This window comes from Dactylosporangium sp. NPDC050588 (genome assembly GCF_040654975.1).
GTDB classification, from domain to species: Bacteria; Actinomycetota; Actinomycetes; order Mycobacteriales; family Micromonosporaceae; genus Dactylosporangium; species Dactylosporangium maewongense.
Genome location: NZ_JBFAJA010000050.1, coordinates 57,042 through 102,437, shown reverse-complemented (window position 1 = coordinate 102,437; position 45,396 = coordinate 57,042). Strand labels below are relative to the sequence as shown.

General features: G+C 69.0%; 46 protein-coding genes, 2 tRNA genes and 2 pseudogenes (1 of these 50 cut by a window edge). 21 read left to right on the top strand and 29 right to left on the bottom strand.

From position 1 onward, the window contains the following. Window positions 1-93, bottom strand: a 93-nt coding sequence (locus AB0I21_RS31765; RefSeq protein WP_162189887.1) for a glycosyltransferase, incomplete at its 3' end; no start/stop codon positions are given. Window positions 94-195: 102 nt separating this feature from the next. On the opposite strand from AB0I21_RS31765, the gene AB0I21_RS31760 reads away from it, so the two are divergent. Next, the gene (locus AB0I21_RS31760; protein WP_360566657.1) at window positions 196-576 is read left to right on the top strand and encodes a PPOX class F420-dependent oxidoreductase; all 381 of its coding nucleotides are present in this window, start codon (window positions 196-198) and stop codon (window positions 574-576) included. Between the two features lie 118 nt (window positions 577-694). Here the strand turns inward: AB0I21_RS31760 and AB0I21_RS31755 are convergent, their stop codons facing one another. Continuing rightward, window positions 695-904 carry a BldC family transcriptional regulator gene (locus AB0I21_RS31755; protein ID WP_033365012.1) on the bottom strand — a complete coding sequence of 70 codons (210 nt, stop codon included), beginning with the start codon at window positions 902-904 and terminating at the stop codon, window positions 695-697. Between the two features lie 424 nt (window positions 905-1,328). Continuing rightward, window positions 1,329-2,168 carry a hypothetical protein gene (locus AB0I21_RS31750; RefSeq protein WP_344501206.1) on the bottom strand — a complete coding sequence of 280 codons (840 nt, stop codon included), beginning with the start codon at window positions 2,166-2,168 and terminating at the stop codon, window positions 1,329-1,331. A 99-nt stretch (window positions 2,169-2,267) separates the two neighbouring features. Between AB0I21_RS31750 and AB0I21_RS31745 the strand changes: the two genes are divergently transcribed. Continuing rightward, window positions 2,268-3,326: a Glu/Leu/Phe/Val dehydrogenase dimerization domain-containing protein gene (locus AB0I21_RS31745; protein WP_344501207.1), complete on the top strand. Its 1,059-nt coding sequence runs from the start codon at window positions 2,268-2,270 to the stop codon at window positions 3,324-3,326. 197 nt (window positions 3,327-3,523) lie between these two features. After that, a complete protein-coding gene (locus AB0I21_RS31740; protein ID WP_033365009.1) occupies window positions 3,524-3,754 on the top strand; it encodes a DUF3073 domain-containing protein in 231 nt (76 codons plus the stop codon). Between the two features lie 138 nt (window positions 3,755-3,892). Here AB0I21_RS31740 and amcA read toward each other — a convergent pair whose 3' ends face one another. The 5 genes from amcA to AB0I21_RS31715 all read right to left on the bottom strand — a co-directional run bounded on the left by amcA (window position 3,893) and on the right by AB0I21_RS31715 (window position 8,634). Continuing rightward, window positions 3,893-4,090: a multiple cyclophane-containing RiPP AmcA gene (gene amcA, locus AB0I21_RS31735; RefSeq protein WP_354889862.1), complete on the bottom strand. Its 198-nt coding sequence runs from the start codon at window positions 4,088-4,090 to the stop codon at window positions 3,893-3,895. Beyond that, window positions 4,074-5,165 carry a cyclophane-forming radical SAM peptide maturase AmcB gene (gene amcB / locus AB0I21_RS31730; protein WP_360566666.1) on the bottom strand — a complete coding sequence of 364 codons (1,092 nt, stop codon included), beginning with the start codon at window positions 5,163-5,165 and terminating at the stop codon, window positions 4,074-4,076. The genes amcA and amcB overlap by 17 nt, the downstream gene beginning before the upstream one ends. A 159-nt stretch (window positions 5,166-5,324) precedes the next feature. Continuing rightward, complete coding sequence (gene purM / locus AB0I21_RS31725; protein ID WP_360566655.1) at window positions 5,325-6,479, bottom strand: phosphoribosylformylglycinamidine cyclo-ligase; 1,155 nt, start codon at window positions 6,477-6,479, stop codon at window positions 5,325-5,327. Between the two features lie 57 nt (window positions 6,480-6,536). Then, a complete protein-coding gene (gene purF, locus AB0I21_RS31720) occupies window positions 6,537-8,096 on the bottom strand; it encodes an amidophosphoribosyltransferase (RefSeq protein WP_344501210.1) in 1,560 nt (519 codons plus the stop codon). Between the two features lie 184 nt (window positions 8,097-8,280). Continuing rightward, the gene (locus tag AB0I21_RS31715) at window positions 8,281-8,634 is read right to left on the bottom strand and encodes a sterol carrier family protein (RefSeq protein WP_360566654.1); all 354 of its coding nucleotides are present in this window, start codon (window positions 8,632-8,634) and stop codon (window positions 8,281-8,283) included. A 358-nt stretch (window positions 8,635-8,992) separates the two neighbouring features. On the opposite strand from AB0I21_RS31715, the gene AB0I21_RS31710 reads away from it, so the two are divergent. Then, window positions 8,993-10,894 carry a carboxypeptidase-like regulatory domain-containing protein gene (locus AB0I21_RS31710; RefSeq protein WP_360566653.1) on the top strand — a complete coding sequence of 634 codons (1,902 nt, stop codon included), beginning with the start codon at window positions 8,993-8,995 and terminating at the stop codon, window positions 10,892-10,894. A gap of 119 nt (window positions 10,895-11,013) precedes the next feature. Here AB0I21_RS31710 and AB0I21_RS31705 read toward each other — a convergent pair whose 3' ends face one another. The 5 genes from AB0I21_RS31705 to AB0I21_RS31685 form a co-directional block, all read right to left on the bottom strand. Beyond that, window positions 11,014-11,199 (bottom strand): hypothetical protein, encoded by a 186-nt coding sequence (locus AB0I21_RS31705; RefSeq protein ID WP_360566651.1) that lies wholly within the window; start codon window positions 11,197-11,199, stop codon window positions 11,014-11,016. Window positions 11,200-11,341: 142 nt separating this feature from the next. Further along, the gene (locus AB0I21_RS31700; protein WP_360566650.1) at window positions 11,342-11,848 is read right to left on the bottom strand and encodes an NUDIX hydrolase; all 507 of its coding nucleotides are present in this window, start codon (window positions 11,846-11,848) and stop codon (window positions 11,342-11,344) included. Between the two features lie 34 nt (window positions 11,849-11,882). Next, entirely contained in the window at window positions 11,883-12,809 is a 927-nt protein-coding gene (locus tag AB0I21_RS31695) for a sensor histidine kinase (RefSeq protein WP_360566648.1), read from the bottom strand. 49 nt (window positions 12,810-12,858) lie between these two features. Further along, a complete protein-coding gene (locus AB0I21_RS31690; RefSeq protein WP_360566665.1) occupies window positions 12,859-13,668 on the bottom strand; it encodes an MEDS domain-containing protein in 810 nt (269 codons plus the stop codon). Window positions 13,669-13,762: 94 nt separating this feature from the next. Further along, entirely contained in the window at window positions 13,763-14,554 is a 792-nt protein-coding gene (locus tag AB0I21_RS31685; RefSeq protein ID WP_360566647.1) for a hypothetical protein, read from the bottom strand. A gap of 358 nt (window positions 14,555-14,912) precedes the next feature. Between AB0I21_RS31685 and AB0I21_RS31680 the strand changes: the two genes are divergently transcribed. Next, entirely contained in the window at window positions 14,913-16,466 is a 1,554-nt protein-coding gene (locus AB0I21_RS31680; RefSeq protein ID WP_360566645.1) for a peptide deformylase, read from the top strand. Window positions 16,467-16,517: 51 nt separating this feature from the next. Here the strand turns inward: AB0I21_RS31680 and AB0I21_RS31675 are convergent, their stop codons facing one another. Then, window positions 16,518-16,964, bottom strand: a complete 447-nt coding sequence (locus tag AB0I21_RS31675; RefSeq protein WP_360566643.1) for a pyridoxamine 5'-phosphate oxidase family protein — start codon at window positions 16,962-16,964, stop codon at window positions 16,518-16,520. Between the two features lie 245 nt (window positions 16,965-17,209). On the opposite strand from AB0I21_RS31675, the gene AB0I21_RS31670 reads away from it, so the two are divergent. The 3 genes from AB0I21_RS31670 to AB0I21_RS31660 are packed head-to-tail and all read left to right on the top strand — an operon-like array spanning window position 17,210 to window position 22,224. Next, window positions 17,210-18,322 (top strand): globin domain-containing protein, encoded by a 1,113-nt coding sequence (locus AB0I21_RS31670; protein ID WP_360566641.1) that lies wholly within the window; start codon window positions 17,210-17,212, stop codon window positions 18,320-18,322. A gap of 57 nt (window positions 18,323-18,379) precedes the next feature. Then, entirely contained in the window at window positions 18,380-19,117 is a 738-nt protein-coding gene (locus tag AB0I21_RS31665) for a CPBP family intramembrane glutamic endopeptidase (RefSeq protein WP_360566639.1), read from the top strand. Window positions 19,118-19,146: 29 nt separating this feature from the next. Then, complete coding sequence (locus AB0I21_RS31660; protein WP_360566637.1) at window positions 19,147-22,224, top strand: S8 family peptidase; 3,078 nt, start codon at window positions 19,147-19,149, stop codon at window positions 22,222-22,224. Window positions 22,225-22,227: 3 nt separating this feature from the next. Here AB0I21_RS31660 and AB0I21_RS31655 read toward each other — a convergent pair whose 3' ends face one another. Beyond that, window positions 22,228-23,949, bottom strand: coding sequence for a hypothetical protein (locus AB0I21_RS31655; protein ID WP_360566636.1), 1,722 nt, complete (start codon window positions 23,947-23,949; stop codon window positions 22,228-22,230). 182 nt (window positions 23,950-24,131) lie between these two features. Here AB0I21_RS31655 and AB0I21_RS31650 point away from each other — a divergent pair. Further along, window positions 24,132-24,222: transfer RNA gene (locus tag AB0I21_RS31650), tRNA-Ser, on the top strand. Window positions 24,223-24,266: 44 nt separating this feature from the next. Then, window positions 24,267-24,339 (top strand) — tRNA-Arg (locus AB0I21_RS31645). Between the two features lie 36 nt (window positions 24,340-24,375). Here AB0I21_RS31645 and AB0I21_RS31640 read toward each other — a convergent pair. Continuing rightward, window positions 24,376-24,681 (bottom strand): hypothetical protein, encoded by a 306-nt coding sequence (locus AB0I21_RS31640; RefSeq protein ID WP_360566667.1) that lies wholly within the window; start codon window positions 24,679-24,681, stop codon window positions 24,376-24,378. A 30-nt stretch (window positions 24,682-24,711) separates the two neighbouring features. Then, window positions 24,712-24,906: pseudogene (locus AB0I21_RS31635) on the bottom strand (site-specific integrase); the annotation flags it as partial. A 1,025-nt stretch (window positions 24,907-25,931) separates the two neighbouring features. On the opposite strand from AB0I21_RS31635, the gene AB0I21_RS31630 reads away from it, so the two are divergent. Next, window positions 25,932-26,702, top strand: coding sequence for a hypothetical protein (locus AB0I21_RS31630; RefSeq protein ID WP_360566634.1), 771 nt, complete (start codon window positions 25,932-25,934; stop codon window positions 26,700-26,702). Window positions 26,703-26,961: 259 nt separating this feature from the next. Then, the gene (locus tag AB0I21_RS31625; protein ID WP_360566632.1) at window positions 26,962-27,255 is read left to right on the top strand and encodes a hypothetical protein; all 294 of its coding nucleotides are present in this window, start codon (window positions 26,962-26,964) and stop codon (window positions 27,253-27,255) included. 293 nt (window positions 27,256-27,548) lie between these two features. On the opposite strand, the gene AB0I21_RS31620 is transcribed toward AB0I21_RS31625, so the two are convergent. Further along, window positions 27,549-28,034: a hypothetical protein gene (locus tag AB0I21_RS31620; RefSeq protein WP_360566630.1), complete on the bottom strand. Its 486-nt coding sequence runs from the start codon at window positions 28,032-28,034 to the stop codon at window positions 27,549-27,551. Window positions 28,035-28,482: 448 nt separating this feature from the next. Here AB0I21_RS31620 and AB0I21_RS31615 point away from each other — a divergent pair, with 448 nt between their 5' ends. The 6 genes from AB0I21_RS31615 to AB0I21_RS31590 all read left to right on the top strand — a co-directional run bounded on the left by AB0I21_RS31615 (window position 28,483) and on the right by AB0I21_RS31590 (window position 32,623). Further along, on the top strand, window positions 28,483-28,812 hold the full coding sequence (locus tag AB0I21_RS31615; protein ID WP_360566628.1) for a hypothetical protein: 330 nt from the start codon (window positions 28,483-28,485) through the stop codon (window positions 28,810-28,812). A 185-nt stretch (window positions 28,813-28,997) separates the two neighbouring features. Next, a complete protein-coding gene (locus AB0I21_RS31610; RefSeq protein ID WP_360566626.1) occupies window positions 28,998-29,633 on the top strand; it encodes a hypothetical protein in 636 nt (211 codons plus the stop codon). Between the two features lie 187 nt (window positions 29,634-29,820). Then, window positions 29,821-30,714 carry a peptidoglycan-binding domain-containing protein gene (locus tag AB0I21_RS31605; RefSeq protein WP_360566624.1) on the top strand — a complete coding sequence of 298 codons (894 nt, stop codon included), beginning with the start codon at window positions 29,821-29,823 and terminating at the stop codon, window positions 30,712-30,714. Next, complete coding sequence (locus tag AB0I21_RS31600; protein ID WP_360566622.1) at window positions 30,705-31,301, top strand: ATP-binding cassette domain-containing protein; 597 nt, start codon at window positions 30,705-30,707, stop codon at window positions 31,299-31,301. The genes AB0I21_RS31605 and AB0I21_RS31600 overlap by 10 nt, the downstream gene beginning before the upstream one ends. Window positions 31,302-31,387: 86 nt before the next feature. Further along, on the top strand, window positions 31,388-32,374 hold the full coding sequence (locus AB0I21_RS31595; RefSeq protein WP_360566621.1) for a hypothetical protein: 987 nt from the start codon (window positions 31,388-31,390) through the stop codon (window positions 32,372-32,374). Between the two features lie 69 nt (window positions 32,375-32,443). After that, window positions 32,444-32,623, top strand: coding sequence for a hypothetical protein (locus tag AB0I21_RS31590; protein ID WP_360566619.1), 180 nt, complete (start codon window positions 32,444-32,446; stop codon window positions 32,621-32,623). Window positions 32,624-32,665: 42 nt separating this feature from the next. On the opposite strand, the gene AB0I21_RS31585 is transcribed toward AB0I21_RS31590, so the two are convergent. The 5 genes and pseudogenes from AB0I21_RS31585 to AB0I21_RS31565 all read right to left on the bottom strand — a co-directional run bounded on the left by AB0I21_RS31585 (window position 32,666) and on the right by AB0I21_RS31565 (window position 36,281). Further along, window positions 32,666-33,244, bottom strand: a complete 579-nt coding sequence (locus AB0I21_RS31585) for a transposase (protein WP_360566663.1) — start codon at window positions 33,242-33,244, stop codon at window positions 32,666-32,668. Window positions 33,245-33,356: 112 nt separating this feature from the next. After that, window positions 33,357-33,721: pseudogene (locus tag AB0I21_RS31580) on the bottom strand (SulP family inorganic anion transporter); the annotation flags it as partial. 201 nt (window positions 33,722-33,922) lie between these two features. After that, window positions 33,923-34,903: a hypothetical protein gene (locus AB0I21_RS31575; RefSeq protein ID WP_360566617.1), complete on the bottom strand. Its 981-nt coding sequence runs from the start codon at window positions 34,901-34,903 to the stop codon at window positions 33,923-33,925. A 315-nt stretch (window positions 34,904-35,218) separates the two neighbouring features. After that, window positions 35,219-35,791 carry a hypothetical protein gene (locus AB0I21_RS31570; protein ID WP_360566615.1) on the bottom strand — a complete coding sequence of 191 codons (573 nt, stop codon included), beginning with the start codon at window positions 35,789-35,791 and terminating at the stop codon, window positions 35,219-35,221. Next, window positions 35,784-36,281: a sigma-70 family RNA polymerase sigma factor gene (locus tag AB0I21_RS31565; RefSeq protein ID WP_360566614.1), complete on the bottom strand. Its 498-nt coding sequence runs from the start codon at window positions 36,279-36,281 to the stop codon at window positions 35,784-35,786. Before AB0I21_RS31565 ends, AB0I21_RS31570 begins: the two co-directional genes overlap by 8 nt. A 399-nt stretch (window positions 36,282-36,680) precedes the next feature. Between AB0I21_RS31565 and AB0I21_RS31560 the strand changes: the two genes are divergently transcribed. Further along, a complete protein-coding gene (locus tag AB0I21_RS31560; RefSeq protein ID WP_360566661.1) occupies window positions 36,681-38,129 on the top strand; it encodes an NF041680 family putative transposase in 1,449 nt (482 codons plus the stop codon). Between the two features lie 639 nt (window positions 38,130-38,768). Here AB0I21_RS31560 and AB0I21_RS31555 read toward each other — a convergent pair. Continuing rightward, window positions 38,769-39,242, bottom strand: a complete 474-nt coding sequence (locus tag AB0I21_RS31555) for a hypothetical protein (RefSeq protein WP_360566612.1) — start codon at window positions 39,240-39,242, stop codon at window positions 38,769-38,771. 136 nt (window positions 39,243-39,378) lie between these two features. Then, entirely contained in the window at window positions 39,379-39,777 is a 399-nt protein-coding gene (locus AB0I21_RS31550) for a sigma-70 family RNA polymerase sigma factor (protein WP_360566610.1), read from the bottom strand. A 223-nt stretch (window positions 39,778-40,000) separates the two neighbouring features. On the opposite strand from AB0I21_RS31550, the gene AB0I21_RS31545 reads away from it, so the two are divergent. After that, the gene (locus AB0I21_RS31545) at window positions 40,001-40,504 is read left to right on the top strand and encodes a winged helix-turn-helix domain-containing protein (RefSeq protein WP_360566609.1); all 504 of its coding nucleotides are present in this window, start codon (window positions 40,001-40,003) and stop codon (window positions 40,502-40,504) included. 31 nt (window positions 40,505-40,535) lie between these two features. On the opposite strand, the gene AB0I21_RS31540 is transcribed toward AB0I21_RS31545, so the two are convergent. Continuing rightward, window positions 40,536-40,775, bottom strand: a complete 240-nt coding sequence (locus AB0I21_RS31540; RefSeq protein ID WP_360566607.1) for a hypothetical protein — start codon at window positions 40,773-40,775, stop codon at window positions 40,536-40,538. On the opposite strand from AB0I21_RS31540, the gene AB0I21_RS31535 reads away from it, so the two are divergent. Beyond that, window positions 40,746-41,069 carry a transposase gene (locus AB0I21_RS31535; protein WP_360566605.1) on the top strand — a complete coding sequence of 108 codons (324 nt, stop codon included), beginning with the start codon at window positions 40,746-40,748 and terminating at the stop codon, window positions 41,067-41,069. The two genes, AB0I21_RS31540 and AB0I21_RS31535, sit on opposite strands and share 30 nt — an antisense overlap. Before the next feature lie 1,523 nt (window positions 41,070-42,592). Here AB0I21_RS31535 and AB0I21_RS31530 read toward each other — a convergent pair. The 3 genes in view from AB0I21_RS31530 to AB0I21_RS31520 are tightly spaced (at most 35 nt apart) and all read right to left on the bottom strand, a layout consistent with a single transcriptional unit that may run on beyond the window. After that, window positions 42,593-43,921 (bottom strand): hypothetical protein, encoded by a 1,329-nt coding sequence (locus AB0I21_RS31530; RefSeq protein ID WP_360566604.1) that lies wholly within the window; start codon window positions 43,919-43,921, stop codon window positions 42,593-42,595. Between the two features lie 13 nt (window positions 43,922-43,934). Continuing rightward, a complete protein-coding gene (locus AB0I21_RS31525; protein WP_360566602.1) occupies window positions 43,935-45,134 on the bottom strand; it encodes an OmpA family protein in 1,200 nt (399 codons plus the stop codon). A 35-nt stretch (window positions 45,135-45,169) separates the two neighbouring features. Beyond that, on the bottom strand, window positions 45,170-45,396 hold the 3' portion of the coding sequence (locus tag AB0I21_RS31520) for a hypothetical protein (protein ID WP_360566600.1). It continues 664 nt past the right edge of the window; the window shows 227 of its 891 coding nt (coding positions 665-891); its start codon lies beyond the right edge, outside the window; its stop codon occupies window positions 45,170-45,172.

Genomic DNA, 45,396 nt, shown 5'->3' with positions numbered 1-45,396 from the left:
CTCCGTCGGGTAGTCCACGTCGAGCGCCTGTTTGACGGCGTCGGCGACGCGGACCTCCTCGTTGTAGACCGGCATCAGGATCGACAGCTTCATCACGATCTCCGAAGAGTTCTGGTTGGGACCATCAGACTAGCCTTTCATCACCCGCGCGTGTGATGTCCCCACGAGCGCTTGCACCTACGTACGGTGTGGCCTATGACGAGTGCGGCGAAGCAGCTGGGCGACGAAGCGTACATCGCGGTGACGACGTTCCGGCGGGACGGCACCGCGGTGTCGACGCCGGTATGGGTGGCGCCCGACGGTGACGCGTTGGTGATCTGGACCGTCGCCGACTCCGGCAAGGTGAAGCGGATCCGCCGGGACGGCGCGGTGACGGTGGCGCCGTGCACGGTCCGGGGAGTGCCGACCGGCGAGGCGGTGCCGGGGCACGCGACGATCCTCGGCCCGGACGGCGGCCGCACCGCCCGCGAGCTCATCAAGCGCAAGTACGGCCTGCGTGGCCGCCTCTTCGTCTGGATGAGCGTCCGGCGGCGCGGCGAGGGCGGCACGGTCGGGGTGCGGATCACGCTGGGCTGAACGGCTGTCTCCGCACAAAGCAACGCGCCCGGATCACCGGGGGGTGACGATCCGAGCGCGTCGCGGGAACAAGCGTGTCGTTTTGGCACCGGAGGAATGCGCGAGGTAAGGTTGCGCCTCAGTCGCCCTGGCGCTGCTGCGGGATCTGTCCCTGGAGCAGCGCGCGCACCTCGGATTCGCGATAGCGGCGGTGGCCTCCGAGGGTGCGGATGGCGCTCAGCTTGCCCGCCTTCGCCCATCGGGTGACGGTCTTCGGGTCGACGCGGAACATCGACGCGACCTCAGCCGGTGTTAGCAACGGCTCAGGCTCATGCGTGCGAGATGGCATCGGTCACTCCTCCACAGGTACCCAGGAACGTCGGACGGGGTCCCGCCGGCCGACGCGTTTCCTATGGTCCGGCTAGTCCCCGATGTCCGACATGGGCCGAACGGCTGAAGGTCCCTGTATGGACGGATGATGAATAAGTGAATTTTCCCAATTTGGTGACACGAAATGGGATAAAGCGGGACCGGATGTGACGCTCTGTGGGTGAGTCGATACGAATCTAGCTCACCCGACCGGGTGAGCGGTAGCCCACAAAGTCCTCCCAATAACCCATAACGGACACCACTTCGGAGCGATTCGGTTGCGAAGGGTGACACCCGTTCGTGGCTGTTGGGATTCGGACATTTACGGTGATCGAACTCCATGACAAAACACCCCGCGACGCCATGCGTGCGGGGTGTGATGGCCGGGAGGGGCCGGGCCGGGGTTAGTTGCAGCGCTCCAGGAGCTGCACGGCGCGCCAGCGTTCGACCAGCTTCTCGTACACCTCGGTCGCCTCGTCGGCGTCGCCGCGGGCCACGCTGGACAGGCCCGCCGACACCAGACCCGGCGAGTCGTCCTCGATGAGGGTCTCGTCGGACAGCAGGCCGACCAGGCCGCCGTAGTCCAGCTCGACGATCGAGCGGGAGTGGAACTCCTCCAGCCAGCGCGCTGTCTCCTCGACCGCGACCGTGATCGGCGCGTCGCCGATGGCCCGGCGCAGCACCGCATAGGCCCGGTGCGCCCGCCGGCGGGCCTTGGAGATCTCGGTGCGGTAGCGCAGCACCCGCCGCCCGGGGCGCAGCGACAGCTCGCGCTCCTCGAGGTCGACGAAGACGAACCAGCGCAGGGGCACCCCCCACGTGGCGACCTGCTCGTGCACCCGGGGCATGCCGCGCTCCAGGACGTGGTCGCCGCTGCGCCAGTCGTCGACGACGGTCTGCGCCAGGCCGGCGAGCACCGGCGGGACGAAGGCGTCGGCGATCACGCTCGGCACGCCGTCGCGGGCGGTGAGCGCCGCCTCGGCGACCCGGATGCGCAGGTTCCACGGGCAGACGAGCAGGGTGTCGTCGGCCTCCAGGACGTAGGCCTCGTCGGGCAGGTCGGGCAGGCGTGTCCAGCCGGCGCCGAGCGCCTCGATGACCGCAGTCCGCTGCCGCCCGGGGCCGTCGGACAGCGCGACCGCCCGGCCCTCCTTGACGTAGCGACGCCAGTACAGCTGGTGGTCGCGATCGAAAGCGGCCAGCGGCTCGTACACCCGCAGATATGACGCGAAGAGCGACGGCACGGGCCGATCGTCGCACGAAACTGTCGGTCGCCGGTATTAGGGTCGGTGTACAGGCGCCGTCTCACGAGGATCGGGCCCCCCACCGACACAGGAGCATCCATGGGTGTCTTCACCACCAGCCACGAGCAGGTCGTCTACTGTCACGACCGGCCGTCCGGCCTGCGCGCGATCATCGCCATCTACTCGACGGCGCTCGGACCGGCGTTGGGCGGGACCCGCTTCTACCCGTATGCCTCGGAGGACGACGCGCTGCACGATGTGCTCGACCTCTCCCGCGGCATGGCGTACAAGAACGCGCTCGCCGGCCTTGACCTCGGCGGCGGCAAGGCCGTCATCTGGGGTGACCCGGACAAGGACAAGAGTGAGGCACTGCTGCGGGCCTACGGCAGGTTCGTGCAGTCGCTCGGCGGTCGTTACTACACGGCGTGCGACGTGGGCACCTATGTGCAGGACATGGACGTCGTGGCGAAGGAGACCAGGTTCGTCACGGGACGCTCCGAGTCGCACGGCGGCGCGGGTGATTCGTCGGTCCTTACCGCCTATGGGGTCTTCCAGGGCATGCGGGCAGCGGCGGAGCACCGCTGGGGCAGCCCGACGCTCGCCGGTCGGCGGGTCGGCATCGCCGGGCTCGGCAAGGTCGGCAAGCACCTCACCGAGCACCTCATCGAGGACGGCGCGTCGATCGTCGCGACCGACGTCAACGAGCGCGCCCTGGAGTGGGTCCGCACCACCTATCCGCAGGTGGACGTGGTCGACAGCAGCGAAGACCTCGTCGCGGCCGACCTGGACGTGTATGCGCCGTGCGCGCTCGGTGGGGCGCTCAGCGACGAGACCGTGGCCGTGCTGCGCGCCAAGATCGTCGCCGGCGCGGCGAACAACCAGCTGGCTCACCCGGGGGTGGAGAAACTGCTCGCCGAGCGCGACGTGCTCTACGCACCCGACTATGTCGTCAACTCCGGCGGGGTCATCCAGGTGGCCGACGAGATCGAAGGTTTCAACTTCGCCCGGGCGCAGCAGCGGGCCGCCCGGATCTTCCACACCACCCGGGAGATCCTGCAGCTCGCAGAGGCCGAGGGGGTCCCGCCGGCGGCCGCCGCGGACCGACTCGCCGAACGGCGGATGGCCGACGTCGGAAGGCTCCGTACGATCCTCTTGTAGGACGTGACGACCACGGTACGACGGTGGTGCTTACCCAACCGGTCCGGTCGGGTAAGCAACGCCACCGAATTGGTCGGCAGGGGCGAGATGCCGAAAGGTGCCCTCGACATGTACCGTAAGAGCCACGAGAGATGCCTGACGTTGTCGGGGCCTGCCGGTAATGGCTGCCCCGTAATTCTGTGCGAGGGGGTCGAGCCATGGGGCGCGGCCGTGCGAAGGCCAAGCAGACTAGGGTGGCCAGGGAGTTGAAGTATCACTCCCCAAACACCGACCTCGACGCGTTGCAGCGCGAGCTCGCGGGCAGCCCGAAGTCTTACGACGACTACGCCGGATCCGGCGATCAAGTCGACGATGAGGCCGACGACGAGGACGACGGTAACTACGACGACTCCTCCAGCGACAGCGATTGGCGCTCACGGAGTCGTTGATCATCGGTCTACCCGGCTGACGGGCACGTGGCGACCCCACGTGCCCGCGTCATGTCCGAGACACCCGCGCGGTGGCCGTTCTCTCGACGGCACACCGCGTGGGTGTCTGGTCATAGCCTGACGCTGCTGGACCAGCCCTCAACGGGGACGGTTGTTCCAGTTGTAGAAGGTCGGGATGTTCTCGAAGTGGTTCCAGGCGCAGACGGCGCTCGCGCCGTCCTGACCACTCGCCTCCGAGCGGGCGGCCCTTGCCACGGCGGCCTCATCGAGCAGCACACGGAGGCCGTCAGCGGCTCCGTGGACGCGCTCGGTGACCGGGTCAGCGTGCTCCGGCATGGTCCAGCACTCCCTCCAGAAGGCAAATCTTGCTGTTGCGGCAGTGATTCGTCTCGGTGCTGTCGAACCTGCCGTGCTCGAAGTAGCGGTTCGCCGCGTGGGCACCGCCGCAGAAGCCGAAGTACGCGCACGTCGAGCGGCACGCCTCGACGCCGCGCAGGTACTCCGGCACCCACCCGGCCGAGCCGGCCGCACCGGCCAGGATCTCGGCCAGCGGTGTCCGCAGGACGCTGCCGGAGGAGAAGTCGCCGTAGCGCGCGTCCGTGAAGCCCGCCAGCTCGGGTGAGAGCAGGAAGACGCGCCCGTCGGCGGCGATCGTCGGGATCGGGTCGAGCGCGGCGGGCAGCACGCCGTCGGCGCCGCCGGCCAGGACCGCGCCCGCGTAGCGCAGCGTCCACTCGATCTCCCGCACGTGGATGCGCGGGTCGCGCCGCCACGCCGCGACGAGCTCGGCCCAGAAGCCGCGGACCGCGGCGGTGCCGTGGTCGTTCGCGCGGGCGTTGACGCCCTCCTGCTCCTCGATGTTGATCCCGAGGACGTCGCAGCCGAGGTCGAGGAAGTAGTCGTAGAGCCGGGTGGCGAGGCCCGGCCCGGGCGCGCTGACGACGCAGAGCGCCGAGAAGGGGATCCCGTGCCGCCGCAGCGTCTCGATGCCGCGCTGGATCCGGCTGTACGAGGGGGAGCCCGCCCGGTCGACCCGCTGGTCGTTGAGCTCGGGCGGCCCGTCGACGCTGACGCTGACGTGCATCTGGTGCTCGGTGAAGAACTCGCACCAGTCGTCGTCGATGAGCGTCGCGTTCGTCTGCACGTGGTGCTCGACGCCCTCGAACGGGGCCATCAGCTCGGCGAGCGCGGCCCGCCCGGCGGTCAGCGGCTCGCCGCCGTGCCACACCACTGAGAAGCGGTCGTTGCCGGCGGCCCACCCGTTGACCGACGCGGCGACCGCGCCCGCGACGGCGGGGCTCATCCGGTCGTTGCGGGACCGGAACGGCAGGTAGCAGTACGTGCAGTCAAGGTTGCACAACGTCGTGGGCTGCATCACGACGTAGCCTGGCACCGGCGAGATGCCCCGCATGCCGCTCCACGACACCGCCCCGTCCTCCTTTTGGGTGTAGGGACGTGTCGCTTCAGCCTAGGTCTCTTGACCCTCCGCGGTAAGACCTGGAGATCGGAATAGGCGAGACTTCCCCAATCCCGCCTATTCCGACAGCTACCGGCATCCCCAGGGGGACGGTCAGCCTCGCGTGTGCGAGCCGACCATCTGCACCTGGCCGGTGCCCTCGATGACCTCGCCGACCTGCCAGGCGTCCAGGCCGCGACCGGCGAGGAACGCCAGGGTGCGGTCCGCGTCCTCGGCGGAGACGACGGTCAGCATGCCGATGCCCATGTTGAACGTGCTCTCCATCTCCATGTCCTCGATGCGTCCCTTGGTGCGCACGAGGTCGAAGATGGGCTGCGGCCGCCAGGTCGCGCGGTCGACGACGGCGTCCACGTTCTCCGGCAGGACGCGGACCAGGTTGCCCGGGATGCCGCCGCCGGTGACGTGGGCATACGCGTGGACGTCGCTCTCGGTGATGAGATCGAGGCAGTCCTTCGCGTAGATCCGGGTCGGCGTGAGCAGCTCCTCACCGAGGGTGCGCTGCGAGCCGAACTCGTCGATGACGCTGTCCAGGCGCATGCGGCCCGCGCCGAGCAGCACGTGCCGGACCAGGGAGTAGCCGTTGGAGTGCAGGCCCGAGGAGCGCAGGGCGATGACGACGTCACCGACCTCGACCCGGTCGCGGCCGAGGATCTTGTCCTCCTCGACGACGCCGACGCCGGTGCCGGAGATGTCGTACTCGTCCGGGCGCATCACGCCGGGGTGCTCGGCCGTCTCGCCACCGAGCAGGGCGCAGCCCGCGTAGCGGCAGCCGTCGGCGATACCGGCGCCGATCTCGGCGACCCGGTCCGGCACGACCTCGCCGCAGGCGATGTAGTCGAGCAGGAACAGCGGCTCGGCGCCGCAGGCCACCAGGTCGTCGACGACCATCGCGACGAGGTCGATGCCGACCGTGTCGTGGATGCCCATGGCCTGGGCGATGGCGAGCTTCGTGCCGACGCCGTCGGTGGACGAGGCGAGGATCGGGCTCTTGTACTTCTTGAGGTCGAGCCGGAACAGGCCCGCGAACCCGCCGATGTCACCCATGACCTCGGGCCGGTGCGTGCGGTGCACCTTGGTGCGGAGCAGCTCGACGGCCTTTTCGCCGGCGTGGATCGACACGCCCGCGTCGGCGTACGTCACGGTGCGCCGGCGGCCCCTGCCGTTACCGGCGGTCCACAACTGCCGCTCGGGGGTGCTGCCCTGGCCGGTCTCACCGGCCTTCTCGGCGCGCTCATCCACGTGCGTCACTTTCTCCCCTTTGATTGCCTTGGCGGCGGCCACCGCATGGTGCTACGGGTGGGCGGGTCACGGGCGCAGCAGTGCGCCCGAGCCGCCCGGACTGGCGGCGACGCTGACCGCGCCACCGTCGGTCGTGGTGGAAGCGGCCCCCGCAGCGCGCGCCACACCTTCCAGGACGTGCTTGCCGATCACGTTGTCGGCCGGCAGCTCGATCGGGTACTGACCGTCGAAGCACGCGCTGCACAGCCGGTTGGCCGGCTGCTCGGTCGCCGCGATCAGGCCTGGCAGCGACACGTAGCCGAGCGAGTCGGCGCCGATCGACCGGCGGATCCCCTCCAGGTCGAGCCCGTTGGCGAGCAGCTCCGCCCGGGTGGCGAAGTCGATGCCGTAGAAGCACGGCCACTTGACCGGCGGCGACGAGATGCGGACGTGCACTTCGACCGCACCAGCTTCTCGCAGCATACGCACGATCGCACGTTGAGTGTTGCCGCGCACGACAGAGTCGTCGACGACGACGAGGCGCTTGCCCCGCACGTTGTCGCGCAGCGGGTTGAGCTTGAGCCGGATGCCCAGCTGGCGGATCGTCTGGGACGGCTGGATGAAGGTGCGCCCGACATAGGCGTTCTTGACCAGGCCGTGGCCGAACGGGATGCCGGACTCCGTCGCGTAGCCGATCGCGGCCGGGGTGCCCGACTCCGGCACCGGCATGACCATGTCGGCCTCGACCGGGTGCTCCTTGGCCAGCGTGCGGCCGATCGCCACGCGCGCGGCGTGCACGTTGCGCCCGACGATCGTGGTGTCGGGGCGGGCCAGGTAGACGTACTCGAACAGGCAGCCCTTGGGGTCGGGGGTGCCGAAGCGGGTGGAGCGCAGGCCGTGCTCGTCGATGGCGATCAGCTCGCCGGGCTCGATCTCGCGCACGATGCTGGCGCCGACGATGTCCAGCGCGGCGGTCTCGCTGGCCACCACCCAGCCGCGCTCCAGGCGGCCGAGCACCAGCGGGCGGACGCCGTTGACGTCGCGGGCCGCATACAGGGTGTCCTCGTCCATGAACACGAAGCTGAACGCGCCGCGCAGGGTCGGCAGCACCTCCAGCGCCGCGGCCTCCACCGACAGGTCCGGGCGGGCCGCGAGCAGCGCCGTGACCAGAGCGGTGTCGTTGGTCGAGTTCATTTGGTCGCGCTCGCCGAGCTCGGCGACGCGGCGGGCCAGCTCGGCCGTGTTGACCAGGTTGCCGTTGTGCGCCAGGGCGATCGTGGTGCCGCCGCGGTCCTCGCCGGGGGCGGTGGAGCGCAGCGTGGGCTGCGCGTTCTCCCAGTTGGATCCGCCGGTGGTCGAATAGCGGGCGTGGCCGATCGCGATGTGGCCGCGCAGGCTCGCCAGGGTCGGCTCGTCGAAGACCTGCGACACGAGGCCGAGGTCCTTGTACACCACCACGCCTGAGCCGTCGGAAACCGCGATGCCGGCCGCTTCCTGGCCACGGTGCTGCAATGCATACAGCCCGTAGTAGGTCATCTTCGCGACCTCTTCGCCCGGCGCCCAGACGCCGAACACACCGCACTTGTCCTGAGGACCTGGACGCTGGGGGTCGAGCTCGTGGCTCAACCGGCCATCGCCTCGGGGCACGTTGCCGCTCCTGTCGTCGCAGTTCGTCGGGGTTCGTCGGCGGTGTGGGTCGAGGGGAATCCGACCTGATAGGCGCCGTAATTCGGTCGCCTTCGCGCCCCAAAGTGTACGCGAGGAATTTGGCATGACGCACAGCCACAGTTCACGCGCGGCTCGTAACCAGTGTCACGTACGAATTGCGCAGTTACAAGGGTAGATAGACCGATAAATCAGCCCGAACTCCGCTCGCGCGGATCTTCCCGGTGGTGACTGCTTCATGCCACGATTTCCGACCCGTGGCGATCTCCAGCCAGGTGGCGGGGTCGGTCTCCACGACGTTGGGTGGCGTACCTCTCGTGTGACGCGGACCCTCGACACATTGAATCGCACCGTATGGAGGAACCCGCACCTCCACCGAACGGCCGGGAACACGGGACCGCAGGTCAGCCAGAAGCTCGCGCACAGCGTCACGCAGCGCGAACCGGTCCGGAACGAGCCCGGCATCCATCGCATCAAGGACGGTCTGCACCGTGTCGGAATATCGGTGCGGAGTGGACATGACGGGACGATACGACCGCCTGTGGGCCGGTCGCAACACCCTGCGCCTTTCGCCGACCCCTGTGGACAAGGCATAGTTTGCTGCGGCGCACCATGCAAAGCGAGCCCCGCTCGCATGATGGACCATCGACAGACATGCTCGGCAGAGACGCTCGGGTGAAGTCAAGATCCGGAGGGGTGTGGACGTGACTACCCACCTACGAGCCTTGCTGCTCCGCTCGGGAGCGGCGGCCGTACTGGTGACGGGCGCTCTAGTCGGCACGACAGCCGCGCCAGCGTTCGCGGCCGCGGAACTGACGATCAGTGCGAACAGCCCGACGCTGACCGTCGGAGGTGGGGCGCAATCCTCAACGATCACGGTGAAGAACAGCGGCGACGCGGCACCGGCTGACACCGTTGAGTTCAGCGTCGACATCGAGGTCGGTTCCCAGCAGATCGCGATGAGCACGCCCCCCGGCTGCTCAGCCACCGGGACGGGCTTCAAGTGCAGCATCCCGGCGAACCAGCTGATGCCGAATGACTCGAAGGGCTTCACCGCTACCTTCACTCCGCCCGGCCAGAGTTCGATTCCTGCCGGCCAGCAGCGCGACGTCAACGGACAGCTCAAGATCCAGGGCGGCGGGTCCGGTTCGTTCAAGGTGACCCTGAAGGCGGCCGCGGCGACCGCGCCGGCGACGCAGACGGTGACCGAGGTCTCAGGTACGGTCAACGACTCGACCACCGGCAAGGCGCTCAAGGGCGCGACCGTCACCATGGAGGACGGCGCCGGCAAGAGCCGCTCGATGAACACCAACGACGCCGGCGTCTACCGCTGGCTCGGCACCGAGAGCAACCCCATCGCCCCGGGCGGCATCTCGATCTCGGTCACCATGAACGGGTACGACGCCGGGTCGAAGAACATCAACGTGCAGGCGGGCAAGGGGAGCACCGGCAACCGGATCGCCCTGCTGCCGATCGGCTCGACCGCCTCCCCGATCGCGCCGCCGTCCATGGAGGAGACCACGCCCGCCGGCGCGGACTCGCAGTCGGCCGCGGCCCCGGGCGCGCAGAACACGACCAACACGTCCAGCGGGGGCGGCAGCGGCCTTTCCTCGTACATCCTGATCGCGCTCGGCGCGCTCCTGGTCATCTTCGGCATCGTCGCGATCGTGCTGCTCCTGCGCCGCCGCGGTGACGACGACGAAGAGGACCTCGAGGAGGAGCCGGCCCCGCGGCGCGGCGGCGGAGGCGCGGCCCAGCGCCCCGGCTACCGCCAGGCCCAGGCCGACCCGACGATGGTCAGCGCGATGGGCGCGCCCACGATGATCAACCGTGGCTCCGCGAACGACGCGACCGCGATCGTGCGCCCGGGCCGCGCCAGCGACTACGACGTGCCGCCGGACCCGTACGGCGCGCCCCTGCCGCGGGCGGGCTCCGGCTACGGTGCCGCGGCCGCCGGTGCGGGCTACGGCGCGGCGAACGGCGGCGGGTACAACGACCAGGACGGCTACGCGCAGGGCGCCCCCTCGGCGGGCTACGGCCCCTCGTCCCGCCCGGCGGTCGACCCCTACAGCCCCGAGTACGGCGCCGGCGGCGGCAACGGCTACAACGACCAGGCCGGCTACGGCCCCTCGGGCGGCGGTGGCGGCGGGTACGCGGACTCCACCCAGCGCTGGGAGCCGAGCGCCGGCAACGGCTACGCGGGCGGCCAGGGCGGCGGCTACGGCTCGGGCGGCGCCAACGGCGCCAACGGTGCCAACGGCTACGGCGCGGACGGCGGCCAGAACGGCTACGGCCCCTCGTCCGGCGGCGGCTACAACGGCAACGGCGCCAACGGTTACGGCGGCGACCAGGGCGGCTACGGCCAGGGTGGCGACCAGGGCGGCTACGGCCCGGGTGGTGGCCAGGGCGGTTACGGCCCCGGCGGCGGCCAGGGTGGCTACGGCCCGTCGGCCGGTAGCGGCCAGGGCGGCTACGGCCCCGGCGGCGGTGGCGACGGCTACCCGAGCGCCGGCGGTGGCTACGGCCCGAGCGCCGGCAACGGCTACAACGGCCAGGCCGACTACGACGGCCCGTACGCCGGCCGCGGCGGCTACGAGCAGCGCGGCGGTTACGAGCCCGCCGCCGGCTACGAGCGCGACGGTTACGAGCGCGTCCCCGAGCCCCCGCGGGCCGGCAACGACAACTACGAGCAGCGCGGCGGCTACGGCGACCCGCAGGGCGCCCCCCGCGGCGGCGCCAACGGCGGCAACCGGCGCTCGCTGGACTGGCTCGACGACTGACACACACCCGGCAAACGGCGCCTCTGACACCAGGGGCGCCGTTTTCGTGCCGGCCGCTGACCGGGGAAGGCGGGCCGTCGCACAGGTCGGCCTTCCCCCGGTCAGCCACCGTCGGCGGGTTATGTGATGTGGGTGGGGAGCGCGACTGCCGACGGCCGGGAGACGCAGGTGGGGTCCAGACCCGCGTCCATGGCGACCACCGACGGTGCCGGCAGGCGCGGGTGCATCACCCGGAGCCAGCGCACCTTGCGCAGCATCTTGGCGGTCGGGCCGGGCTCCCGGTGGCGGGGCGTGTGGCCGATCATGCTGCTTCCTCAATGAACCGTGGCACGCAACAGAGTGTGCGCGGCCGGACACGAGGTCGTCAGCATGCGAACGGTTCCGGTCCTGCGCTGGTCAGCTTCCCCCGTTCGGGGGCGAGTAGGGCGCGCCCGGAGTTGAGTAACGCTACTGGTGGCGGTGGCCCATCTCGGCGTGGATCGGCTCGCCGGTGGTGAGCGCCGTCAATGCCAGTGACAGGCGGCGGTGCAGGGACGCGCGGATGGTGGCGTCGTCCAGCGGGAGCCACCGGACGCCGGTGAGCTCGTCGGCGGCGGGGCGCAGGTCGGTGGCGGGGTCGAGGACGCCGCCGTCGAAGACGAACTGGACCTGGTCGCTCCAGGGGTCGCGGCCGGGCGTCCAGTCGACGACCAGCAGGCGCCCGGTGGGCCGGTCGAGGCCGAGCTCCTCGAGGACCTCGCGGCGGCAGGCGGCGCTGGGCGGCTCGCCCGTCTCCACGATGCCGCCGGGCAGGTCGAGGTACGGCTTGTAGTTGGGCACCACGAAGAGGATCCGGCCGGCGGGGTCCCTGATCAGGGCGCCGGCGGCGACCGTCTTGTGGGCCATCCGCCGGGCGATGCCGGGGTGGAACTCCGCCTCCGGCGGACCTTCGGCGGCGAAGAAGGAAGCGGTCACGGTGTCCATCCAACCAGGGGCGCGCCGCTGCGCCTCAGAAGCCCGCCCGCCGCATGTGGAGGCGGACGGTGGTGCCGGTGGCGCCGGTGCGCATCTCCAGCAGGTCGCAGATCTGCCGGGCGATCCACAGCCCGTGGCCGCGCTCCGAGTGCGGGCCGGCGCGCAGGAAACCCAGGAAGTTGCCGGTGGCGGTGCCGGAGTCGGTGATCTCGCAGATGACCCGGCGGTCGGTCGCCCACATGCGGGCCTCGCCCGTGCCGCCGCCGTGCCGCAGGACGTTGGTGGCGATCTCGTTGATGGCGAGCACGTAGTCGTCGATCCGGTCGTTCGCGACGCCGAGGCGCGGGGCGTGGTCGGCGACGAACTGCCGGACCGGGGCCAGGTCGGGGTGGACCGGGATCCATTCGACGCCGGTGGCCGGATACGGCGTGAGCGGCGTGTTGTGGGCGGCGTAGTAGGAGGCGGGCTCGGTGAAGTCGGCGCTGATCTCGCTGGCGGTGCCGACCGCGAGCCGCGGGTGGGTGCGGCGGGCGTCGTCGACGATGGTGCTGGCGAGGACGCTGCTGTCGTAGCCGCACATGACCCAGGCGCGGGAGTCGGCGAGCGCGACGTTGACCACCGACTCGTACCGGCCCCACTCCGACGTCTCGAGGTCGTCGCGGCCCACCCAGACGGGCTCGCCGATGACCCGCAGGAAGGCGCTGTCGCCGGCGAGGGCGTCGATGCGGCGGTGGTGGGCGTCGAGGGTGCGCCCGGGGGAGTCGAACCAGCCGGACGGCTCGAGGAAGGTGACCCGGTCGGCGGCGGCGTCGAGCCGCTCGTGCAGGAGGCTGGTGTTGCGGGTGGAGGTCACGGCCAGGACGGTGTCGCCGCGGTGCACGCCCTCGACGATGAACGGCACGGCCGCCGCGAGGAACTGCTCGGGCGAGTCGAACAGCAGCGCCTGGTGGATCAGGGTCACGACGTCGCCCCCGTTGTGCTCCGGCGCCGTTCGCGGCGCTTCAGGCCCATCACGACGCCCGCACCCCCGCGTCCCCGATGGTGAGGCCCGGGGTGGTGTCCCAGCCGACGATGCGCAGCACGTTGCGCAGGGTCGGGGCGAGGTGGCGCACCTCCAGCACCCGGTCCGGTGGCAGCGCCTCGGCGGCGCGGACCAGGGCGCGGATGCCGGCGACGTCGATGAAGCGCAGCTCGGCGAGGTTGATCACGACGATCGGCTCGGGCCATCCCGCGGTGTGGGCGAGCGCCTCGGAGAACGGCCCGGCGGTGGCGTCGTCGACGGTGCCGATGATGCGCAGGCCGCGGGGCGAGAATGTGGGCACGATGCGGAGCCGGCGGTCGTCGTGCAGCGGGTCGATGGTCATCACCCCGGGGTGCCGGGCGACGAGACCGGAGAAGTCCGCCTTGTGGAAGAGGCGCTCGTCGTACTGGCAGACCGCCGCGACCCCGTCGGAGCCGGTGACGGTCGAGGCGACACCCGACTCGTACTCGTGCAGGCGGACGGTGTCGGGCAGGGCCCAGCTCATCTCGCCGGTGAGGCGCAGCCCCTGGAAGCCGGCGGCGCGGGCGTCCCGGACGGCGTCCCGGATGCCGTCGACGAGGACGCCCGGGTCGAAGCGGTCGTCGGCCGCCGGGCGGACCTCGAGCTGGCCGCGGGCGATCGCGAGGGCCCCGTCGACGCCGCGCGGGTCGAGCCACGCGTCGATGGCGCCCGGCGCGGTCCGGTCCGAGTAGTACAGGACCCGCTCACCGCGGACGAGGCCGTCGGCGATGTAGGCGGACACCACCTCGCGCTGCTCCTGGTCGCTCGCGAACGGCAGGCAGAGGTGATCGCCCAGGCGGACGTGCCTGGTGTGCTTGGTCGAGACGCTGTCGTTGATGACATCAACTTACCCATCGACGCCGAAATTGATGTCAGGCGCGGATGCAGCAGCTCGAGCAGACCTTCGGGGTGGGCAGGGTGAAGGCGAGGCAGCAGGTGCGCCGCTTGATGTCGAGGCCGCCCTGCTCGCGGGCGCTGAGGTCGACGAGGTCGTCGGCGCCGAGCGCGGTCAGCACGCGGTGGGCGGTGTCGAGGAGGACGTCCGGGGGCGCGACGTGGCCGCGGGAGATCGCGTAGGAGACCCCGGAGGCGACCGAGCCCCACAGCGTCCGCCGGCCCAGGCGGGCCTGCTTGCGCACCTCGTCGAGCATCGGGTCGAGGTGGGCGTCGACCAGCGAGCGCCGCATGACGCCCAGCAGCTCGTCCTCGTCGTCGACGATGAGCAGCCCCGGCGTGTCGGTGGCGACGATGGGGTCGGTGGCGAGGACCGCGGTGACGGGCCGGCGCAGCGCGAGGGTGAGGAAGGGCTGCCGGTCGGAGAACCGGACCAGGACGTGATCCGGTGTCATCAGCGGTACCCGCCGGGAACCGGTGAACCCGATCACAGCCGGCAGGGCCAGCCAGTACGAGTAGCACTTCCAGGCGAGGGCGGCGGCGGCGTGCGGCTGCGCGTCCCAGCGCTGGGCGGCGGCGTCGAGCCACTCCCGGACGCCCTCGGCGGTGAGCAGCTCGCCGGCGGCGCGCCAGCCGGGCGTGTGCGGCGGGACCAGCCCGGTGGACAGCCCTTGGAGTGATTCTTTTCCGTGCCGCAGGCCCATCCGCGCCAGCCCGGCGATCACCGGGGCCAGGGGATCGACGGCCGTCCGGCTGATGAGGGCGGTCACGTTGGGTCGCCGCTGGTGCCGGGCGGGCAGGGGGACACACTGCGAGGACGCCGCGGCGCGGCGCTCGTCCTATGCGTGTGTGCGGTGCTCACCACCGTCGGATACCCCCAGACGTGCATGCCAAGCGCACACGATACCGCGATTAGGTAAGCCTAACCACTCCAACATTGTCCGTTATCCGATGTCACTTTGTGTAACTTTGCACAGACTGGCTGCTGATGTCGATGCGTTGATCAACGCCGATGGGGTGGCGTTGTCAACCCTTTTGTCGGCAAATTGTCCGCTTGACCTGTTCGGCAGCCGACCCCGAGGACACTGAGTCGGGCAGGGGCCGTCTCCCTGCGAGGCTGGGACGGACATGACTTCGAGCGACTCTCCCGTGCAGCGGGCGTCAGAGGCGTTCGTCGCGGAGTTCGCGCGGTGGCGCATCGACCGCGGCATGTCCAAGAAGCAGCTGGCCGCCGCCATGGGGTTCGACGCCTCCTACGTGAGCCACGTCGAGGCCCGCCGCCACCGCCCCACCGAGGACTTCGCCCGGCGCGCCGAGGCGATCCTGCAGAGCGGCGGCGCCATCTGGCAGCGCTACAAGGAGTACGACGAGCTGCGCGCGACCGCCCGCAGCCGGGTCGGCCTCCCCGGCCGCGACCCGCCGGTGCCCGACCAGTGGCTGCCGCCCGGCACGGGACTGGTCGTCGAGCGGGAGACCGCCCGGCTGTCCTACGTCGACGGCAAATACCGGTGCACGGTCCGCCGTGCGCTGTACAACGCCGGCACCGAGCCGGTCACGCGCTACCTGGTGCGGATCTCCGTGGACCGCTACCCGGACGACCCGGCGCGCTCCAACCGCCATCACCGTGACCACCCCATGTCGTGGGACGAGCTGGCGATGGTCGCGTCGTGCGCCGGCGAGCCCATGGACTGGCGGTCCAAGACCGACCGGGACGCGCTCAAGGAGGCGTGGCTGCTGTTCGAGAACGCGCAGGGCCGCTTCCCCCTGTACCCGGGGCAGCGGACCACCATCGCGTACTCGTGGCACATCAGCGTCGAGAAGTGGGGCCACTGGTTCCAGCGCACCGTCCGCCTGCCCACCCGGCAGCTCACCATCGAGGTCGAGTTCCCGGCGCGGATGCGGCCGGTCGTCTGGGGCGTGCAGACGTCGCTGTCGGCCGAGGAGGTGCCGCTGCGCACCCCCATCACGCAGGAGCTGTCCGTCGACGGGCGGGCGGTCTTCTCGTGGCACACCGAGCAGGCGACCCTGCACGACCGCTACCGGCTGGAGTGGCGCTTCCGGGGCACCCGGCCGGAAGGGGCGGTCGAGCAGCCGGACGACTGGGAGGAGCCCCCTTTCGTGCAGCCGGCCTCGAGTGACGCCATGCGCGCGGCCGGTGTGATCCAACGCGGCGACGCCGGACTCGACCGGCCGGTGCGGCGGCTGGACCTGCCCGGTGAGTCGGCGCGGGCCGAGGACGTCATCGAGCAGCTGGCCACGGCGCTGGACCGGATCGAGGCACTGCACCCTTTCGTGAAGGGCGTGGGGCTCGCCGCCCCGCAGCTCGGTTCGGGGCTGGCGGTGGCGGTGATCCGCGCGGCCGACCCTGACGCGGAGCAGATCGTGCTGATCAACCCGCGGGTCGTGGCGGAGTCGGCCGACGCCGATGAGCAGTTCGAGGGCTGCCTGTCGTTCTTCGACGTCCGCGGGCTGGTGCGGCGGCCGCTGCGGATCACCGTGGAGAGCGAGCTGCTCGACGGTTCGACGGTGACGACGGTGTACGACCAGGCGCTGGCCCGCCTGGTCGCGCACGAGATCGACCACTTGGACGGGCGGCTCTACGTGGACCGGATGGAGGACGACGCGCCGCTCGTGCCGACGACGGAGTACCGCCAGACGGGCAAGCCCTGGCACTACGCCTGAGTGCCCGAAGCCCGGACGCCCGAGAGCTCGGGCGTCCGGAAGGGCGGGACGCTACAACTCGCCCGCGGCGGAGATGTAGGCCGACTCGACGTAGACCGTGATCCAGCGCGCCGGGCGGCGGTCGGCGACCAGGTCCAGCGCGGGATCCAGGTGGAGCGAGTGGTACGCGCGCCGCATCGCGTCGTCGTCCAGCACCTTCGCCTTGCCGTTGACGTGCAGCCCGATCGCGCCGCGGGCGAAGTCGACGAAGAGCAGGCTGACCCGCGGGTCGCGCTCGATGTCGGTGATCGCCTCCGACAGGCCCTCGTCGCCGAACTCGGGCCACGCGAGCCGGTTCTCCGAAAAGACCCGCACGAAGCCGGCGCCGCCGGTGACGAACGTGCAGTCGTGGCCGTCCTCCGGCTCGCCCGTCGCCACGAACAGCATCTCCTGGCGGCGGATGAAGAGCTGCATCCGGTCGTCGAGCTCATTGGACACGTCGCGCGAAAGATCGGACACGGTCGGCACGGTGCACCTCCATGGGCGGCTGGCTCTGTCACCAGCCAAACACCGGTGGTGTGCGACGGCCGGACAGTCAGTGCGATTGACCCGAAAGGCCGACCTGTCCAGCGCCCCGTCCCGGCGCGTCGAGTGGAAAAGAACCGGTGAACACGGGACGTCGCACACTCAGTGCGATGCGTGTTCTTCCCTGGTGGCGACGCTGGCTGTCCGACGGCACCTACGTTTGACCGCGAAGGGCACCGATGAGCGATCTGTCGCGTTTACTGAAGGAGAGTTGGAGCCTCGTCGAGGAGCAGCAGGACAAGCTCGCCAGCTACTTCTACGCGCGTATGTTCCTGAACCAACCACAGCTGAGGGACCTCTTCCCGGTCCAGATGGACGTGCAGCGCTCCAGGCTTCTCGGCGCGATCGTGACCGCCGTGCAGACCGTCGACGACCCCGACACGTTCGACGAGTACCTGCGCTCGCTCGGGCGTGACCACCGCAAGTTCCACGTGCGGCCCGAGCACTACGACGTCATCCGCGAGGCGCTGATGGAGGGCATGCGCACCTTCGCCGGTGACCAGTGGACCCACGAGTTCGACCAGGCCTGGCGGGACGCCTACGCGGTGATCGCCGAGAAGATGATCGCCGGCGCCGAGGCCGACTCCACGAACCCGCCCTACTGGCACGCCGAGGTCCTCTACCACGAGCGGCGCAACCAGGACATCGCCGTCATCACGTGCCGCCCGCTCCAGCCGCTGGAGTACCGCGCCGGGCAGTACATCAGCGTCGAATGCAAATACCAGCCGCGGCTGTGGCGCGTGTACTCCGCTGCGAACGCGCCGCGCAAGGACGGCTCCATCGACTTCCACGTCCGGGCCGTCGGCGCCGGCTGGGTGTCCTCCGCGCTGGTCCGGAAGGTCCAGCCGGGCGACATGATCCGGCTCGGCGCCCCGATGGGCTCGATGGTCCTGGACCGCCGCTCGACCCGCGACATCGTCTGCGTCGCCGGCGGCACCGGCTTCGCCCCGATCAAGGCGCTGATCGAGGAGATGACCCGGGCCAACCGGACCCGCTGGGTGCACGTGTTCGTCGGGGCCCGTGACCGCGACGACCTGTACGACCTGGCGTGCCTCAACCGGCTCGCCGCCCGCTACCCGTGGCTGTCGGTGGTGGCCGCGACCACCGACGACCCCGACTTCCCCGGCGAGCACGGCAACATCTCCGACGTGGTCGCCCGCTACGGCCCGTGGAACGACCACGACTTCTTCGTCTCCGGCTCGCCGCAGATGGTGCGTTCGACCCTGCGCACCCTCGCGGAGATGCAGGTCCCCGCAATTCGGATCAAATACGACGCCTTCGGGGACTCGTAACACCGGGAGGGGCGCCGTTTCGTGCGGGCGGCGCCCCTGCCGAACTAGAGTTCGCGCGTGATCGACAAGCGTGCCGTCCGCGTCGAGGTGATCCTGCTGCTCGGCGTGTCGCTCGGCAGGTCCGCGATCCTCTCGATCCTGGCGATCATCGATCGGCTCACCTACGTGAAGCCGCTCTCTGAGCAGACCGCGACGCTCAACCCGTCGATCACCCCGGACCGCCCCTGGCTCGACCTGGCATACCAGCTGGTCTACACGGGTCTGGGCTTCGTCGCGCCGCTGCTCGCGGTGTACCTGCTGCGCCGCGACCACGAGGACTGGCGCCTCGGCGTGCGGCCGGGCTCCGACCTCGGCTACGGCGTGGGCCTGGCCGCCCTGATCGGCCTGCCGGGCCTCGCCCTCGTGTGGGCGGCGCGGGAGCTGGGGATCAGCGCGCAGATCGTGCCCGAGGCGCTCGGCACGCACTGGTGGTCGGTGCCGGTGCTGATCCTGGCCGCCCTGCAGAACGGCGTCCTCGAAGAGATCGTCATGATCGCCTACCTGCTGACCCGCCTGCGGGACCTGGGCTGGAACCCCTGGGTGGCGATCGTGACCAGTGCGGCGATCCGCGGGTCGTACCACCTCTACCAGGGCTTCGGCGGGTTCATCGGCAACTTCGTCATGGGGCTGGTCTTCGGCTGGTTCTACCGGCGGACGAACCGGGTCATGCCGCTCATCGTGGCGCACACGATCCTCGACATCGTGTCGTTCGTGGGGTACGCCCTGCTCAAGGATCATTTGACGTTCCTGAGATAGGGCAAATTGCCACAATTAGTCTGACGTGTGTGGGCCGAATCCTTCTCGTCATCACCCTCGTCGCGTCATCCGTCTTCGCGCTGCCGGTGGCGGTCTCCGGCAAGGCGGCCAGCTCGGCGCTCTACATCGTGCAGCTGGAGGGCGACCCGGCCGGACGCCAGGAGAGCGCCCGCGGCGCGATCCGGGCCGGCCGCGCGGACGTCCTGCGCCGCGCCGGGATCCGCAGGACGGTCACGGTGTACGAGTCGGCCTTCAACGGTTTCGCCGCCGCGCTCACCCCTGAGCAGAAGGCCCGCGTGGAGCGGACCCCCGGCGTGCGCCACGTCTGGCCCAACGAGCGGCGCACCGTCGACACGATCTCCACCACCGGCTTCCTCGGCCTGGAGGGCCCGGCCGGGGCGTGGGCCAAGCACTTCGGCGACCCGTCCCGTGCCGGCGAGGGCATGATCATCGGCGTCATCGACACGGGCTTCTGGCCGGAGAGCCCCAGCCTCGCCCCGCTCCCCGAGCCCCGCCCCGACCAGGCCGTCATCGACAAGAAGTGGGCCAGGGGCGGCACCGACAAGTGCGACGAGGGCACCGGCACCGCCCAGCAGCGGATCACCTGCAACAACAAGGTCATCGGCGCCCGCTTCTACGACGGCGGCGGCTTCGGCGGCTGGGAGTCGGAGTTCCACTCCCCGCGCGACTACGACGGCCACGGCACCCACACCGCGACCACCGCCGCCGGCCTGCCCGACGTCCCCGCCACCATCAACGGCGACCCCGTCGGCACCATCTCCGGCATGGCGCCCGCCGCCCGCATCGCCGTCTACAAGGCCCTGTGGCGGCAGTCCGACGGCGAGGGCTCCGGCGGCACCGTCGACCTGCTCGACGCGGTCGACGACGCGGTCAGCGACGGCGTCGACGTCATCAACTACTCCGTCTCCGGCTCCGAGTCGCTCATCGTCGACCCGGTCGAGCTCGCCTTCTACAACGCGGCCGCGGCCGGCGTCTTCGTCGCCACGTCCGCCGGCAACAGCGGCCCCGACGAGTCCACGGTCGCGCACAACGCGCCCTGGGTGACCACCGTCGCCGCCAGCTCCCACGACCGCGGCGCCGACAAGTCCGTGACCCTCGGCGACGGCACGACCTACACCGGCGCCGGCCAGGGCCCCGCCGTGCCGTCCGCGCCGCTCGTCGACTCCGTGAAGGCCGGCCTCAAGACCGCCGACGCGGAGAAGGTCGAGCTGTGCTACCCCGGCACCCTCGACCCGGCACTGGTCAAGGGCAGGATCGTGCTCTGCAAGCGGGGCGTCAACCCGCGCACCGACAAGAGCATCGCCGTCCGCGACGCCGGCGGGGTCGGCATGGTCCTCTACAACCCGAGCGAGAACTCGCTCAACGCCGACTACCACGTCATCCCCACCGTCCACGTCGACCACGTCGCCGGGGCGGCGATCAAGGCGTACCTGGCGACCCCGAACCCGACCGCCTCGCTCTCAGCCGTGTCGGCGGTGGTGCCGCGGGCGCCCGCCATGGCCGCCTTCTCCTCCGCCGGCCCGGCCCTCGCCGGCGGCGGCGACCTGATCAAGCCCGACATCACCGCCCCGGGCGTCGACATCGTCGCCGGCGTGTCCCCGGCCGGCCACCACGGCAACCTGTTCGACGGCGAGTCCGGCACCTCGATGTCCAGCCCGCACATCGCCGGCATCGCCGCCCTGATCCGCGCCGAGCACCCGGGCTGGTCGCCGTCGGCCGTCCAGTCGGCGCTCATGACCACCGCCGGCGTCCACGACAACACCGACGGCATGATCCAGCGGGCCGGGAAGATCGCGAGCCCGCTCGACTACGGCTCCGGCCACGTCCGCCCTTCGCAGGCCTTCGATCCCGGCCTGGTCTACGAGTCGGGCCCGCAGGACTGGGCTCGCTACGGGTGCGCCATCGGCCAGCTGCAGCTCGTCAGCGACTGGTGCCCCACCGTCGGCAGCGCCGACCCCAGCGACCTCAACTACCCGTCGATCGCGGTCGCCTCGCTGCCCGGGACGCAGACCGTCTCCCGCACCGTCACCAACGTCTCCACCCAGCCGAGCGTCTACGTCGCCTCCGTCACCACGCCGCAGGGGCTCGCCGTCACCGTCACGCCGAGCACCCTGACCGTCGCACCCGGCGAGTCCGCCACCTTCAAGGTCACCATCCGGCGCACCGACGCCGCGTACCGCGTCTGGACCTTCGGCTCCCTCACCTGGACCGACCTGCGCGGCCACACCGTGCGCAGCCCCATCGGCGCCCGGCCCGTCGCGCTCGCCGGCCCGGGCGAGGTCACCGGCTCCGGCGCCGCCGGCACCGCCGCGATCGAGCTCACCGCCGGGTACAGCGGCAACGTCACCACCAAGCTCTTCGGCCTCACCGCGTCGGCCGTCCACCAGCAGAACCTCGTCGGCAGCACGGCCGCCTTCGTGCCCACGGCGCCCGCCACCGGCCCGGCCGTCTTCAAGTTCACCGTCACCGTGCCGCCCGGCGCCGAGTTCGGCCGCCTGGCCACGTTCGCCGCCGACCACGTCCCCGGCACCGACGTCGACCTCTATCTCTACCAGGACGGGCAGCTCGTGGACCGCAGCGACGGCACCACCGCCGACGAGGAGATCCCGCTCACGTCCATGGGGGTGTTCGAGGTGTACGTCGTGCGCTTCGCCGCGCCACCCGACGCCGACGGCCGGCCGGTCGTGGCGCACACGTTCCTCGTCGGTGGCGACCCGGCCGGCAACCTCACGGTCACGCCGCCGGTGGCCGCGGTCCAGCCCGGCCGGCCGGTGACCTTCACCGCGGCCTGGCACGACCTCGACCCCGCGAAGCGGTACCTGGGCATGGTCGAGTTCGGCGACAGCACCGCGGCCCGGGCCTGGACCACGATCGCGGTCGGCCCGGACGCCTTGCCGCCCGCTCCGGGGCCTGGCGCGTCGCCTGGCGCGTCGCCTGGCGCGTCGCCGTCGGTTTCCAGGCCCGCGCGGCCGTCGCCGTCGGCTTCAGTTTCCAGGCCCGCGCGGCCGTCGCCGTCCGCTTCGGTTTCCGGGCCTGTTCGGCCGCCGTCCGCTGTGGTGCCGTCGCTGCGGGTCGCCCCGCGGTGACCCCTATCGCCCGTCGGGGGTGGGGACCGGCTTGCGCCGGTAGTAGCGGGTGGCGCGCATGGCGATCGCCTCGGTCGACCTGACCGCGGCGACCGCCCCGATCACCGGCCCGATCCCGGGCACCGCGCGCCGGGCGATCCTGACCCCGGCGGCCTGCAGCAGCCCGCCGCCGAGCGTCCGGCCGAGCGGACCCGCCAGCCTGGCGACCCCCACCCCGGGCACGGCCCGCCGCGAACGCTGCGCCTGCTCCGCGGCCATGATGGCGGCCTCGGCGGTGGCGACCTCCGCGTACACCCGCTGCAGGACGAGCAGCTCGGCCGCCCGCGCCCGGTCGAGCGGATCGTGCCCGTGCGCGGCGGCCAGGTGCAGGACGAGCTTGGCGTGCAGCCAGTTGACCCCGGCCGCCTCGACCACCAGCCCCAGCGACCCGGCCGCTCCCGCCGCGATCCCCAGCCTCCTGGCCCGCCGCACGAACTCCCGCGTCACCGCCCGCCCGATCGCGTCACCGTCGACGCCGGGGTAGTTCGCCGCATACCAGGCGGCCCGCTCCCGCGCCGCCTCCCCGAGCCGCGCGACCGCGGCGAGGGCGAGCAGCTCCGGCAGGTACGCGGGATTGATCCCCCGCCCGGCCGGCTCCACCTCCTGCTCCTTCTCCGGGACCCCGAGGTCGGTCGGATCGGCCTCGACCACCTCCACCCGCCCCTCGACGAGCGGCACCTCGTCCACCACCGGCGCCGCCTCGGCTGCTTCGGCTTCCTCGGCTTCCCTGGGTGCGTCGGCTTCCCTGGGTGCGTCGGCTGCCTTGGGTGCCTTGGGTGCGTCGGGTGCCTCGGGTGCAGCGGGTGCAGCGGGTGCCTCGGGTGCCGGCTCGGGCGCTGCGGGCGCCTCGGGCGCTTTGGGTGCCGGGAAGAGGACCTCTTGGGTCGAGGTCGCTTTCACCGCCGCCTTCTTCACGGCGGCCTTCTTGACGGGAGCCTTCTTCGCGGGCGGGGTCTCCGGTGTCGGCTCGACCTCCGCCTTGGGCTCGACCTCCGCCTTGGGCGCTGCCTTCTTCGCCGGCGCCTTCTTGGCCACGGCCTTCTTGGCCGCCTTCTTCGCCGGTGCCGCTGCCTCCGGGGGCGTCACCTGGGCGGGCTCGGCGGCGGGCACCGGCTGCTCGGACGTCCGCGCCGCAGGCACCGTCTTCGCCGCGACCTTCGCGGGTGCCGCCTTCTTGGCGGTGGTCTTCGCGGGCGCGGCCTTCGCGGGCGCGGCCTTCGCAGGTGTGGCCTTCGTCACCGGTGGCGGCTGCTCGGGAGGGCTCGCCTGCTTGACCGGCGGGGCAGCGGCGGCCGGCCTCGGCTGCTTCGTGGACCCGGTCACGGGCGTCGGAGAAGCCGACGGTCTCGGCTGCGGCCCGGCGACCGGCGGGGGAGGGGCGGCCGGTCTCGGCTGCTGCGCAGGTCCGGCCACAGGTGGCGGGGCGAACGGGGTCACCGGCTTCGCCGCCGGGCGCGCCACGCGGGGCTGCGGGGCCGCCTGTCGCGGCGCCTCCACGACGGGCGGCGGCGGGGCGCCGAACGGCGTGGTCGCCGGACGCGGGGATGCCGCCGCCGGTGGCGCGGTCTCCGGGGCGGACTCCTGCGGCGGCGGCTCGAACCGCAGGGAGGTGTCGCCGAGGACCCGTGGGTGGCGGGGTGGCTCGTTGGAAGTCGGAGGCTCGGTGGACTTCGGTTCCTCTCCCATTCGCAAGAGCGTAATGCGCCAACGCCGATGGCACCCGCCGTGCGACCAGGCAATCGTCCACCGGTGGACGATGTGACGCAAACCACGCAGCCCGGTCCGACGCGCCAGGGGGTTACCCGCTTTGCCCGGTCCTTCACCGGCCCTGTATCCTCGGACGGCGGCTCCTGGCGACAGGGGTTGTTGGAGGCTTCGCCTAGTTCGGTCTATGGCGCCGCACTGCTAATGCGGTTTGGGTCTTAAAGCCCATCCCGGGTTCGAATCCCGGAGCCTCCGCGCAAAACCGGTAAAACCTGGTGTGTACACTAGGCAGGCACCAAGCGCCCGTAGCTCAACGGATAGAGCATCTGACTACGGATCAGAAGGTTAGGGGTTCGAGTCCCTTCGGGCGCGCAAGATCGTCAGAGGTCTGAACTGCGGAAACGCGGTTCAGACCTCTCGTCGTTTCCGTCCCTGTGGACGGTGGGTGTCACACGGGTGCGACGGTGGTGTCGTGACGGTCTGTGATGCCCTGCTGGTCGTCGGTGGCGTGACCTGCGGATTCTTGCCGTTGGTCGGTCGTGCTGGTGTCGGCGCACCTTTCGCGGGTCGCTGGTTGCGTCGGTTCCTGCGGCTCTTGCCGCAGATCTTTTCCCGGGTGCGGCGGTCGGCGGCGAGGACGAGCTTCGCGGTGGCGTCGGCGCATTTGCGCTGGGCGAGGGGCAGGACGCTGGTGTAGGTGTCGGCGGGGATCACGATGCTGGAGTGTCCGAGCAGATCCTGGAGCGTCTTGAGGTCAGCGCCGGCCTCGTGTGCCAGGGACGCGGCGCCGTGCCGCAGGTCGTGCAGCCGGACCGGCGGGACCCCGGCGCGTTTGACGAGGAGCCGGAAGCGTCCGCTGGCGTAGCCAGGGTGGATTCGGGTTGCCCTCCTTGCCGACGAACACGTACCCGGAGTCGTGCCACACCTTCCCGGCGGCAAACCGACGCTCCCGCTGCTGGGCCTGGCGGCGGCGGTGCTCCCGCAGCACTTTCACGGTCCGCCCGTCCAGGGCGACGGCCCGCCGCCCGGCGGCGGTCTTCGGCTCGCCCTCGATCACCTGGTAGCCGGCGGTGGTGCGGTTGCGGACGACGAACAGGACGCCGTGGTCGAGGTCGAGCTCGGACCAGCGCAGCCCGCACGCCTCACCCCGGCGCAGCCCGCGCAGGGCGGTGAGCCACCATGGGGCGAACAACGCGTCGTCGGTGACGCCGTGGAGGAAGGTGGCGAGCTGGTCGGCGGTCCACACCGCGACTGAGGGTCGCTCGCCGGTGCGCTGCCATCCCTCGACGCGGCCGTCGGTCCAGACCTTGGCGTGGGGTTTGCGGTAGGACGGGACCTCGATGTGCCGGGCTGGGTTGTTGGCGATGACGCCTTCGCGGACGGCGAGGTTGAGCGCGGCGCGCAGGGTGGTGCGCAGGTGCTGCATCGCCGAGGCCGATTGTGGCTGGCCTTTGGTGTTCGTGGTCTTGGCGATCTCGGTGAAGATGGCGCGGAGCCGGCGAGGGTCGAGGTCAGCCAGGCACAGTCGGCCGACGTGCGGGATGAGGATGCGTTCGACGTCGCGGGTGTAGTGCAGTTTCGTGGTCGGGCGGATGCTGGTGCGGCTGGACAGCCAGTACCGCAGCCACCGCTCCACCGTCCATGACCGGGCGGTGCGGTCCTCACCGGTGGTGGCCAGCCACTCGTCCCGGGCACGGCGGGCAGCGGCCTGGGAGGGGTAGCCGCCGCGTCGGGCGCGTTCGGGGCGGCCGAGCAGGTTCGTGGCGGAGCAGTGGAAGTACCAGGTGCCGTGTCCGCGTTCGGTGAGCCGGGGGCATGACTGTTCGAGGCGCCGCCGGTTGCCGTCCCGGCAGCTGCATCGTTTGAAGATCACACCGTTGGTTGACCGCATAGCTGCCACCTTTCGCCAGGCTCACCTGCGGTCAGCATGGGCGGTTCGATGGGAACAGTCGTCACTCGACGGGGTGACAGCCAGGTACGCGCCGGTCCTGGTCGTGACGGGCGGCGGCAGCCTCGTCGCCGCCCTCGACCTGCTGGCCCACGCCTCCATCGGCGACGAGGCCTGCTACCGGGCGATGGACTGGCTGCTGCAGGCCGAACCCACCCTCGCCGAAGAGGTCTTCCACGCCACTGCCCACCTGCTCAACCTCGAGGTCGACCTGCTGTTCTTCGACACCACCTCGACCTACTTCGAAACCGAGGACGCCGACGAGCCGGTCGGCCGCGACGAGCGCGGTCGCGTCACCGACGACACGCAGCCGGCCGGGCAGGCCGGGTTCCGCAGCTTCGGCAAGTCCAAAGACCGCCGAGACGACCTGCCCCAGGTCATCGTCGGGATGGCCGTGACCCGCGACGGGATCCCAGTGCGCTGCTGGTCCTGGCCCGGCAACACCGCCGACTCCGCCCTGATCCGCCAGGTCAAGACCGACATCCAGGCATGGCGGCTCGCCCGGGTCGTCTGGGTCGCCGACCGCGGGTTCGCCTCCGCCGCCAACCGCCGCTTCCTGCAACAAGGCGACGGGCACTACATCCTCTGCGAGAAGCTCCTCGGCGGCACCCAGCCGCCGACGCCGCCCTGTCCCGGCAAGGCCGCTACCGCACCGTGCGGGACAACCTGCGGGTCAAGGAGTTCCGCCTCGACGCCGACCTCGCCGACGACCGGTTCGTCATCTGCTACAATCCGGCCGAAGCCCTCCGCGACGCCGACCGTCGGGTCCGGCACGTCGCCGCGCTGACAGAACTGATCGACGACACCGACCGACTGCCCCGCTCCCGCCGCGACGAACTCGCCGGCGTGATCTCCACCAAGCCCCACCTGAACGCTACCTGCGCCGCACCCCCCGGCGGACTGCTCGCGTCGACCAAGCCGCGATCGCCACCGAGGCGAACCTCGACGGAAAATACCTGCTCCGCACATCGGACCCGACACTGTCCACTGAGGACATCGCGCTCGGCTACAAGCAACTCCTCGAGGTCGAACGCGGCTGGCGCACCATGAAACAGGTCATCGACCTGCGACCGGTCCATCACCGCAAGGAAGACCGCATCCGCGCCCACGTCATCCTGTGCTGGCTCGCCCTGCTCCTCATCCGCATCGCCGAGACCGCCACCGGCCGGACCTGGCCCACCATCCGCGACGAACTGCAGCGTCTGCACGCGGTCACCTACACCGGTCCGGCCGGCACGTTCCGGCACACCACCACACTCACCAAGACCCAACGCGACCTGTTCACCGCCCTCAGTGTCGAGCCGCCGAAGCGGATCCTGGACCTAGCCACACGCGCCTGACCAGCACAAACACCCACGCCTAGTGGCACGCCCCGTCACTGGGTCAAGCCGACCAATGCCGAGGACGAAGCCCCGCAGCCGCGGCCGACGGCACCATCAGCGGGACCAGGACCATCGGGCAGAGCAGAGTGATGACGGCGTCGAGCGCTCGAGTCATACGGTATTGACGCACACGGCTGGCTTCCGGGTGCCGGTCGGCAACTCGGAGGTCCGGCAGAACCTGGCCAAGATGCGTCCGTCAACGACACCCACCTGCAGAGATGCCAGGTGGGACGGGCCGTCGCAGCGAACGTTCACTTCCCCAGCGTTGGACAGTACCGGTGCGCGGCGGTGACGACCTTCTGCAGTTTGGTATCCAGTGCGGCATCCTCAGTTGGAGTCAGGTATACCTCCTCCGCCACGGCGATGTAGTCCGAAAGCGCCGCCTTGAACTGCGGGTCAGTAGCCTTCGCAAGCTCAGCGTGCGCTGCCCGCGACAGTCGCTTGATGATTTCCTCCACCGTTGCCCGCCGCTCCGAGATCGTCGCTTTGTCGTTGGTGACCGTCGCGGTGACGTACTGACCGTAGGCGTCGACGAGCGGCCGTTCCTCAGCCTTGTAGATCTTGATAATCGCGCTACACACCACCTCGGCGGTGGCCGTGCCGCTAACTATCGGACCGGATACTGCGGAGCTATGGGAAGCCGGCACGCTGGTGACGGACGCCGCGTCCCGGGGGATGTTCCCGGAGTCCTGGGCGCACCCCGTGGCCAGCCCCACGGCAACGACGATCGTCGGCATTACAAGTGCCCGTCGCAATCGCGCTCCCCGACTCGTCAATAAGGCCTGCCGAGTCTAGTACAGGTCGCGTGACGCTGGGCCACGGTGAGCGAATGGCCTCGATATCAGCGCAGGCCAGGGAGCATGTCGGTCCCGGCAAGAACACTCGCTGGCGGGCGCGTGATCCGACGCACTGACTTCTGCCCATGGCCATATTGCCGCTGCGCCGATGCCGTCCTGACGGGCGAGCGTTGCCCACCACTGCCTCCACGCTACCCATGGATGCCACATGAACTACTTATAGCTATCGCAGGATCACTCTAAGTTTACGATCTTATGTTCGTGGATACTTCTTCGCGTTCGCGAGGCTGGACATGTCTGCCTGACTTAGAAAGGCTGTGTCCGGCCGGCCTGCCAGTAAGCCAAACGCCTGCGGTTTGAGCAACGACGAGGAGCGTGGCAGACAAGCATGAAGAAATTGATGTCGAGGATCCTGACGATTGGGTTGATGAGCGGCGGCCTGGTGGCTATCACCGGCACGGCTGCAATCGCGGCATGCTCGTACACTCAGGCGGCATCGTCAACTATCACGGATGCGTTCACGGGCGGCTCGTGGGGCAACTGCAACCAGGTCCAGGCCCGGATCGACCGGTACTACGGGGGCTCCGTGCACAGTATCTACGGCGCCTACTCGAATACCCACTCAGTTGCGAATGACGGCAACGGGACGAACAGCGGCAACTACACGCGGGCGCAGGAATACAACGGCGGCCCATGGGGCGGCTGGCAGCGAATCTAAATCACTGTGCAAGGGTGGCGTGCCCCTCATCACCCGGGCACGCCACCACTCGGACCCTCGGCCTTATCATCGATTTCAAGCCGTCCGTTATCGGTGTGGCGTGCAGTCGGCGGTGGGGCAGCACTGATCGGCGACGATCATGGGGTATCGTCGCCGTACCCGCATGCAACGAACATACTGAAGAGGTGACAGTGGCAGAGCTCGGAACAGCTCGAACATCGCCGTTGCGGGCCAAACGCCTACCGACCCGGCAGGGCTCTCCCCAACTGAGCTGGCTGTCAACTGCTGGCATGGTGCTGGGAACGGTCGGCGTTCTTGCACTAACCGCATGCTCGCCGACGCCCGAGGCGAAAGGTCCGTATGCGCCCGAACTGAAGCAAGCGCGTGACGCAGCAAGTTCCGACTTCGAGCGGCAGGTGTTCAAGGACTTGGATATCAGCCGAGCCGAGTACGAAGAGGCCGTGAAGCGCTTCGTGGACTGCGTGAAAGGAAAAGGCGTCACCATCTCTGCCGTGCCAACCGATGGCTACTACCAGTACGACGTCATCAATAATCCCGCGGTAGACCAGGACGCGATCCAGGAGTCATGCGGCAAGGGAACACGGAACCTGATCGAGCCCATCTTCGTCGACCGGTTAAGGAACCCGAACAAGGAAGACGAGAATGAGCTCTTTGCGAAATGCTTGATCCGCAACGGCGTGGCGCCAGCCGATTACAATGCCGAGCGGGCACGGAAGGACCGGGTTAACGGCTTCAAGGGTGCACCATATGACAGCTCCGACCCCCGCGTGGCGCACTGCAATGCCAACCCGAACACATAGCAACGAGAAGGCGCCCCCTGCGTCTGTCTGGCGTAAGCTGGCACCCGCTACGGGCACCTTCACCAACACGGTCGCGGTCCTTGTACTGATCGCGTGCGGTGGACTTGGTGCTACTGCGGGCATCATTTTCGGTCCGGACGCGCGCCCCGCCGATCTTCGGCCTCCGGCTGCACCGACTGCAGTACCGGTGGCTCGCCAGCAATTCGACGATCCACGACCGGTCGACCTCGACCTCGACCTCGACCCCAAGCGCCAGATCATCGCGCAGACGAGTGGCACGGTGACCGATCTCCAGTGTCGCAGCGGCGGTGATCTGGTTTCCGGCAGCTTCCCGATGAGCGTTGACGATCGACGCCTACTCCTTCTCGCGACGCAGGTCCCCTTGTGGCGTGATCTGACGTCCGGGATCCAGGGTCCTGACGTCTCGGCGCTGCAACGCGAATTAGGTCGCCTAGGGCTGACCGTGCGAACAACCGGTCGTTACGATGCGCCAACTCAGCGCGCCGTCGCTGCCCTGTACAAACGGGCACAGCAGCGACCGCCTAGCGGCGCGCTCACCCGTTCGGCCCTGCTGTGGATACCGGCGCCGTCGGTTCGCATCTCATCGTGCGACGTACAACTGAACGGTCGGCTGTCAGACGGATCGCCGGTCATGACGCTGGTGCAGCAGGTCACTTCTGCGCACGTCAAGGTCATGCCGTCCAATTTGCTCCCAGGTTCCCGGCAGGTGAGCATCGATGACGTCAAGGTGCCAATCGGCCCGGAAGGGCGGATCACCAACGCATCCGATCTTGGCCGACTGACTGCACTGGCGCCCGCCCGCACCGGTGAGGCAACAGCACCGCAGCCCCTGCACGGCACGGTAGTGCTGTCCGAGCCGATTGCCGTGGTCGGCGTGCCACCGACGGCCATCTTCGGCCTCAGAGGAACGTCGGGCTGCGTACTGACAACTGACGGCGCCGTGGTGCGCGTCAGCATCGTCTCCTCCATGTTGGGACGCGCGCTCGTCACATGGTCCTCCGAGGGTTCGCCGGGCACGAAGGTTCTCATCGCTCCACCGGAGCAAACGACGTGCGAATAGCCGCCGACGGCATCGGTCATGCATTTCCCGGGCAGCCGCAACTGTTCCGGGACATCAGCTTTGTGCTCGAACCAGGAATGTACGCACTTTGTGGACCCTCGGGATCCGGCAAAAGCACCCTGTTAGGCATCCTGGCGGGCTGGATCAAGCCGAACGCCGGCACCATCCGTCCCGACGGGATAACCCGAATGCAGTGGGTATTTCAAAATCCCCACGGCGTTGCTCGGCGGACTGCCATAGATCACGTTGCCCTGCCCTACCTCGCCGACGATGTCGAGCGCGTTGTGGCTGAAGCGCAAGCGTATGCACTGCTGGAGAAGTTCCGGCTCGAAGAATCGGCATACAAGCTTTTCCGAGAACTGTCGGGAGGAGAGGCCCAGCGTCTGATGCTGGCGCGAGCCGTGGCGGCACAACCTGATCTTCTGCTCGTTGACGAGCCGACCGCACAACTGGATCCGCACAGCGCCGGCAGCGTCGTCGGAGTGCTCGACACGCTCGCCACCGCCGGCGCTGTAGTCGTCATCGCCACACATGACGAAAGGGTCAGCGCCGTCTGTCCCAACACACTCCAGCTTGGACAGCCGTGAGGTCGAAAGCAATCATCTCCGAGGCGTTCCGGAACGTTCGCTCCGGAACGAGTCGAACGGCTGCGCTTGCACTTCTGCTCACGGCGATGGCCTGCACGTTGGCTGCAACGGACGGTCTCACCATTAAAAAGATCATCGACGACGGCTCCGAGTTTCGTTCACACGGAGCCGCGACCTACATCATCACGACCGAACGAGGCGTGGACGGGGTGTCGTGCGAGCGACTGCGGGACATCAACGGAGTACGCAGCGCCGGCGCCGTCCGCACGGTTTCACCCACACCCACCCTGCTGGCGCTCCCGGCTGGGACACTGCCGCTGCACGAAGCGACTCGCGGGTTTCTCCCGTTGCTCGGCATTGAAGCCCGGGTTGCTCAACAAGCGTCGTACGTGATTTCCCGGCCGGCCGCGGATCAATTGAGCGCGGAATCCGGCTCTGATTTGGCCACCTCGAACGGCGTGGCACATGTTGACGCTCTCTACGAATATCCGGACGATGGCCGGAATTCCTCATTGCTTTACGCGGCGGTCAGCGTAGCGCCGAAAGAGGGTCGTTTCGACGAGTGCTGGATCCAAGTCTGGCCCCTAATGGACGCTGTCCCAACGCTACTGCGCACGACGCTGTCAGCATCCGTTCGGCCCGATGCCAAAGTGCGGATCAGCCAGCTGAACTCGCGACTTGGTGAACGCTATGACGGTCTCAGCCTATACGAGAACCGGTTGACCAGGTATGCGTCGCTGGCGGGCATGGCGCTTGGTCTGTGCATCGGTGCCTTATCCGTTCGACTGCGCCGTCTCGAATTGGCCGCGGCCCTGCATGTCGGTGTTTCCCGCGCGGCGCTGACCACGCAGATTGCGCTCGAAACGCTGACTAGTGCCGCAATCACCGCTGCACTGTGCAGTCCAGTCCTTGCAGTCATCGCGCACTCTGCTGGCTCCGTAAACGAGATCGGAATATTTGTCACTGAGATGGAGGTGGTCCTTGCCTCGTCGATCGGCTGCCTGATCGGGTCGGTCGCCGGCACAATTACTGTACGCAATCGGCACCTGTTCAACTATTTCAAGGCCAGATGAGATGACCACATCAGTGGCTGCGCGCTGCGCAACCCGTCATCGTGGCAATGAGCCTTTCCAATCTCATCCGTGCTGCTGTTCGATCTGTTGAAGGTTGCGGCCGGCGGCGACGCGTTCGAGGCGTTGCCGGTTGGCGTGGGCGCAGAGTGCCTGGACGGCGTGCCGGTCCAGCGCGATGACCCAACGGCTGGCCGCGCTCTTCGGCGCCCCGATGAGGTGACGCCGATGCCGGTGACCTCATCGAGCTGATTGACCTGAGCTTCGTAGGGGCGGATCGCGGCTTCGATCGCGTTACTCACCTCGGCGATGTCTGCGGTCATGGCATCGAGCATCTTGGCGCACAACAGCGCGTGGCGTCCTAAGTGACCGGTCAACGCCTCCCGCAACTGACTGATCTTCGAACCGGAGCCGACCGCGGGCCAGTTCCGCCAAAACCTGGGGGTCGCGTTGCCCAGCGATCAACGCAGCCAGGATGGCCCGTCCGGAGACCCCGAACATGTCCGAAGCGGCCACCAACAGTTTGATCTGCGCGTCTTCCAGGAGCTTCTTCAGACGCTGCTTCTCCCGGGTCCGATCCCTGATCAATGAGCGCCGATAGCGGGTGAGGTCCCGTAGCCGGCGGATCGGCTTGGGTGGTACGAAGCTGGGTGCGCACATGCCTCGCTCGAGGACCTTGGCCAGCCACACCGCGTCGAGCTTGTCGGTCTTGGGCCGGCCGGGCACGTTCTTCACGTGTGTGGCATTGAGCAGCCAGCACTGGAACCCCTCGGCCTCGAGGAGATAGAACACAGGTTTCCAGTAGTCGGAGGTGGCCTCCATCGCCACCCGGGTCACGCCCGATTCCCTGAGCCGGTCGGCCAGACGCAGCAGTGCCCCGGTGGTCGTGGCCTATTCGGCCACCTCCTGCCGGCGGCGGCCGGGGACGCGTTCGTTCGGCACCCGCATATATGCTACCCCTGAACCCGGTTTACGAGCCCCACAGGGGCAGGAACATCATCGCGGCGAGAGCGACGGCGACGAGCCGGTAGACGACCCAGGAGACGCCGAACAGGTGCGGCAGCGGCGCGGTGAAGGTGAGGATGGCGAGGGCGTTGACGAAGCCGACCATGGCGCTACGCGGGATGAACCTCATCAGCTTCGCCACTCCAAGCAGCGCGAGCACGGTTTGGAACAGCCCGCCGAGGATGACCGCCACGATCAGGTACCACGACCCGTGATCCCGCGCGAGCGGCCCCACGACCAGCGCGATCACCCGGTCGCCGCCGAGATCATCGCCGGCCGGCCGCCGCAGAACGCGATTGTGACCGCCATCGTGAACGATGCGAACAGCCCCATCTTCGGGTCGACCCGGCCAGGAGTGCCCGAGGCTTCTGAAGCTAACCAGGCGAGCAACGCCCGGCCTGATTAAAACTTCGCAGACTCGACTCTCTCGGAAGGGCAGAGTTACCACCTCCGCAGTGTCGATCGTCACTGTAAGGGCCTGAACCGCATCTCTGCAGCTCAGGCCCTCTTGGTTGGGTCCGAGTTTGGCGACCGCCCGGTCTGGCGTCAGTCGAGCAGTTCAACCACTCCCAGGGAATTCAGACCGCGGGTGTCACTGGTGATCCCCCAGTCCGTGATCTCTCCGGTTGCCGCGTCAACGACCACCTCGAGAACCGACCCGTCCATACGCTCGCCGTTCTTGCCGGCCTTGCTGAACGCGCCAGCGACCTGCACGACGTATACAGCCTGCTTGCCGTACACTTCAGAGCCCTTATGGCGGGCAACTGCAACGTCGCGATCACTGCGGACGAACTTTGCAGTCTTGACGTTCCCGGAGCCCAAACGGCTCACCAACTGCTCCGTGGTGGTTGTGAGCACCTGGCGGACGCCGGTCGAGCTTTTCATGAGTTGCGCTACGTTCGAGCTCTCAGTCGACGTTGCGCCAAGCGCGCCATTGGGGTGGTTGCCGTTGCAATCCCACCACGGAGTCCATGCTCGCACATTCCCCTGCGCCGGTCTATTACCCTTGAAGGCGGTGCCCCCCTGTATGACGAAGGTCGATCCGCCGGCCTGCCGCCATTGATTCGCCTTGTCACGGGTCCGCCAGTCGTTGGCGTATCCGTCGAGCATGACGTTGCCGTCCGTCGACTCCGCTCCGAGTTCCGGATCGGCCGGCCAGCCGCCGACACCGGACCATCCTCGATAGACGCCGCTCTGATAGACGCCCCAACCGTAGATGCCGCTGCTGTTTGGCGTCCAGTAGAAGCTGAGGTTCGAGTAGGTTCCCTTCGTTGCCCAGCCGATGAAGTGTTCGAAATAGCTTCCCGGATCCGTCCCGTAAGGCTTGTACCGGTCGGCCCAGAACCACTGGAAACCTCTCGTATTGCCAGGGGCCCTCAGAGATCCGGCGGTGATGCCGGCCTCGACCCAATTCCAATCTGATTCATTCGGCCTGTCAGCCCGGGTCGCGAGCCACATTTCCCAGTTGACGAACTGCGCAGACTGATCCGGTACGTACAGGCACCCTACGGCCAGCTCAGCACTCATGGCCGTGATGTTGTCGTAGATGGTCTCCTTGGCGTACCCGAAGCAATGACCGGTGCAAGCCGGCTGCGCAGCGGATGCCGGCACAGGAATTGCCACCGCAGCGGTGGAAGCCGCAAGGATGGCGACAGAAGAAATGAACCGACGAGCCGTCCCCCGCATCGAACCCCAATCGCAATAGAAGTGGATGGTCTTCTATGCGTGGAGCATAGTCGAGCGCCTACCCGTTGTAAACCGTTGATAACCGTCGGGCACGGCGGGCGACCAATGCGAACGGATCGGACAGAATCCGGCATTCGCACGAAAGCGACTGTGGGATCAACGCAACTGGCAAATCACTTGAACGCCGTGCAATCCACCCGCCGGAACCACGACAGGCGCTTCCGCACGGCACCAGGCCGTGGTCGCGACACTCGACGGACCGACACCGTCCACGCCCGACGTCACGCTGGCACCATCACCCGACGGACTACGCAAGTCGAGGAATCCAGGACGCCCTGAGGCGATGTACGTTCCCGGCGGAATCAGAATGCTGAACCGTCCGTCGTCGCCGGCAGTGGTGCTCGTAGTCGTACCGTCGGCAGCCTCGAACCACAACGTGCCAGCGAGTCCGTCCGACCCAGCGCCAGGACGCCCGCCCACGGTCAGCAAGACACCAGTGACAGCGACTCCACCCTGGGCACCCGGAGTATCCGGCGACTCCACCCGCTGTTGCCTCAGCAGTACTGGCCCGAGCGTCACCGCCAACGCCGCCACTACCACGGAACCCATGACCGCGAAGGTGCGCCTGTCTCGTCTGCGCCGACGTTGTAGCAACTCCTCGAAGGGCGGTTGGCGCTCCGGCTCGTGCCGCTTCGCTTCCATCGCCAACAGGTCCTTCAGTTCAGACATTACGCACTTCCTCTCTCAGCAGTTCCGCCAGAGCGCTACGGGCGCGGCTCAACCGGGACTTCACCGTGCCGGGAGCAACATCGAGGGACTCTGCGATCTGGTCAACGCCGTAGCCGAGCAGGTGATGCATCACGACCACCTGGCGCTGTCCCACAGGCAACCTTCGCAGAGCCCAGGTCAGCTCCACGCGGTCGGTACCTGGTGGAGACTCGTCCACCGGCGGACCGTGCCGTAGTAGCGCGCGCAGCGCGCTACGAGCTTCTCGACGCCGATTCGACACAAGCCTGATGGCAACCGTTCGGACCCACACTTCCGGCGAGTCGAGCCGAGACACGTGCTCCCACCTGCCAAGAAGTCGCACAAATGCCTCTTGCACGCACTCCTCAGCCTCTGCACGACCTTCAGCGACCAGCGCCACTACACCAACGAGCCTCGCATAGCTAGCCGAATAGAGATCACCGACCGCATCGCGGATGGCCGAGTTGCCCATACTGCTATCACCCCCGCGACGCCTGTTCGGTTCCACCCGCTAACCAACTTTCTCTGATAGCGACGAACCATCTGGCTCAACGCTCCCACTGGTCTCAACAGGTTTGATGGCGTACAGCAGGAGCGACGGCTGGGTCGCGGCCCAGCACGCCGTGCGGAACCGTCAACTTTCGCCCTCACGGTCGGCGCCCTTGACGCCGCGATCCGCACCGCAATTCGGTCGGTCCAGCCAGCACCGCCCCTAGCTTGATCTTTAACCTTGGGTCGGTTGGCATCGACCCCGACTGATCATAGGTGCAGCCTTTGATCGATCATTCCTCTTGTCTAGGGAAGAAGATCCGATCAAAGGCTGCGGAGGATCAGTGTGCCTGATGGTGGGCGTGGTGGTGCGGGTGGGGATCTGGGCTGGTTCCGCGGGGAGTTGTACCGCTGTTTGACGGCTCGTGCTGATGCGTTGTTCGAGTTGACGGACGCGGTGCTGTGCGCGGACGGACCGGTGCGGTCGTTGCCGGCGTTGTCACTGGTCGCGGAGCACCGGCGTGGTCACGGCGCACTGTATGACGCGCTCGCGGCGGGGCGGGTGGACGTGCAGCGGCTGCGGACCGCGGTGGCGTCGGTGCCGTTGCCGCGCGCGGCTGACGGCCGGATCGTGCTCGCGGTGGATGTCACCTGCTGGCTTCGGCCGGAGGCGAACACGGTGCCGGAACGGATCCTGTGTCACACGTACGGGCGGGCCAAGGATCAGCACATCGGGGTGCCGGGTTGGCCGTACTCGTTCGTGGTCGCGTTGGAGACCGGCCGTAGTTCCTGGACCGCGCCGCTGGACGCGGTGCGCCTGACGCCGGGCGCCGATCTGGCAGCGGTCACCGCGGGGCAGATCCGTGACGTGCTCGCCAGGCTGATCACCGCCGGGCACTGGCGGCCCGGCGACCCGCAGATGTGGGTCGTGATGGACGCCGGCTACGACGCCGCCCGCCTCGCCTGGCTGCTGCGGGATCTGCCGGTGCGGGTGCTGGCCCGGCTGCGCTCGGACCGGGTACTGCGCCGGCCCACCCCACCCAAACTGCCGGGTGTCCTGGGGCGGCCCCGCCGGCACGGCGGCGAGTTCATCTTCGGTGACCCGGCCAGCTGGGACGAACCGGACGTGACCACGGTGACCGAGACCCGTCTCTACGGCACGGCCACAGCCCGCGCCTGGCACCGGCTGCACCCCCGTCTGACCCGCCGCGCCGCCTGGGCCGACTGCCCCGACCTGCCGATCCTGGAAGGCACCCTGATCCGCCTCGACGTGACCCGGCTGCCCTCCGGCGCAACCGCGAAACCGGTCTGGCTGTGGTGCTCCACCAGCATCGGCAACGACCCGGCCGCGGTCCCCGACCAGACACCGGATGCGGCGATGGTGGACCTGTTGTGGCAGGCATTCCTACGCCGGTTCGACATCGAGCACACGTTCCGGCTGTTCAAGCAGACCCTCGGCTGGACCGTGCCGAAACTGCGCGACCCAGCCGCCGCCGACCGGTGGACCTGGCTGATCATCGCCGCCCACACCCAGCTCCGACTGGCCCGCCCGATCGCCGCGGACCTGCGCCGCCCATGGGAGCAGCCAGCGCCACCGCAACGGCTCACCCCAGCCCGCGTCCGGCGCGACTTTCGGCACCTCCGCGCGACAAGCACCTGTCCCGCGAACGCACCAAAACCCACCCGGGCAGGACCCGGACGGCCACCCGGCCAACCAAACCGCCACCCCACCCGCCGCTACGACGTCCACACCGTCACCAGCAACGAACCCGGCAAACCGAAACCCGGAAAGAAGAAGTCGACCAGCCCTCGGCCACGCCGCACAGGTTAAAGATCAAGCTAGTACGCGTCCCCGAGTCGCATACGGCCATGGTCACGAACAACGTCGCACAGGACATGCGGGAGATTTGGGAAATCATGCTGGAGCGTGCCTGCCCGCAAAGGCGGCGGCGCGCCACCGCACCGCGGTCCGGCTGGCCAGGCGGTTCAGCACGAGTGACCAGCTGCTGATGATCCCGCGAGACGCCCGTAGCCACCGTCCCAGCCGCGCCGGCCTTCTCTCGGCGATTGCGCTGCAGGAGAAGGGCGATCCCGACGGGCAGCACTCTAGAGCGGTGGACTCTCGGCGATCACACGGCCCGCTGTACATCGTGGCCCGCCCTGACTTCTCTTCGTGACGAAGTCCCTAAGGGCCAGCCTCTGACACCATGCGCGCGCAGTCGGGGACTCGCGACGCATCGGCGCGCGGATCGACGCGATCGCCGGCTGCCTCTACGCCAGCCCGGGCGTCCAGGGCTCCTCGATCCCCGCCACGCAGTCGCGCGTATCGTCAACGATCTACGATCAACGATCGGGTCTCCGGCGACAACCGGGCGGTGGCCCTGTAAGCCAGGGTCGGGGCTCGGGTTGCGGCGAGGTTGGCGGACCTCTGCACGGCCGACCGTCGCGGCCTCGTGTACGCCGGTGCGGTTCAGCCAATGAACATGATCAGGCCGGTGCAGGTCGTCGTCCACCCTGGCCGATCTTCAAGCCGCAACGGCAGCTCGAAGACCCGGTTCCCGTCCGGGTCGGTCACGACGCCCCGTCCCCCATCGCTTGCGGGCCTGAGTTGGCCGTGGAAGTCGTCCGGCGGGATCATGCCGAAGCCGCCCGGCTTGGTCCGAAAGTCGAAGTCCGCCGGGATGCCGACGAACCGGAACACGTAGACGCCGGGGCCGGTCAGGTCGACCGGCTCGGAGGCGAGCGCCCAATCGGTACCGTTCGCCGGATTCTGGTAGTACGGCGACGCTCTGCGCGTCATCTCGGTCTTCTGGGTGATGATCTGCTGGACCTTCTGCAGCGGGTCGACGGTGGTGCAGGGCGCGACGGACGGCGCCTTGTCCAGCGGTACGACGTGCGCCCGTGGCCGGGCGTCCAGCTGTGTCACGGCGACGGCCACCGCCACGGTCATCACCGCCGTGGCTACGGCCGCGCCGGCCAAGGCCGCGCGCCGCCGTCCCTGCAGCCGACGGCCCGCGGCGACGGCGTCCTCGACGTCATACGGAGCCGGCGGCATGGTCGCCTTGGCGTCCCGGAGGAGCTCAGACAGGTCGGATCTCATGATGTACCTCCGCATCCTCATCGGCCACGAGCTCGACGCCCAGGATCTGGCGGAGCCCGTCGAGCCCGCGTGACGTGTACCCCTTGACCGTTCCCTCAGGGCATGCCAGCACCTCGGCGGTCTGCTGAACGCTCAGGCCCTCCAGATACCGCAGCACCAGCACCGCCCGATGCCGCGGCGGCAGCTTCAGCAGCGCCGCCCGGATCCGAAGCCGCTCGTCGACGACGCTGGTGCCGTCGTCCGGGCCGGGCGGATCGGGCATGGCCTGGCCGACCGACTCCTCCCGCCGCCACCACGGCCGCCGGGTCTCGTCGATCGCCGCGCGTACCACGGCGGTACGGGCATAGGCGAGCGGGTTGTCGATGCGCCGCCACCGCACGTAGAGCCGGGCGAGAACGTGAGAACCGCGTCCTCGCCGGTCTGCCAATCGCCGCACGCTAGGTACGCCAGCCCGCGCAGCGGCTCCATCTGCACCCTGACGAAGTCCCGGAACTCCGCCTCGTCGTCGCTCACACCAACTAGAGACCTTTCGGGGTCAGGGTTTGGGTTGCTCCTTCTTTGTGGGTGATCGCTCTGGCCTGTGGCGGCGGTTTGCTGGGGGTATGCGGTACGGCGATGGCGGTGGTCTGAACTCGGCTGCGCGGGAGCGGCGGGAGTTGGTGCGTCGTCGGGCCGGGGAGCTGTTCGCGGAGGGCGTCACGGCGTTGGGCGTGGCTGCCGTGTTGGAGGTTTCGGCGAACAGCGCGTACCGGTGGCGGCGGGCGTGGGCGGCCGGTGGGGTCGAGGCGCTGGCGTCGAAGGGTCCACCGGGGCCGGACCCGGTGCTGTCCGAGGCGCAGCTGGTCCGGTTACGGCAACGGTTGGAGCTGGGGCCGGCCGCTGCCGGGTACGGCGAGGATCAGCGGTGGACGCTGCAGCGGATCGCGGCGTTGATCGCCACGATGTTCCACCAGCGGGTCAGCATCGCCACGGCGTGGCAGGTGATGCGCCGCCTGGGCTACACCGCCCAGCTGCCGGTGCATCGTGCTGTGGAGCGTGACGAGCAGGCCGTCACGCATTGGCGGCGGCGCCGGTGGCCGGCGCTAAAAGGGTCGCGCGGCGGCTGAGCGCCTGGATCTGTTTCGCCGACGAGTGCGGTCAGACGTTGCGGGCGAGGAAGGCCACGACCTGGGCGCCGCGCGGGGTCACGCCGGTGGTGTCGGTGACCGCTGCCGGCAACGTCCGGGTTTCGGTGGCGGTCTGGTCTGCTACCGGCCTGGTGATCGCTCGCGGCTGATCTACCGCACCATGCTGCACCGGGGCCGCAAAGGAGAACCGAAAGGCTTCCGGGAGAACGACTTCGCCCGGATGCTCGACGCCGCCCACCAGCAGCTTCACGGACCGATCATCCTGATCTGGGACGGCCTCAACGCCCACAGGTCCGCCCGGATGCGTGTGCTGATCGCCGCTCGGCCATGGCTGCGTGTCTACCGGTTACCGGGCTACGCCCCCGAGCTCAACCCGACCGAGAAGGTCTGGTCGGCACTGAAACGCAGCCTGGCCAACCTCGCCACCCGGACCGCCACCGCCCTGGAACACACCGTCAAGAACCGCCTCAAACGCATGCAATACCGCCGCGGCCTCTTCGACAGCTACCTCACCGCCACCGGCCTGTCCCCACCCAAACCCTGACCCCGAAAGGTCTCTAGACGGACGCACCCGGGTCCGCGGTTACAACCTGCCGTTGATGCTCACGGTGATACGCGTAGGACCAACCCGTCGTCCCGCAACATCGCCGCCGGCTCAAACACAGTCGGGTAGCCCCGATGCATTGCTGCACCGAGGCCCCTCAGAACCGTGCGTGCCACTCGTCGCGGCACACGGCTCAAGCAAGTCATGACGCTGACGTACCGGTCGCGCCGTACGCTGTCCTGATACACCTGCTGGACGGCGTCCCCGGTTCTGTTCACCTCAAGGGCGTCTAACGTGTCCCTCGGCTCCGGCGTAGATCAGCACTCGCTGTCACGACTCACCCGCCTCACGTCAGCCCGCTTTCACGGCCGGGCACCAGGCCCGTATCCGGCCGGTTATACGGAAGCATCCGGTTGGAGGACCGGCGCTGCTGCTCCCGCTTTCCCGTTGCCTTTCGGCCGCCGGCATTCGCTTCTTGGGCGTCCTGTTCCCGCCACGGAGTCCAGCTCTCCTTACGGTCGGCCTACCGGCGACGCCCAGCGGGCAGCACCGGACCTTGACGGGTTTCCACGTTCCACACGCATGAGCTACGACCGGGTCGGGTGCCAGCTGTACCCCGGGAGCAGCGGTGTCCACACGACCGTAGATCCGTCCTCGGTCGCCGCCCGCCGATTCTCAACGGCCCGCTCCTCATCATCCCCACCAACACGACCCGACCTGGGAGAGTTGCCGCAACGAGGCATCACCACTGGTTCACTCACGCTCACCCTTCCGGTCTTCCCCTCACCTGTGACACCCGGTCGGAACGGGCACCCTTGGGCTTTCCCCTGAGCTCCGCACCCAGCCATTACCAGCCACGCACGTCAGGGCGGGGACAGGTCCAGGACACTGACCTGAAGTCACGTCTTCGGCATGATCACAACCGAACCTCCAAAGTGGACTGACTTACTCAAACGTGCGACTTCGTGTCGCACCTGACATCGGCAGATGAGTGCGCCGATCTTGGCTTGTTGTGGAGGCACGTGGCTGGTGGTCAAGGGTGTCGTGGCCCTACGGATCAGAAGGTTAGGGGTTCGAGTCCCTTCGGGAGCGCTTGATCGACAGGGCCTGAGCTGCAGAGATGTGGTTCGGGCCCTTCATCGTTCCGTCCCCTGTGGACGGTGGGCGCCGCACGGGTGTCATCGCCTTCCGTGACGCTTCGCGCCGCCATGAGCTTCACCTGCGGCGCCTGCGCGGGCGAGACGCCGGCTGTCCCGAGGGTGTCTGCTTTCGCCAGTTGGGCAGTTCTTCGCAGCCTTCTCCTTGATCCGCTTGCGGTGTGCCGGGCGGCGGCCAGGACCAGGGCGACAATGGCGTCGGCGCAGCGCCGTTGGGTGAGCGGTAGCAGCTGGGCTGCGGCGGGAACATGTGCGCGACACCGACGCGGTGGCGATCGCCCCGCTGGTAGGGCGAAGGTGAACGCCAACGCGTCGGCGTCGGGCCCGATCGTGAGAGACGCTGGCGCCGGGCGGCACCGGGCTTCGTCACCCGGACGGGGTGGCCTCCCGGGATGCGGGAGAACCGGCGGCGAGTTGCTCGGCGTACCGGTCGCCGAGGGCGCGCAACTCCGTCCGCAGGTCATCGGGGTCCCGTTCGTCGATGAGCCGGCAGATCTCGATGAGCGGGCCGAACTCCAGCGCCGGCTGGGACACTCCGGTGAATTCCTGCGTGATGCCTGGCCGATCGCCGTCGGTCGGCCAAGGTGCTGCGGTGACATTGCCGGTCATTTGATGCAGCGACCGTACGCGGAGGATGAAGCTTTCCCAGGCCGACAGCATCTTGATCCGGAGCAGTCCTTGCAGGTCGTCGCGCAGCGTTCGAAGGTCGCTCCAGGCGGAGTCGTAGGCGTGGATCAGCAGGTCGGCCCGCCGTGACCTCAACGAGTACGCCAGCCGCAACCGCCACAGCTTTCGCCGGGCACTCGCGACGTCGTCGGCGACGGGGTCGTCGGCGAGGATCTTCACGGCCATCGTGCCCACCGCCAGCAGCACGATGAGCGCCACCACGGCGCCGAGAGGATACTTGTCCGGGGGTGTCGGATATTCCGCCCGCAGCGCCGACCACCAGGCGATGACCGCGAGCAGGAACGCCACGAAGCCGACCGGGAGCAGCCACCATGCCAGTCGCAGGAGTCCCCGGTGCACGGCGCCCAGTCCGCGCCGCAGCCGGGCGATCCATGAGGCGTTCCGCAGCGGCTCGGGGCGTAGGAATGCTGCCGCACGCCATGCGTGCAGCGGGCGGAGCAGCATCTCGGCGGAGGCCGCGATCACCACTGCAAGCACAAGCCCAGGCAGCACGGCAACAGCCGTCTCGATGATCATCGTCAGCCGGTGCTGACCGCCGTCGGTGGCGTCGCCGGTCTGTGAGGTGAGATACCGGAAAACCTGGCTGAAGTACCAGACGTCGAACAGGCCGATGCCGAGGACCACCGGCCAGCGCAGCCAGCGCAGCCACGCCGGCCGCCGCCGGCCTTCTGTCGCTGCCCGGCCCAGCGCCCGCTCAAGGTCAGCCGCCGCTCGGCCGACCTGTTGCTCGCCGATCGAGACACGCATCCGGTTGAGGTGCCGGCGGGCGCGGCCGTACTTCGTCACGGCGGCATGGCGGCGCTCGATGAGCCGAGGGTCTGACCGCACGGTCTCGTACCCGTTGCGTACCGCCCCGAGCAGTGCCCGCATCTCCGGGGCATTGACCTCGTCGGCGTCGCGTGGGCCGTGCTCTCGCTCACGCGCGATCAATTCGCGCATTCCGCAGACACAGCCGGACGAGCACTGTCCGAACGGCTCGGGCACCGCGAGAGGGGAAACGTCGCTCATCAATGCTCCGAACTCAGGAATAGACGATGATTTCGACACGGCGGTTGCAGGCCATGCCCGCCCGGTCGGGCTGACCGTTGGTGAACTCGGGGCACGCCGGCCGCGTCGACGCATAGCCCTTCGGCTCGATGTTGTGGAACGAGCGGGAGAGCAACTCGCCGGCGACCGTGTCGGCCCGCTGCCTGGACAGGGTCCGGTTGTGCTCGGGTGTCCCGGTGGAGTCGGTGTGGCCGGCGACCTCGATGCGGCTGTATTTCAGCGCCCCGAGGAGTTTGAACACCTCGTCCAGCGCGTCCTGCGACCGTCCGGTGGCCAAGGTGTAGGAGTCGGTGTCGAACAGGAGCGATGCCGGCACCGTCAGGACGGTCGGGTTGCCGGGTGTTTTGATGATCTTCGGCATGGTCACGTCCTCGTCAGAGAGGAGTGCGGCGTTGTCGTCGGCAACGCTGTCCGGCTTGGCCGACTGCGGCTCGGAGCAGTTCGCGCCGGTGGCGTCGCACAGTGCCTTCCACAGCGTGACGAGCCAGGTCCGTTGCGGTGTCTTGATGTCCGACCAGCCCTCCGCGGCGTTGCCGATGCCGAGGAAGTGCACGGTGAAGTCCTTGCCGAGCTTGGGCAGCTCCGGTTCGCAGGCGGACACCATCGCGGGTATGGCGCTCAGGTCGCCGATGTCCGCACCCCGCAGATCCGCGCATCCGGTGTTGCTCAGCCCGTCGGTCGCGATGTACAGCGACTTGGCGCCGGGCCGGTCCTTCACGTAGACAGCGCCCTCGGCCAGGGCACGCAGAACGTCCGTCTGCGGCTTGGTCGGTGGCGATTTGATGGCATCGGCCATGTCGCCGATCAGGCAGTCGCGGGCGTCGTCCAGGTCGTTCTGGGTGCGCGCCGCGTCGTTGCTCCGGCCGGGCGTCACCTTCTGGAACTTCCAGTCGACCGTTCCGCCGAACAGGCCCATCGCCACCAGATCCGTCCCGTTCGTGGGCACATGCGCGCCCAGTTTGCCCAGCCAGTCCTGGCGGTGATCCGAGTTCGGCCGGGTGAAGCTCGACGCGGACTTGTCGGCCAGCAACACGGTGGATCCGGAGATCTTCACACCGTCGGCGGGCGCCTTCAGGATGATCCCGCATCGTTCGGCGCTGGGCCGTTTGGCGGCGTCCTGGGCGGTGCTGCCCTCGCCGAGCAGGTCCTTCTTGGAGCAGGCACCGCCGACCACGGCGATGGTCAGCAGGATCGCAATCTTTCGTCGCATCAGGAGGTCGCCTTCGAGTCGAAATTCGAGTTGCTGCCCGCAGGAGGGGAGGCGATGCCGAGAATCTCGTAGGTCTTGCTCAAGGCGCTGTCGGTGGCGAGCGCGAACTCCAACAGATCCATCCGATCGGCTCCGGCGGCGACCGCGGCGACCGCGTCCACCAGCTTCGCGGCTTCGTCCTTGCGGTCATCGCGCAACTTGAACAGCAGTGGAGCGACCTGCGCTG

Excerpts from the sequence above, each read along its gene's own strand:
- AB0I21_RS31620 (WP_360566630.1), bottom strand. The coding sequence starts at position 28,034 with ATGCCGACGATCGTCGTTGCCGTGGGGCTGGCCACGGGGTGCGCCCAG.
- AB0I21_RS31575 (WP_360566617.1), bottom strand. The coding sequence starts at position 34,903 with ATGAGTGCTGAGCTGGCCGTAGGGTGCCTGTACGTACCGGATCAGTCT.
- AB0I21_RS31545 (WP_360566609.1), top strand. The coding sequence starts at position 40,001 with ATGCGGTACGGCGATGGCGGTGGTCTGAACTCGGCTGCGCGGGAGCGG.
- AB0I21_RS31680 (WP_360566645.1), top strand. The coding sequence starts at position 14,913 with ATGACTTCGAGCGACTCTCCCGTGCAGCGGGCGTCAGAGGCGTTCGTC.
- AB0I21_RS31655 (WP_360566636.1), bottom strand. The coding sequence starts at position 23,949 with ATGGGAGAGGAACCGAAGTCCACCGAGCCTCCGACTTCCAACGAGCCA.
- AB0I21_RS31615 (WP_360566628.1), top strand. The coding sequence starts at position 28,483 with ATGAAGAAATTGATGTCGAGGATCCTGACGATTGGGTTGATGAGCGGC.
- AB0I21_RS31760 (WP_360566657.1), top strand. The coding sequence starts at position 196 with ATGACGAGTGCGGCGAAGCAGCTGGGCGACGAAGCGTACATCGCGGTG.
- AB0I21_RS31755 (WP_033365012.1), bottom strand. The coding sequence starts at position 904 with ATGCCATCTCGCACGCATGAGCCTGAGCCGTTGCTAACACCGGCTGAG.
- AB0I21_RS31530 (WP_360566604.1), bottom strand. The coding sequence starts at position 43,921 with ATGAGCGACGTTTCCCCTCTCGCGGTGCCCGAGCCGTTCGGACAGTGC.
- AB0I21_RS31745 (WP_344501207.1), top strand. The coding sequence starts at position 2,268 with ATGGGTGTCTTCACCACCAGCCACGAGCAGGTCGTCTACTGTCACGAC.
- AB0I21_RS31705 (WP_360566651.1), bottom strand. The coding sequence starts at position 11,199 with ATGATCGGCCACACGCCCCGCCACCGGGAGCCCGGCCCGACCGCCAAG.
- amcA (WP_354889862.1), bottom strand. The coding sequence starts at position 4,090 with ATGCCGGAGCACGCTGACCCGGTCACCGAGCGCGTCCACGGAGCCGCT.
- amcB (WP_360566666.1), bottom strand. The coding sequence starts at position 5,165 with ATGCGGGGCATCTCGCCGGTGCCAGGCTACGTCGTGATGCAGCCCACG.
- AB0I21_RS31625 (WP_360566632.1), top strand. The coding sequence starts at position 26,962 with ATGAAACAGGTCATCGACCTGCGACCGGTCCATCACCGCAAGGAAGAC.
- AB0I21_RS31565 (WP_360566614.1), bottom strand. The coding sequence starts at position 36,281 with ATGGGCAACTCGGCCATCCGCGATGCGGTCGGTGATCTCTATTCGGCT.
- AB0I21_RS31535 (WP_360566605.1), top strand. The coding sequence starts at position 40,746 with ATGCTCGACGCCGCCCACCAGCAGCTTCACGGACCGATCATCCTGATC.
- AB0I21_RS31715 (WP_360566654.1), bottom strand. The coding sequence starts at position 8,634 with ATGTCCACTCCGCACCGATATTCCGACACGGTGCAGACCGTCCTTGAT.
- AB0I21_RS31570 (WP_360566615.1), bottom strand. The coding sequence starts at position 35,791 with ATGTCTGAACTGAAGGACCTGTTGGCGATGGAAGCGAAGCGGCACGAG.
- AB0I21_RS31740 (WP_033365009.1), top strand. The coding sequence starts at position 3,524 with ATGGGGCGCGGCCGTGCGAAGGCCAAGCAGACTAGGGTGGCCAGGGAG.
- AB0I21_RS31595 (WP_360566621.1), top strand. The coding sequence starts at position 31,388 with ATGGCCTGCACGTTGGCTGCAACGGACGGTCTCACCATTAAAAAGATC.
- AB0I21_RS31670 (WP_360566641.1), top strand. The coding sequence starts at position 17,210 with ATGAGCGATCTGTCGCGTTTACTGAAGGAGAGTTGGAGCCTCGTCGAG.